General features: G+C 63.6%; 59 protein-coding genes and 1 tRNA gene (2 of these 60 cut by a window edge). 22 read left to right on the forward strand and 38 right to left on the reverse strand.

Annotated elements, in window-relative coordinates:
* Positions 1-851, reverse strand: the start of a protein-coding gene (locus C8K44_RS10610; protein ID WP_109575763.1) for a hydantoinase/oxoprolinase family protein. It extends 1,225 nt beyond the left edge of the window; only the first 851 of its 2,076 coding nucleotides appear in the window; the start codon lies at positions 849-851; the stop codon falls past the left edge of the window.
* A gap of 184 nt (positions 852-1,035) precedes the next feature.
* On the opposite strand from C8K44_RS10610, the gene C8K44_RS10615 reads away from it, so the two are divergent.
* On the forward strand, positions 1,036-1,863 hold the full coding sequence (locus tag C8K44_RS10615) for a ferredoxin--NADP reductase (protein WP_109575764.1): 828 nt from the start codon (positions 1,036-1,038) through the stop codon (positions 1,861-1,863).
* 77 nt (positions 1,864-1,940) lie between these two features.
* Here C8K44_RS10615 and C8K44_RS10620 read toward each other — a convergent pair whose 3' ends face one another.
* The 6 genes from C8K44_RS10620 to C8K44_RS10645 are packed head-to-tail and all read right to left on the reverse strand — an operon-like array spanning position 1,941 to position 8,984.
* The gene (locus tag C8K44_RS10620) at positions 1,941-2,375 is read right to left on the reverse strand and encodes a MarR family transcriptional regulator (RefSeq protein WP_109575765.1); all 435 of its coding nucleotides are present in this window, start codon (positions 2,373-2,375) and stop codon (positions 1,941-1,943) included.
* A complete protein-coding gene (locus C8K44_RS10625) occupies positions 2,372-2,956 on the reverse strand; it encodes an amino acid synthesis family protein (RefSeq protein ID WP_109575766.1) in 585 nt (194 codons plus the stop codon). The genes C8K44_RS10620 and C8K44_RS10625 overlap by 4 nt, the downstream gene beginning before the upstream one ends.
* Positions 2,949-3,830, reverse strand: a complete 882-nt coding sequence (locus C8K44_RS10630) for a UPF0280 family protein (RefSeq protein ID WP_109575767.1) — start codon at positions 3,828-3,830, stop codon at positions 2,949-2,951. The genes C8K44_RS10625 and C8K44_RS10630 overlap by 8 nt, the downstream gene beginning before the upstream one ends.
* On the reverse strand, positions 3,827-5,362 hold the full coding sequence (locus tag C8K44_RS10635; RefSeq protein ID WP_109575768.1) for a 6-hydroxynicotinate reductase: 1,536 nt from the start codon (positions 5,360-5,362) through the stop codon (positions 3,827-3,829). The genes C8K44_RS10630 and C8K44_RS10635 overlap by 4 nt, the downstream gene beginning before the upstream one ends.
* A complete protein-coding gene (locus C8K44_RS10640; RefSeq protein WP_109575769.1) occupies positions 5,359-8,130 on the reverse strand; it encodes a molybdopterin-dependent oxidoreductase in 2,772 nt (923 codons plus the stop codon). Before C8K44_RS10640 ends, C8K44_RS10635 begins: the two co-directional genes overlap by 4 nt.
* On the reverse strand, positions 8,127-8,984 hold the full coding sequence (locus C8K44_RS10645; protein ID WP_109575770.1) for a xanthine dehydrogenase family protein subunit M: 858 nt from the start codon (positions 8,982-8,984) through the stop codon (positions 8,127-8,129). The genes C8K44_RS10640 and C8K44_RS10645 overlap by 4 nt, the downstream gene beginning before the upstream one ends.
* A gap of 207 nt (positions 8,985-9,191) precedes the next feature.
* Here C8K44_RS10645 and pncA point away from each other — a divergent pair, with 207 nt between their 5' ends.
* Positions 9,192-9,791, forward strand: a complete 600-nt coding sequence (gene pncA / locus C8K44_RS10650) for a bifunctional nicotinamidase/pyrazinamidase (protein ID WP_109575771.1) — start codon at positions 9,192-9,194, stop codon at positions 9,789-9,791.
* 53 nt (positions 9,792-9,844) lie between these two features.
* Positions 9,845-11,272, forward strand: coding sequence for a sodium:proton antiporter (locus C8K44_RS10655; RefSeq protein ID WP_109575772.1), 1,428 nt, complete (start codon positions 9,845-9,847; stop codon positions 11,270-11,272).
* Here the strand turns inward: C8K44_RS10655 and C8K44_RS10660 are convergent.
* The 8 genes from C8K44_RS10660 to gcvA form a co-directional block, all read right to left on the reverse strand.
* A complete protein-coding gene (locus C8K44_RS10660; protein ID WP_109575773.1) occupies positions 11,269-11,976 on the reverse strand; it encodes an ABC transporter ATP-binding protein in 708 nt (235 codons plus the stop codon). The two genes, C8K44_RS10655 and C8K44_RS10660, sit on opposite strands and share 4 nt — an antisense overlap.
* Positions 11,973-12,710: an ABC transporter ATP-binding protein gene (locus C8K44_RS10665; protein WP_109575979.1), complete on the reverse strand. Its 738-nt coding sequence runs from the start codon at positions 12,708-12,710 to the stop codon at positions 11,973-11,975. The genes C8K44_RS10660 and C8K44_RS10665 overlap by 4 nt, the downstream gene beginning before the upstream one ends.
* On the reverse strand, positions 12,707-13,672 hold the full coding sequence (locus C8K44_RS10670; protein WP_109575774.1) for a branched-chain amino acid ABC transporter permease: 966 nt from the start codon (positions 13,670-13,672) through the stop codon (positions 12,707-12,709). Before C8K44_RS10670 ends, C8K44_RS10665 begins: the two co-directional genes overlap by 4 nt.
* The gene (locus C8K44_RS10675) at positions 13,669-14,550 is read right to left on the reverse strand and encodes a branched-chain amino acid ABC transporter permease (protein WP_109575775.1); all 882 of its coding nucleotides are present in this window, start codon (positions 14,548-14,550) and stop codon (positions 13,669-13,671) included. Before C8K44_RS10675 ends, C8K44_RS10670 begins: the two co-directional genes overlap by 4 nt.
* Before the next feature lie 164 nt (positions 14,551-14,714).
* The gene (locus C8K44_RS10680) at positions 14,715-16,019 is read right to left on the reverse strand and encodes an ABC transporter substrate-binding protein (protein WP_109575776.1); all 1,305 of its coding nucleotides are present in this window, start codon (positions 16,017-16,019) and stop codon (positions 14,715-14,717) included.
* 166 nt (positions 16,020-16,185) lie between these two features.
* Positions 16,186-17,604, reverse strand: coding sequence for a hypothetical protein (locus C8K44_RS10685; protein ID WP_109575777.1), 1,419 nt, complete (start codon positions 17,602-17,604; stop codon positions 16,186-16,188).
* A gap of 36 nt (positions 17,605-17,640) precedes the next feature.
* Positions 17,641-18,945: a nicotinate phosphoribosyltransferase gene (gene pncB / locus C8K44_RS10690; RefSeq protein WP_109575778.1), complete on the reverse strand. Its 1,305-nt coding sequence runs from the start codon at positions 18,943-18,945 to the stop codon at positions 17,641-17,643.
* Between the two features lie 319 nt (positions 18,946-19,264).
* Positions 19,265-20,227, reverse strand: a complete 963-nt coding sequence (gene gcvA / locus C8K44_RS10695) for a transcriptional regulator GcvA (RefSeq protein WP_109575779.1) — start codon at positions 20,225-20,227, stop codon at positions 19,265-19,267.
* A 210-nt stretch (positions 20,228-20,437) separates the two neighbouring features.
* Here gcvA and speB point away from each other — a divergent pair, with 210 nt between their 5' ends.
* The 8 genes from speB to C8K44_RS10735 all read left to right on the forward strand — a co-directional run bounded on the left by speB (position 20,438) and on the right by C8K44_RS10735 (position 27,735).
* Positions 20,438-21,499, forward strand: a complete 1,062-nt coding sequence (gene speB, locus C8K44_RS10700) for an agmatinase (RefSeq protein ID WP_109575780.1) — start codon at positions 20,438-20,440, stop codon at positions 21,497-21,499.
* Between the two features lie 94 nt (positions 21,500-21,593).
* Positions 21,594-22,397 (forward strand): transporter substrate-binding domain-containing protein, encoded by an 804-nt coding sequence (locus C8K44_RS10705; protein ID WP_109575781.1) that lies wholly within the window; start codon positions 21,594-21,596, stop codon positions 22,395-22,397.
* A 3-nt stretch (positions 22,398-22,400) separates the two neighbouring features.
* Positions 22,401-23,069 carry an amino acid ABC transporter permease gene (locus C8K44_RS10710; RefSeq protein ID WP_109575782.1) on the forward strand — a complete coding sequence of 223 codons (669 nt, stop codon included), beginning with the start codon at positions 22,401-22,403 and terminating at the stop codon, positions 23,067-23,069.
* Positions 23,066-23,713 carry an amino acid ABC transporter permease gene (locus C8K44_RS10715; protein ID WP_109575783.1) on the forward strand — a complete coding sequence of 216 codons (648 nt, stop codon included), beginning with the start codon at positions 23,066-23,068 and terminating at the stop codon, positions 23,711-23,713. Before C8K44_RS10710 ends, C8K44_RS10715 begins: the two co-directional genes overlap by 4 nt.
* Positions 23,714-23,782: 69 nt before the next feature.
* Positions 23,783-24,871, forward strand: coding sequence for an ABC transporter substrate-binding protein (locus C8K44_RS10720; RefSeq protein WP_109575784.1), 1,089 nt, complete (start codon positions 23,783-23,785; stop codon positions 24,869-24,871).
* A gap of 178 nt (positions 24,872-25,049) precedes the next feature.
* Positions 25,050-26,087, forward strand: a complete 1,038-nt coding sequence (locus tag C8K44_RS10725) for an ABC transporter ATP-binding protein (RefSeq protein WP_109575785.1) — start codon at positions 25,050-25,052, stop codon at positions 26,085-26,087.
* Positions 26,084-26,938: an ABC transporter permease gene (locus C8K44_RS10730; protein WP_109575786.1), complete on the forward strand. Its 855-nt coding sequence runs from the start codon at positions 26,084-26,086 to the stop codon at positions 26,936-26,938. Before C8K44_RS10725 ends, C8K44_RS10730 begins: the two co-directional genes overlap by 4 nt.
* Positions 26,935-27,735 (forward strand): ABC transporter permease, encoded by an 801-nt coding sequence (locus C8K44_RS10735; RefSeq protein WP_109575787.1) that lies wholly within the window; start codon positions 26,935-26,937, stop codon positions 27,733-27,735. The genes C8K44_RS10730 and C8K44_RS10735 overlap by 4 nt, the downstream gene beginning before the upstream one ends.
* Positions 27,736-27,950: 215 nt before the next feature.
* On the opposite strand, the gene C8K44_RS10740 is transcribed toward C8K44_RS10735, so the two are convergent.
* On the reverse strand, positions 27,951-29,354 hold the full coding sequence (locus C8K44_RS10740; protein ID WP_109575980.1) for an MATE family efflux transporter: 1,404 nt from the start codon (positions 29,352-29,354) through the stop codon (positions 27,951-27,953).
* 171 nt (positions 29,355-29,525) lie between these two features.
* Entirely contained in the window at positions 29,526-30,428 is a 903-nt protein-coding gene (locus tag C8K44_RS10745; RefSeq protein WP_109575788.1) for a LysR substrate-binding domain-containing protein, read from the reverse strand.
* Between the two features lie 130 nt (positions 30,429-30,558).
* On the opposite strand from C8K44_RS10745, the gene C8K44_RS10750 reads away from it, so the two are divergent.
* A complete protein-coding gene (locus tag C8K44_RS10750) occupies positions 30,559-30,738 on the forward strand; it encodes a hypothetical protein (RefSeq protein ID WP_146203926.1) in 180 nt (59 codons plus the stop codon).
* A 99-nt stretch (positions 30,739-30,837) separates the two neighbouring features.
* Positions 30,838-31,473 carry an HAD family phosphatase gene (locus tag C8K44_RS10755; protein ID WP_109575790.1) on the forward strand — a complete coding sequence of 212 codons (636 nt, stop codon included), beginning with the start codon at positions 30,838-30,840 and terminating at the stop codon, positions 31,471-31,473.
* Between the two features lies 1 nt (position 31,474).
* On the opposite strand, the gene C8K44_RS10760 is transcribed toward C8K44_RS10755, so the two are convergent.
* The 14 genes from C8K44_RS10760 to C8K44_RS10825 form a co-directional block, all read right to left on the reverse strand.
* On the reverse strand, positions 31,475-32,233 hold the full coding sequence (locus C8K44_RS10760; RefSeq protein ID WP_109575791.1) for a class II aldolase and adducin N-terminal domain-containing protein: 759 nt from the start codon (positions 32,231-32,233) through the stop codon (positions 31,475-31,477).
* A gap of 61 nt (positions 32,234-32,294) precedes the next feature.
* Positions 32,295-32,930: an urease accessory protein UreG gene (gene ureG / locus C8K44_RS10765; RefSeq protein WP_109575792.1), complete on the reverse strand. Its 636-nt coding sequence runs from the start codon at positions 32,928-32,930 to the stop codon at positions 32,295-32,297.
* Positions 32,927-33,367, reverse strand: coding sequence for a DUF3995 domain-containing protein (locus tag C8K44_RS10770; protein WP_109575793.1), 441 nt, complete (start codon positions 33,365-33,367; stop codon positions 32,927-32,929). The genes ureG and C8K44_RS10770 overlap by 4 nt, the downstream gene beginning before the upstream one ends.
* Complete coding sequence (locus C8K44_RS10775; protein WP_348626325.1) at positions 33,364-34,059, reverse strand: urease accessory protein UreF; 696 nt, start codon at positions 34,057-34,059, stop codon at positions 33,364-33,366. Before C8K44_RS10775 ends, C8K44_RS10770 begins: the two co-directional genes overlap by 4 nt.
* Positions 34,031-34,582, reverse strand: a complete 552-nt coding sequence (locus C8K44_RS10780) for an urease accessory protein UreE (protein WP_109575795.1) — start codon at positions 34,580-34,582, stop codon at positions 34,031-34,033. The genes C8K44_RS10775 and C8K44_RS10780 overlap by 29 nt, the downstream gene beginning before the upstream one ends.
* Entirely contained in the window at positions 34,582-35,184 is a 603-nt protein-coding gene (locus C8K44_RS10785) for a glutathione S-transferase family protein (RefSeq protein WP_109575796.1), read from the reverse strand. Before C8K44_RS10785 ends, C8K44_RS10780 begins: the two co-directional genes overlap by 1 nt.
* 32 nt (positions 35,185-35,216) lie before the next feature.
* Complete coding sequence (locus C8K44_RS10790; RefSeq protein WP_109575797.1) at positions 35,217-35,810, reverse strand: hypothetical protein; 594 nt, start codon at positions 35,808-35,810, stop codon at positions 35,217-35,219.
* 119 nt (positions 35,811-35,929) lie between these two features.
* Positions 35,930-36,475, reverse strand: a complete 546-nt coding sequence (locus C8K44_RS10795; protein ID WP_109575981.1) for a peroxiredoxin — start codon at positions 36,473-36,475, stop codon at positions 35,930-35,932.
* A 236-nt stretch (positions 36,476-36,711) separates the two neighbouring features.
* Positions 36,712-38,424 (reverse strand): urease subunit alpha, encoded by a 1,713-nt coding sequence (gene ureC, locus C8K44_RS10800; protein ID WP_109575798.1) that lies wholly within the window; start codon positions 38,422-38,424, stop codon positions 36,712-36,714.
* Complete coding sequence (locus C8K44_RS10805) at positions 38,424-38,729, reverse strand: urease subunit beta (protein WP_109575799.1); 306 nt, start codon at positions 38,727-38,729, stop codon at positions 38,424-38,426. Before C8K44_RS10805 ends, ureC begins: the two co-directional genes overlap by 1 nt.
* Before the next feature lie 4 nt (positions 38,730-38,733).
* A complete protein-coding gene (locus tag C8K44_RS10810; RefSeq protein ID WP_109575800.1) occupies positions 38,734-39,324 on the reverse strand; it encodes a HupE/UreJ family protein in 591 nt (196 codons plus the stop codon).
* A 25-nt stretch (positions 39,325-39,349) separates the two neighbouring features.
* Positions 39,350-39,604 (reverse strand): DUF1272 domain-containing protein, encoded by a 255-nt coding sequence (locus C8K44_RS10815; protein WP_109575801.1) that lies wholly within the window; start codon positions 39,602-39,604, stop codon positions 39,350-39,352.
* A 10-nt stretch (positions 39,605-39,614) separates the two neighbouring features.
* Complete coding sequence (locus C8K44_RS10820) at positions 39,615-39,917, reverse strand: urease subunit gamma (protein ID WP_109575802.1); 303 nt, start codon at positions 39,915-39,917, stop codon at positions 39,615-39,617.
* A 15-nt stretch (positions 39,918-39,932) separates the two neighbouring features.
* Positions 39,933-40,787, reverse strand: a complete 855-nt coding sequence (locus C8K44_RS10825) for an urease accessory protein UreD (protein WP_109575803.1) — start codon at positions 40,785-40,787, stop codon at positions 39,933-39,935.
* A gap of 194 nt (positions 40,788-40,981) precedes the next feature.
* Here C8K44_RS10825 and C8K44_RS10830 point away from each other — a divergent pair, with 194 nt between their 5' ends.
* The 3 genes from C8K44_RS10830 to C8K44_RS10840 all read left to right on the forward strand — a co-directional run bounded on the left by C8K44_RS10830 (position 40,982) and on the right by C8K44_RS10840 (position 43,285).
* Positions 40,982-41,236 carry an acyl carrier protein gene (locus C8K44_RS10830; RefSeq protein ID WP_109575804.1) on the forward strand — a complete coding sequence of 85 codons (255 nt, stop codon included), beginning with the start codon at positions 40,982-40,984 and terminating at the stop codon, positions 41,234-41,236.
* Position 41,237: 1 nt separating this feature from the next.
* Positions 41,238-42,449: a beta-ketoacyl-[acyl-carrier-protein] synthase family protein gene (locus C8K44_RS10835; RefSeq protein ID WP_109575805.1), complete on the forward strand. Its 1,212-nt coding sequence runs from the start codon at positions 41,238-41,240 to the stop codon at positions 42,447-42,449.
* Positions 42,450-42,580: 131 nt separating this feature from the next.
* A complete protein-coding gene (locus C8K44_RS10840) occupies positions 42,581-43,285 on the forward strand; it encodes a glutathione S-transferase N-terminal domain-containing protein (RefSeq protein ID WP_109575806.1) in 705 nt (234 codons plus the stop codon).
* Positions 43,286-43,358: 73 nt separating this feature from the next.
* On the opposite strand, the gene C8K44_RS10845 is transcribed toward C8K44_RS10840, so the two are convergent.
* Positions 43,359-43,967, reverse strand: a complete 609-nt coding sequence (locus C8K44_RS10845; RefSeq protein WP_109575807.1) for a nucleoside triphosphate hydrolase — start codon at positions 43,965-43,967, stop codon at positions 43,359-43,361.
* A gap of 66 nt (positions 43,968-44,033) precedes the next feature.
* A complete protein-coding gene (locus C8K44_RS10850; protein WP_109575808.1) occupies positions 44,034-45,125 on the reverse strand; it encodes a hypothetical protein in 1,092 nt (363 codons plus the stop codon).
* 288 nt (positions 45,126-45,413) lie between these two features.
* Between C8K44_RS10850 and C8K44_RS10855 the strand changes: the two genes are divergently transcribed.
* A complete protein-coding gene (locus C8K44_RS10855) occupies positions 45,414-46,382 on the forward strand; it encodes a D-alanyl-D-alanine carboxypeptidase family protein (RefSeq protein ID WP_245417446.1) in 969 nt (322 codons plus the stop codon).
* Between the two features lie 25 nt (positions 46,383-46,407).
* Here C8K44_RS10855 and C8K44_RS10860 read toward each other — a convergent pair whose 3' ends face one another.
* The 5 genes from C8K44_RS10860 to C8K44_RS10880 all read right to left on the reverse strand — a co-directional run bounded on the left by C8K44_RS10860 (position 46,408) and on the right by C8K44_RS10880 (position 50,245).
* Positions 46,408-46,809, reverse strand: a complete 402-nt coding sequence (locus C8K44_RS10860) for a cupin domain-containing protein (RefSeq protein ID WP_109575982.1) — start codon at positions 46,807-46,809, stop codon at positions 46,408-46,410.
* A gap of 59 nt (positions 46,810-46,868) precedes the next feature.
* Positions 46,869-47,456 carry a YigZ family protein gene (locus C8K44_RS10865; RefSeq protein WP_109575810.1) on the reverse strand — a complete coding sequence of 196 codons (588 nt, stop codon included), beginning with the start codon at positions 47,454-47,456 and terminating at the stop codon, positions 46,869-46,871.
* A 137-nt stretch (positions 47,457-47,593) separates the two neighbouring features.
* Complete coding sequence (locus C8K44_RS10870; protein WP_109575811.1) at positions 47,594-49,165, reverse strand: GMC family oxidoreductase; 1,572 nt, start codon at positions 49,163-49,165, stop codon at positions 47,594-47,596.
* 73 nt (positions 49,166-49,238) lie between these two features.
* Positions 49,239-49,769 carry a Twin-arginine translocation pathway signal gene (locus C8K44_RS10875; RefSeq protein WP_109575812.1) on the reverse strand — a complete coding sequence of 177 codons (531 nt, stop codon included), beginning with the start codon at positions 49,767-49,769 and terminating at the stop codon, positions 49,239-49,241.
* An 80-nt stretch (positions 49,770-49,849) separates the two neighbouring features.
* Entirely contained in the window at positions 49,850-50,245 is a 396-nt protein-coding gene (locus C8K44_RS10880) for a VOC family protein (protein ID WP_109575813.1), read from the reverse strand.
* A gap of 200 nt (positions 50,246-50,445) precedes the next feature.
* On the opposite strand from C8K44_RS10880, the gene C8K44_RS10885 reads away from it, so the two are divergent.
* The 5 genes from C8K44_RS10885 to C8K44_RS10905 all read left to right on the forward strand — a co-directional run.
* Positions 50,446-50,748 carry a ribbon-helix-helix domain-containing protein gene (locus C8K44_RS10885; RefSeq protein ID WP_109575814.1) on the forward strand — a complete coding sequence of 101 codons (303 nt, stop codon included), beginning with the start codon at positions 50,446-50,448 and terminating at the stop codon, positions 50,746-50,748.
* Positions 50,749-51,008: 260 nt separating this feature from the next.
* Positions 51,009-51,085: transfer RNA gene (locus C8K44_RS10890), tRNA-Arg, on the forward strand.
* 231 nt (positions 51,086-51,316) lie between these two features.
* Positions 51,317-51,526 carry a hypothetical protein gene (locus C8K44_RS10895; RefSeq protein ID WP_146203927.1) on the forward strand — a complete coding sequence of 70 codons (210 nt, stop codon included), beginning with the start codon at positions 51,317-51,319 and terminating at the stop codon, positions 51,524-51,526.
* A gap of 650 nt (positions 51,527-52,176) precedes the next feature.
* Positions 52,177-53,349, forward strand: coding sequence for an efflux RND transporter periplasmic adaptor subunit (locus C8K44_RS10900; protein ID WP_109575816.1), 1,173 nt, complete (start codon positions 52,177-52,179; stop codon positions 53,347-53,349).
* Positions 53,346-54,943 carry the 5' portion of an efflux RND transporter permease subunit gene (locus tag C8K44_RS10905; RefSeq protein ID WP_109575817.1) on the forward strand. It continues 1,492 nt past the right edge of the window, so the window shows 1,598 of its 3,090 coding nt (coding positions 1-1,598); its start codon is at positions 53,346-53,348; its stop codon lies beyond the right edge, outside the window. Before C8K44_RS10900 ends, C8K44_RS10905 begins: the two co-directional genes overlap by 4 nt.

Consider the following 54,943-nt stretch of genomic DNA (forward strand, 5'->3'; position numbering starts at 1 on the left):
CCGGCGCGCCGGCCGGTATAGGCGGCGGCGATGACACCCGAGGCCGGGCCCGACATCACCGTCTTGGCTGCCTCGCGGGTGACGAAACGCGCCGAGATCATGCCGCCATTGCCGTTCATGATCAGGAAGTCGCGTGCGTAACCGCGCGTCGCGAGCTCCTGGCGCAACCGCGCAATATAGCGTTCCAGGATGGGCTGGACCGCGGCGTTGACCGAAGCGGTTACCCCGCGTTCGAATTCGCGCGCTTCCGAAAGCAGGGAATGCCCTGTCGTGATGTGGCCGTTCGGCCAGAGTTCACGGGCGATTTCGGCCGCGCGCCGCTCATGGGTGGGATTTGCATAGGAATGCAGGAAATGGATGACCAAGGCTTCGCAGCCCGCATCGATCAACTCACGCACCGAAGCACGCATGCCGTCCTCGTCGAGCGCTTCGCGCACCCGTCCCGAGGCTTCGACGCGTTCGGAGACTTCCAGCCTGAGATTGCGCGGAATGACCGGCACGAACACGCCGGTCATGCCATAGGGCTGGGGCCGCGTGCGCCTGCCGAGTTCGATCACGTCGCGAAAGCCGCGCGTGGTGATCATGCCGGTTATCGCCAGCCTGCGCTCCAGCACGGCATTGGTGGTGGTTGTCGTGCCATGGACGATGAGGTCGATGCCGGCGATGGGAAAGCCGGTTTCGGCGAGCGCGGCGATCACGCCATGTGCCTGGTTCTCGATCGTCGTCGGCGTCTTGGCGATGTGGATCGCCCCGCCATCCGCACCGTCGACCAGCAGCAGGTCGGTGAAGGTCCCGCCCACGTCGATGCCCGCCACGACATTTCCCGCCATTGCGGGAATTTTCTCGTCCATGGACTAATCCCGAAAAGCCCGGACTACGATCATGTACCAGTTTAGAAAGGCGTTTTAGGCCACAATCTTGACGTTGAGATCATTTGTATACTAATTAATAGGCTGAACAAGGCTCCACATTTTGCCTGTATTTCCGCAGCGCGCCGGTGAAAAAGCCGCCCGCGCATGGCGAGAGGTTTGATCGATGAACACCGCAGCAGCGCTGAAGACGGTCGACGCAAAGCCGCTTCAGTTCCCCATCCCTGCCAATGTCTACGCCGAAACGGTGGTTTCGGTGAAGCATTACACCGATCGCCTGTTTGCCTTCCGCATCACCCGGCCGCAGTCGCTGCGCTTCCGCTCGGGCGAATTCGTCATGATCGGCCTGCCCAATGCAGAAAAGCCGGTCTTCCGCGCCTATTCGGTGGCGAGCCCATCCTGGGATGACGAGCTTGAGTTTTTCTCGATCAAGGTGCCCGATGGTCCGCTGACCTCGGAGCTGCAGAAGATCCAGCCCGGCGATACCGTGCTGATGCGCCAGAAGTCGACCGGCACGCTGGTTCTCGACGCGCTGACCCCGGGCAAGCGCCTGTTCATGATCTCGACCGGCACCGGCATAGCGCCCTTCGCCAGCCTGCTGCGCGACCCCGACACCTATGAGCGTTTCGAGCAGGTCGTGCTGACCCACACCTGCCGCGACGTCGCCGAGCTCGCTTACGGCCAGGAACTGGTCGCCAATCTCGAAAGCGACCCGCTGATCGGGGAGCTGACGCATGGCCGCGTCACGCTCTACAATTCGACGACACGCGAAACCTCCGAGTGCATGGGCCGTATCACCGCGCTCATCTCGTCGGGCAAGTTCTATTCCGATCTCGGTATCGAAAAGCTCGATCCTGAAACCGACCGCATCATGATCTGCGGCTCGATGCACATGCTCAAGGACGTCAAGGAACTGGCTGAAAGCCTCGGCTTCGTCGAGGGCTCGCTCAGCGAGCCGGGCACTTTCGTCGTCGAGCGCGCTTTCGTCGGCTGACATGGTGCCTGATGATGCCGGATCGCTTGCCGATCCGGCCCTTTGGGCAAATTTCCCCACCGCCTTGCCGCCCACTATCAGCTGATCTTCGCCAGGAGTTCCAGCAGCGCCGCTGCATCCCTGGCCGATAGAGGCGACAGCGTTTCTTCGGTGATCGTTTGTGCTAGCGGCACAAGCTCCTGAACCACGCGCTGGCCCTCGTCGGTCAGGCGCACCATCAAGCGCCGCTTGTCGGCTTCATGCTTGGCGAGCTGCACCAGGCCGCGTGCATGGAGGCGGTCTATCACGCCCTTGACGGTCGCGGCATCCATGGCGATCAGTGCGCCCAGCTGGTTCTGCGATGTTTCGCCGACGTCATGCAGCTTGGCTAGGGCCGCGAATTGCGGCGGCGTCAGGTCGCCGATGTGGGCGGCGAAAATCGCGACATGGCGCTGATGCGCCTTGCGCAGGATGAAGCCGATCTGCTCCTGCAAATGGTAGCCTGCGGGGGGCAACACGCTGCCCGGGCTCATCGCAGGCCATCCCAGGCCTTGATGTCAGCGGTCCTCAACCCACCCATGCGATCGTGGACACGCGGCCCACAGGTCATGACGAGTGCGAACACGATCTCGTCCGGTCGTGGCCCATCGGGCACGCCGACTTCCATGGCGTCGAAATGGCTGCGCACGTAAGCGGCGTTGACATGTCCGATCGGCACGTCGAGCCGCGCCCCGAATGCGCCCACCTTCTTGGCCGAAGGCACGATCGCCTTGGCTTCGCCGAGCCTCTCGCGCATCGCGTAGCCGCCGGGCACATGCCACAGGGCGCCGTGTTCGAGCTCGCCCGCTGAGCCGACAATCGCGCCCTTGCCATAGCCGTCAATGGCTTTCGTGTCGCCGCCGAGCGCCGCGATGAGCCGGTCGGAAAGCATCAGTCCGAGCGGCTTCAAATCTTCCATCGCGCTTTGCAGGTCTTCGACATAGCGGCCGGCGAAGGGGTTCTTGACCACGGCCAATGCCGCCGCGCGTCGTCGAGGCACGTCATTTGCCGGGCCGCCGTCATGGAAAATCTCTTCGACCGTCACTGCGATCTTGCGGATCGGAAATTCAGGCATGGATCGGAATCCCCCTCGTCGAAACCTCAGATATGGGTACAAACGGCTTGCCGCTGACGCGGTGTGCGCCAGCAAGAAACAGGGCGGCGGAGTGAATCGACCCCTGCCAGCGAAACGTATCGGCGACTTTCAGCCCGGCATCGAGCGCCGCATTGATTTCAATCGGGGAGAGCGCGCCGACATCCGTCGTCACCTCCCTGCCTTCGAGGTCGCTGTCGGGGGCCAGTTCGCACGCCGGCCTGCGCCGGATTGCCGGGTGCCCGGGCAGGTCGACGGCGTTGGCGATCAGCGTTGCTGCTGCATCCGCCGCCGCCCCGCTCGTCGCCAGAACGGTGACCGCGTCTGCGATGCCCAGCGAAAAACTGCGTCCGCGCCAACCGCTGGTGGCGATGCCGCGCACAGGGTCTTCAGCGCGTATCGTCAGGCGGTCGGCGAAGCCATGATCTGTCCCGGTGATCGCAACTGAAATCCGCTCGCCACCGGCGATGTGAAGCGCGATGTCGCCGCCATTGTTGATGTAGGCACGCTTGAGCCTGCGCCCAGAGACCGTCGCCGCCATCATTTCGTCGGCGACAGAGCCGGCGACTGCCGCCATCGGCGTGATGAAGTCCAGCGCCAGCGGTGCGACGGCAGCCTCCATGCGTCGTGCGGTCGGACCCGCAAACAGCCTCGCCGTGCCGGAAGCAGGCCGGCGCAGCTCCGTCAATTCGACGACCAGTTCGCCAAGAATGGTCTGGAAGCGCTCGGCGGCCTGCTGGTAGGCAAGATCTACCTCGCGCTGCTCGCCGAATGCCTCGACGATCAGGTCGATCGGGCCGTGATTGAAGTGCAGGCGCCGCTTGTCCGGCAGCCAGCGGATCTCCGGGCCATTCATGGCGAACCGCCTGTCGCGGCCCGGCGCAACTGCGCGAGCGGCGGCCAGGGGTTGGCTGTCCCCGCTGGTCCTGTCGCCCGTTCGTTGAAATACTCGCCGCCGCGCTTGAGCACGTCGTCGATGCTCCGGATTTCGGCTTCGTAGCCGCCAAGTGCCAGATAGTCGTCGCGGCGCAGGGTGAATTCGATTGGCGCCACCAGCGCCGGCGTCGGCACATAGCCGAAAGCGTTGTCGGGTACGCGGGTCACGTCGACCATAAGCGTGATGCCGCCACCCGGCCAGACATAGACCGGCGCGCCGCCAACGGTCACATAGGTTCTCAGGCCTTGCACCGAGCGCGTCAGGTTGACCGGATTTTCCGTTACGCCGGCTCGCAAGCTGCCACCGGCGCCGCCGACAAACAGAACCGTACACAAAGCCGGCTCACAATTGTCCTCGATCAGTCCTACCGACTTTCGCAGCCGCTCCGGAAATAGCTTTGCCACGGGCTGCAGCGCCTCGTCGAGCTCGTAGTAGCCGAACTGCTCGCCGGTGGTTGAAACCATCAGCAGGCTGAGACCGGGCCGTGCGCCTTTCCTGGCGTTCCATTCCCCGAGGATGTCGAGCGGGTCGGAGATGCTCGTGCCGCCCCATCCCAACCCCGGCTCCGACACCTTGAAATAGCGGCCCGGCGTCGAGCGCCGGCCAAGGATTTTTATCCCGGTGTCTTCCCAGCCCAGGACCTTGCCAGCCTGGTGTTCGGAAACGACGCCGGTGATATGATCGTCGACCACGACCACCTCGTCGACAAGCCCGCGCCATTGCCGCGCGAACATGCCGATGGTCGCCGAACCGCAGCCGACGCGCATCCGCTGCTCGAGCGTGCCGTCGATGACGGGCGGTTTGCCGGCCTCGACGATGACAGCCGCGCCGCCGTCGATGGTCAATTCCACCGGCTTGCGGTTGCACAGGTTCAGCATCGTGTCGCAGGTCACCCGGCCTTCCGATTTTGACCCGCCCGTCAGGTGATGCACGCCGCCCAGCGACAGCATCTGCGAGCCATATTCGCCCGTCGTCACATGGCCGACCGCCTCGCCCCCGGCACGCACCGTTGCTGTTTCGGGGCCGAGATGGCGGTCGGTGTCGATCTTCACCTTGACGCCGCAGTAGGAGAAGATGCCCTCCGTCACCACCGTGACGAGATCGACGCCCTCGACCTCCTGGCTGACGATGAAGGGGGCCGGCTTGTAGTCGGGATAGGTGGTGCCGGCGCCGATGGCGGTGACGAAGCGCTGCCCGGTGCTGAGGAGTTCGCCATCCCAGGCCGCGCCTTCGAACGGCACGACGTCATGGCCGCTTTCGACCGCATAGTCGAGCACCCGCACCGGGTCGCAGCGCACGATCCTGCCGCCGAAATTGCCGTATCGGTCGCAGGCGCCGGTGCGCCCGTCGGCGATGTAGCACATCACCGGGCAGGCATCGCAGCGCAGCTTTTCTCCCGCCTCCTTGTCGCCGGCTTCGTGGGTTTCGAAACGTTCGGACAGTTCGTTCATGGCAACGACCCCGCCGCGCGGATCGCCGCGAGTATGCGCGACGGTGTAGCCGGAACCTTGGTCACCAGAACACCCGTGGCGTGGCGGATGGCGTTGAGGATGGCGGGTGCCGTCGGGATCAGCACATGCTCGCCCAAACCCTTGGCGCCAAAGGGTCCTTCCGGGTCCGGAACTTCCACCAGGATGGTCTCTATGGGCGGTACGTCACCTATCGTCGGGATCAGATAGTCGTGCAGGTTTTCCGTCCGGCCGGTGATGTATTCCTCCATCAGCGCCATACCGATGCCCTGGGCTATGCCGCCCTCGATCTGGCCCTCGGCAAGCAGCGGGTTGATCGCGCGGCCAACGTCATGTGCCGCGGTGATCTTGACCAACTTTACAGTGCCCAGTGCCAGATCGACATCAAGCTCAGCGATCTGCGCGCCATAGCCATATACGGCGTAGGGCTTGCCCTGGCCCTTGGCGTCGAGCGGCGCGGTCGGCGGGTCGTAGCTCTCCTGCGCCGAAAAAACGAGACCGTCGCCATCGGCCGCAAGCCGGGCGAGGTTGATGCGGCGGCGCTCGCCGCCCTCATTCACCAGCAGCAAGGCGTTTTCCAACTGCAGCGATGCTTGAGGCGAGACGTTGGCAAAGCGGAGGATTTGTTGGCGCAGTTCTCGCGCTGCCTTTTCGGCTGCCTTGCCCGAGACATAGGTCTGGCGCGAGGCCGATGTCTTGCCGGCATCGGGCGTGATCGCGGTGTCGGCGCCCTTCAGTTCGAAATCACCGAGCGCAAGGCCAAGCGCGTCGGCGGCAATCTGGGCGATCACCGTGTTCGCGCCCTGACCGATGTCGACGGCACCCTGATGCAGAACGACCTTGCCAACAGGCGAAATGCCCAGCTTGATCGTCGAAGGATTGGGCAGTGAGGTATTGCCGCAACCATACCAGCACGAGGCGATGCCGATGCCGCGCTTTGTGCCATGGCTGGTTGCGTTCAACCTTTCCGCATCCGCCAGCGCGCGTGCCCAATGCGGGGTCAATGCCTGAAGGCATTCCGCAATGCCAACGCCCGCCTCAAGACGGTGCCCCGTCACTGTTTCGGAGCCGTTCCGAAGCGCATTCTTCAAGCGAAGCTGCAGGCGGTCGATGCCGAGCTGGTTGGCGAGATCGTCAAAAAGCGTTTCCTGCATCAGTGTCGCTTGCGGCACGCCGAAGCCGCGAAAGGCACCCGACACCGGTCCATTGGTGTGGATGGCGCGCGCGGTGGCCCGATAATGCGGCGTGACGTATGGACCCGAGGCATGCACCGGCACGCGGTTGGCCACGGTCGGCCCGAAGCTGGCATAGGCGCCGGTATTGAACTCGCCGGAAAACACCATGCCGAGGACCGTGCCGTCGGTATCGGCCCCGATGGTAGCTCGCATCGACGCCGGATGGCGCTTGGTGGTTGACGCCATCGATTCGTTGCGGCTGTAGGCGAGGGCCGCCTGGCGACCGGTCTTGAGCGCGACGAGTCCGATCAGCGGCTGCAGCGACAGATCGATCTTGGAGCCGAAACCGCCGCCGGTTGCAGTCGGCAGGATACGCACCTTTTCCGGTGGGAGCCCTAGCACACGTGCCGTGTCGTCGCGGTCCAGATGCGGCGCTTGAGTGCAGGCAACAACCGTCAGCGTGTCGCCGGCGACGAATGCGTAGCCGGCTTCCGGTTCGATGTAGGCGTGCTCGACATAGGAGGTCTCGATGCTGCCTGATACGACGCAGGCGGCATTTTCCAGCGCTGCCTCCGGCTCACCGCGTTCGACCAATCCGCGCACCAACACGTTGCCTGGCCGGCTGGCGTGGATCGCTTCCGCTGCGAGCGCCTCCTCTGGATCCATCGTGGCCGGAAGTTCGCGCCATCGCACCGGAAACCTGGACAGATCAATTTGGCGCGCGGCCCAGTTCTCGCACGCCACCAGCGCTATCGCCTCGCCGCGAAACCGCGTCGTACCCTCTGCCAGCGCCGGTTGGTCGGCGAAGGGCGGGATCACGCCAAAGCTGTTGATGCCGGGAATGTCGCTGGCGGTAAAGACGCCGGCGACGCCGGCGTTGTCGGCAACATAGGTGTCGAGATCTCCGAACGAGAACTCCGCGTGGTGATGAGGCGAGCGGATGACCAGCACCACAAGGGCATCTTCGGGAAATGAATCGGCGCCGAATTTCTCCTCACCCGTGACCTTTGGCACGCCGTCGAGCCTGACGGGGGAGGCGCCGACGGCGTGGCCAGGAGGTGGGAGGCGGAAGTCGAGGGAAGCCGCACTTCCGTCCAAATGAGGCGCCAGGTACCGATGCGCCTCCATAACGGCCTGAGCGATCTTGCGGTAGCCGGTGCAGCGGCACAAGATCCCGCCCAGCGCGTCCTGCACGTCGTCTTCGCCTGGCCGTGCATTGCGTTCCAGAAGGGCCGTCGCCGTCACCAGCAGGCCTGGCGTGCAGATGCCGCATTGGGCCGCGCCATGCGCCAGGAACGATGCCTGCAGAGCGGACAGGCCGCCGTGGCTGAGCCCCTCCACGGTGCGCACCGAAGCACCTTCCACCGAGGCGGCCGGCAGCAGGCAGGCGCAGACAGGCTCGCCGTCGAGCAATACGGTACAGGCACCGCAGTCGCCGGCATCGCAACCCACCTTGGTGCCGGTAAGCCGCAAATCCTCGCGCAGGATGGACGACAGCCGCCGCATGGGTGCCGCCGACACCGACACCGGCGCGCCGTTGACAGTGAAACTGATCGGCGCGCGGTCGGTTTTCATGCGGCCTCCCGTTTCTGCGATCCGCCGGCCGCCTGACGCAGAGCGCGCATAACGATCTCGCGCGCCGCCACGCGCCGATATTCGGCACTGCCGCGCACATCGTCGATGGGCGACAACTCGTCGAGCGAGGCGTCGGCAACGATCTCCGAGATGGCGTCGAACGATTGCCCGACAAGTGCTGTTTCCAGTTCCCGAAGCCGTTGCGCGACCGCCGAGCACGAACCCACGGCGATCGCGGCTCCGGTAATCCGTTGGTCGGGAGCGAGCACGATCCGCGCAGCCGCCATGGCGATCGAGATGACAAGATAGCGCCGCGCGCCGAGTTTGACGAAGGCTGAATGTCCTGCAACCGAAGCTTTGGGGACGTGAAGTGCCGTGAGCAACTCGTCCTGGCGCAGCCGCGTCTTGCGGTTGCCGGTGATGAATTGGCCAAGCGGCAGGATCCGCAGTCCGTGCCGCGACCTCAGTTCCACCTCCGCATCGAGGATCAGCAGGGGCGGAACGCCGTCCGCCGCGGGCGAAGCATTGCAGATATTGCCGGCCACGGACGCCATGTTCTGGATCTGGACAGAGCCGATTTCGCGCGCTGCCTGCTTCAGAGCGTCGAAGGCCCGTGGCAGCGGTGCTTTTAGCACCTCCGTCCAGCTTGTGCGCGCGCCGATGATGAAATGGCGGTCGCTTTCGGTAACACCACGCAGCTCGGCCACGCCATTGATGTCGAGCACGTCCTCCAGAAGCGGGCGGTTGCCGAGGGCGGGGTAAAAATCGGTGGCACCAGCCAGAATTCGCCACGCCCCCTCGCTGAGCAGCGCGAGCGCTTCGTCGAGTGTTTTGGGTTTCGCGTAACGGGTCACGCAATGCCTCCCGGCTCGTCGCCGGACAAAATCATTCGCATGCAAATGATAGACCGCTGCGGCCTTTTGTCAAAGCCCGGTTTGCATGGGCGCGCGCCCCGGAGACGGCCGACTTTCCAAGTTGAAGGTTGACGCAAGCCGGCATCTGGCCGAATTTCGGCGTCCGCCGCTATCGCGGCTCGACTGGCACCAATTGATGGAGGCTCCATGGCCGCGGACGCGCTCATCGTCATCGACCTGCAGAACGACTTTTGCCCGGGCGGTGCGCTTGCCGTGACGGGCGGCGACGAGATCATTCCGCTGGTCAACGACCTTATCCGCAACACCGAGCATGTCCTGCTGACCCAGGATTGGCACCCCGCTGGCCATGCCAGCTTCGCCTCGAGCCATCAGGGCAGGCAGCCATTCGAAAGCATCGACATGCCCTATGGCGCCCAGACGCTGTGGCCCGATCACTGCATCCAGGGCAGCCGCGGCGCTGACTTCAATTCCGGCCTCGCCTGGGCCAAGGCCGAGCTCGTGGTGCGCAAGGGCTTTCGCAGCGGCATCGACAGCTATTCGGCCTTCTTCGAGAACGACCGCCTCACGCCGACCGGCCTTGCCGGCTATCTGCGCGAGCGCGGAATCGGTCAGATTACCCTTGTCGGCCTCGCCACCGATTATTGCGTTGCCTATTCGGCGCTCGATGCGGTCGAACATGGCTTTGCCACCACCGTTAGGCTCGACGGATGCCGTGCCATCGACCTGGGCGGTTCGCTCGAAACAATGATCGGCAAGATGCGCGACGCAGGCGTGACGCTCGTCTGAACCGCGAGCAAGTTTGGAATGACCGGCCCAATGGCCGGTGCAGAGGGGACGGAATGAATTTCTCGCGTTTTGCGGCAGTGCCTGTGGCGCTGGCGGGTGTGGTGTTGAGTGCTGGTTCGGCCCTTGCCGCCGAGGAAGGTTTGCCAGGGGCAGCCATGTCGTTGTGGTGGGCGCTGCCCTTCGCCGGCTTGCTGCTCTCCATCGCCACCGGTCCGCTGCTTTATCCGCATGTGTGGGAACATCATTACGGCAAGATCTCGGCCGTCTGGGCCGTGATGGTCATCGTGCCGATGGCGCTGTTCTATGGCCCCGGCATCACGACAGAGGCGGTGCTGCACACGCTCCTGCTCGAATACATGTCGTTCATCATATTGTTGTTCGGGCTGTTCACCATTGCCGGCGGCGTGCTGGTGGCGGGCAACATCCAGGGCACGCCTTTGGTGAATGCCGGACTGTTGCTCATCGGTGCGCTGCTCGCATCTGTCGTGGGCACCACCGGCGCCTCGATGATCATGATCCGCCCGGTCATCCGGGCCAACGACAATCGCCGCTTCAACGCCCATGTCGTCGTTTTCTTCATTTTCCTTGTATCCAACATTGGCGGTGCGTTGACGCCACTCGGCGACCCCCCGCTGTTTGTCGGCTTCCTGCGCGGTGTCGATTTCTTCTGGACCACCGCCCATCTCTGGCGCGAGACGCTGGTCGTCGGAGGCATCGTGCTTGCCGCTTTCCTGGCGGTCGACTGGTATTTCCACAGCCGCGAGCAGGGCCAGCCCAAGATCAAGGACCCGACGCCGCATTCGAAGGTGCGCATTCGCGGCCTCGCCAACATCGCCCTTCTGGCTGGTGTCATCGCTGCCATCTTGTTGTCGGCATCGTGGAAACCGGGCATCGCTTTCACCATCCAGGGCGTAGCGGTCGAGCTGCAGAACCTCGTCCGCGACGCCGTCATCCTGGTGCTTGCCTTTGTCTCGCTGGCCGTTACCCGCAAGGAGTATCGCGCCGCCAACGGTTTTTCCTGGGGGCCGATTCTCGAAGTGGCCAAGCTGTTCGCTGCGATTTTCATCTGCATCGTGCCGGTGATCGCCATCCTGCGCGCCGGGCTTGATGGTGCATTTGCACCATTGGTGTCATTGGTCACGACACCTTCAGGCAGTCCCAACGACCTCGCCTATTTCTGGCTCACCGGCGCACTTTCGTCGTTTCTCGACAACGCGCCGACCTATCTGGTGTTCTTCGAGCTGGCAGGCGGCGATCCCAAGGTGCTGATGACGACACTGGGCAGCACGCTGGCGGCGATCTCGGCGGGTGCTGTGTTCATGGGTGCCAACACCTATATCGGCAACGCACCCAACTTCATGGTCTACGCGATCGCGCGCGAGCGTGGCGTCAACATGCCCGGCTTCTTCGGCTACATGCTGTGGTCCGGATCTGTGCTGATCCCGACCTTCCTGATCGCCGGATTCGTCTTCTTCGGCTAACCGACGCCAACATAACGGCGCACGAGTGCCGGATCGTCCCGCAGCCGCGCGACGTCGACCGTCTCGCGGTTGCGGCCGTTTTCGATGAAGGCGACGCGGTCGGCCACGGGCAAGACCGCGTCGACGCGCTGCTCGACCAGGATGGTCGAAACCCCGCGCTCGCGCAGCGCGGCCACTGTCTCGCGTATCCTGGCGATCATCGATGGCATCAGGCCTTCGGTCGGCTCGTCGAGCAAAAGCACGTCAGGTTCCAGGCACAGCGCACGCGCCATCGCCAGCATCTGCTGCTCCCCGCCCGACAGCGTGCCGGAACGCTGCTTCAGCCGGTCGCGCAGCAGCGGGAAGAGGTCGAGCACGGCCTCGCGCACCGCGTTGCCCTTGTTGCGCGCCATCAGGCCGATCTCGATGTTTTCGGCGACCGTCAGTTCGGCAAACAGCCGCCGCCCTTGCGGCACATAGGCGACGCCCGCCTTGGGTACTTCATGCGCAGGCAGGCTTGTCAGTTCGCGCTCGCCGAGCCTTATGGAGCCCGCGCGTGCCGGCACCAATCCCATGATCGCCTTCAGAGTCGTCGTCTTGCCGGCACCGTTGCGGCCGAGCAGGCACAGAACTTCGCCCTTGTTCAGCTCAAGGTCGAGGCCGTGCAGCACTTGCACCTCGCCATAGAAGCAGTCGAGCCCGCTGATCGTCAGCGCTGCGCTCATGCTTGTGCCTCCGGCGTGGTGCCGAGGTAAGCGTCCTGGACAGCCGCGTTGCCCCTGATTTCAGCGGGCGCGCCTTCGGCCAAGATCTTGCCTGCATTGAACACGGTGATGCGCTGGGCGAGCTCCATCACCACCTGCATGTTGTGCTCGATCAAAAGCACGGTTGCGTCCTTGGCGATCTCGCGCACCAGCGCGACGAAATTCTCGATCTCGCCGTCCGACAGCCCCTGTGTCGGCTCGTCGAGGATCAAGAGCCGCGGCTTGAGCGCCAGCCCCATCGCCACTTCGAGCAGGCGCTGGTGACCATAGGCCAGAGTGCCGGCCTGTTCGTTGGCACGATTGGAAAGTCCGACGCGCTCCAGCGCTTCCATGGCACCATGCCGCACCGCGCCGCGTGAGCGCCCGTCAGTCAGCGTGCGCTGGACGGGCAGCGCCACATTGTCATAGGCGGAGAGATTGGCGAAGACGCTGGTAATCTGGAAGGTGTAGGCAATGCCGCGCCGTACCCTCATGTGGGCCGGCATTGCGGTGATGTCCTCGCCGCTGAAGGTGATCGTTCCGGCGTCCGGCGCGTAGCGGCCGCAAACGAGGCTGACGAAGGTCGTCTTGCCGGCGCCGTTGGGGCCGATGACGGCGCGGATTTCACCCGTTTCAAGCGCAAATTCGACATCGTCGACTGCACGCAGGCCGCCGAAGCGGCGCGACAGTCCCCTGGTGGTCAAAAGCGCCGTCATGGCAGCCACCCGACCCAGCGTTCGCGCACCGTTCCAAGCACGCCCTTGCGGAAAAAGAGCACGAGCAGGATAAGAACCGCGCCGACAACCAGCATGTAGGCCGAGGTGTAGCCGCTGGCGATGTCGATGACATAATACATGAACAGCGTGCCGATCAGCGGCCCGAGCGTGGTCGCGGCACCGCCGAGCAGCACCCACAACAGCGGCAGTATGGAATACTGCACGGAGGCGAAGGTCGAGCCGACATAGCCGAACAAAAGCGCATAGGCAGCACCCGCCGCAGCACAGATGACGCCCGATGTGACCACCGCCGCCAGTTTGTTGGCGAAGGTGTCGTAGCCGAGCATTCTTGTCCGCTCCTCGTTCTCGCGGATGGCAACGAGCACGCGGCCGTGGCGTGAGCGGACGAGGGCGACGGAGGCCAGCAACACGATTGCAAACAGTGCGACGGCCAACAGGTAACGCGTGGCAGGGCTTGTCAGGTCGAGTGTTTGCGCGCCAAGCGTAACCTGCCGCGCCTGCTGTTGCAGCACCAGCCCCTCGTCGCCGCGCGTCCACTCGCCGAAATAAAGCGTGGTGAGATAAAACACCTGGGCAAACATCATGGTCACGATCATGAAGGCAACGCCTGAGGTGCGCAGCGCCAGAAGCCCGATGATCAGCGACGCGACGAACCCCGCCGCGATGCCCGCGCCAAAGGCCGCCGGCACGCCCCAGCCGAGATGATAGAGCGGCAGTCCGGCACCGTAGAGCCCTGCCGCGAAGAACATGGCGTGGCCGAGGCTCAAGAGGCCCGCATAGCCAAAAAGCACGTTGTAGCCCATGGCGAAGACTGCGAGCACGAGCACGCGGGCGAGGACGCCGTGGTGATATTCGGGAAGTGCGAAATTGAGCCCGACCAGCAGTGCAACGACCGCCACGTGCAACGCATAGACCTTCGCCGTTGGACCTTCCCAGTTCATTTCGTTGCCGTTCCAAACAAGCCCTGCGGTCGAAACACCAGCACCAGGGCAACGACAAGCGTGGCGATGATCTTGGCCAGGGTCGGGGAGAAAAACACCGAGATGATGCCGTCCGACACGCCGATCAGCAGGGCGGCGACCACCGTGCCGCGAAGCGAGCCCAGCCCGCCGATGATGACGACGATGAAGGACAACAGCAGCGGGTCGAGGCCCATGAGGTAGTGGGCCTGCTGGATCGGCACGATCAGCACGGCGGCGACCGCCGCGAGCATCGCACCGAGGGCGAATACAGCACCGTAGACGCGCCCGACCGGTATGCCGAAGGCTAGGGCTGTCTCGCGGTCATACTGCGTTGCCCGCATGACGAGCCCGATCCTGGTGCGGGTCAGCACGAACCATGTGGCCAGCAGGAGGAGTGCCGAGGCCGCGATGATCGACAGCTTGTAGCCGGAATAGCCGAACCAGGGCAGCTGGATACGGTAGCTGAAGGGCGGCGCCACCGGCCGCGCCTCGGGTCCGTAGAAGGTCAGCGCCAGCTGCTGGATGATGTAGAGCAGGCCGATGGTGGCAACGATGGTGGCTTCGGGATTGTATTCGAGCCGGCGCAGCACCAGCCGTTCGGCGATCCAGGCGATGCCACCGACGATCAGCGGCGACAGCACCAGCGCAACCGCGAAGCCGAGCGCCGGGTGGCCGGTGAGCGTGATCGTGATCGCCCATGCCAGCACCGCGCCCAGCATGAAGAACTCGCCATGGGCGACATTGACGATGCGCATGACGCCGAACACCAGCGACAGGCCGAGCGCCGTCAGCGCCAGCACCGCCGAGGTGACCAGGCCCTCGAGCGTGGCAAGCAGGAGGTGGGGGAAAAAGGCCATTCAGGTGTCGATTGTCCGGCAACAGTAGCGCTGCCCCTTGCCCTCTCCCCGCAAAGACGGGGCGAGGGGTACGTGAACGTTGCAGCAGCGCCCCTTCTCCCCGTTTTTACGGGGAGAAGGTCCCGGCAGGGGGATGAGGGGCAGAACCGGCATTGGGCTTCAGCTCACAGCGGCTGCGTTGTGTAGTCCGCTTCCGGTTCGTACATGCCGTCCTCGATAGAGGTGCGGTGCACGACCTTGAGCTTGCCGCCCTCGACCTTGGAAATGTTCTGGTGGCCGAAGACCTGATGGATCTTGCCGTTGAAGATCTTGTCGCCTTGGGGATGCTCGGGGCCTTCCTTGAACTCGGTCAGCGCCTCGGTCGCCTCGACCAGCTTGGCGCGATCCTCCGGTCCCTTGTAACCGGAATCCTCCATCGCCTTCTTGATGACGTAGAGCGTTTCCCAGCAGCCGAACATGTGGGCGGCCGTGGACACGTCCTTGGCATCGCCGACCGATGCGCCATTGTCGTCGATGCCGACGGCCGCGCGATAGGCCTTCTGAGCCTCGCTGTCATTGGCCTGGGCGTAACGCGGCGAGCCCTCCCAGAAATGGCTGCCGTCGAGGAATTCGAGGCCCGGGCTGTTGATGTCGACGGCTTCCAGCGAGTCGATGAAGCCGAACAGCTGCGGCTTGTTCGAACCGTAGAATTCACCGAGTTCCTTGACGAAGGTGAGCACGCCGGGGCCGACCATGACGTGGTACAAGACCTCGGTGTCGGCTGGGATCTGCGGCAGGTACTTGGTGAAGGAGCTTTCGGTCGGCGGGATCGGAATCTGGGCGATCACATCGCCGCCCTGCGCCTTGATGGCAGGCGCGAAATAGTCCCGGTGGTCGTATCCGAACGCATAGTCCGGATAGATCATCGTCACCTTCTTGCCGATGTTGGCGGCAATCCACGGTGCCACTGAAGTGACCTGCGCACGGACATCGGTGATGCCGGGCTGGAAGACCCAGCGGTTCAGCTTGCCGGAGGCGACGTGGTAGCCCTCGCTGACAACGTAGTAGGGAATCTTGAGCTCGCCGGCGGTCGGCGCGGAGCCCACGACGACATGGCTGAAAAGCGTGCCGAAGACGATGTCGGTCTTGTGCTGCGAGGCGAACTTGCCGACAACTTCGGCGCCGCGCTTGGGATCGGTGCCGTCGTCCTCGACGATGATCTCGATCGGCCGACCGTTGATGCCGCCGGCATCGTTGATCAGCTTGACCGCGGCGTTGGTGGTCTTTTCATACCAGCGGCCATAGGCAGCACCGATGCCGGTGCGGTGGGCCTGGAAGCCGATCTTGATCGGTGCGGAAGATTGCGCCTGCGAATAGCGTACGAAGCCCGGCGCGGCCATCAGACCGGCGCCCGCGGCGAGGCCTTTCAGTGCCGTGCGGCGGGTGAGGCCGGTTTTGCCGAGATCGAAAAAGCGATTGTCTTCAGTCATGCCCTATCCCCTTGTCGCGCGTTTGACCAACGATGGTGCGGATTGGCAGCTCTTCCGCCCCGGAACATAAGAAACCGGCAAAAAATCGCATGTATACAAACTAGATCACCAATCCCCAGAGGTGGCAACAGTGCCTTCCCCAAGGGCAAACCCACCTGCATTTGCACTATCCCGCAGTGGCTGTCGAGAGCAGCCACAGGCCGAAAACGGTGTAGCCGATCATCAGCATGGTCAGTGGCAGCTGGCTGAGCGAAGCACCGGCGGCGGAGGGATGCAGCCGCCAGGCGAGCACGTGCGCAACCAGCACCGCCAGCACGTGGCCAGCGACGATGGCCGCCGCCTGCAGGTTCCAGATGAGCCAGGCGGAATGCGCGCCCATGGCGATGCCTGCCTCGACAGGCATGTGCGCCGTGCCAAACAAGTTCCAGCCCCGGGCAAACGGGTCCGACAAGGCGACGAGCGCATATTGGCCGTTGACCAGAAGCGATGTCAGGTAGTGCGAGAAATGATAGGCGAGCGCGATCGGAACGATTGACCAGACCATCAACCCCGCCGCCCGCCGCAAGGGCAGGGTGCTGCCCACCAGCCTTTCGCCGATCAGGACCGCCGACAACGCGACGGCTGCAAGCAGCACGAACATCGCCACCAGGCCGACGCCGTTGGTGGCGACAAGGGCCGTGCGTCCGGGCAGCTCGAGCGGGTTGATGCCGTTGCGGCCAAGCCAGAAGAAGGTCTTGGAAAAACCGTCGAAGGAGACCGAGGCAAGCGTCAGAAGCAAAAATAGCGCGCCTGACGGCGGCAGTGTCTCGGCCTCGTAAAGCTTGGCGCCCGGCCAACATAGGGTAAGGCGCAACCGCTTGCCGTCCTGCTTGCCTTCGACAATGCCGAAGCGCCCGATCATGGCGAAGAAGGTGGAGAGGAATTCGCCCTGCCGGCTCCAGCGTTCGAAGCCGAAGGCCAGCATGGCGATGAGCGAAAACAGCCAGTAAGCGCCGGCGGCAATAGCGAGCCGTGCGGGGTCGTCGGGCGCGGGGTCGATCAGTTCGAACCAGGCGAAGCCGAAGAACAGGATGAAGGCCGGCCAGTAGCCGAGCCATGCCGGGAGCTGGAGCGGACTGTCACTGGCTGCCGCGTAGGCTCGCCTGATGAGGCGGTACGGCCCATACCACGGGTTGAGCCAGTACCAGAGATTGCCGAACAGGCCCTGGGCAAGAGTGAACCCGACCCAAAGCAGCGTCCAGATGGTGAGCGGCAACGGGTTGGATAGCGGATCGCGCGAGCCGGTGAAGCCGGCAGCGATGAACACGGCGAAGAGAGCGAAGGAGATGAGGCTGAAAGCCTGCCGCAAATCGGGGATCGCACCGAATGGCAAACGCCTGCGCCAAAGGGAGACCAGATGCTGCGGAGGCAGCAGCGCAAGCACGAGGAAACTGGCGGCCACAGCGAATGCTGCGCCGGCTATGTAATGCCCGGTCGGCAAAAGCAGAACGTGCCCACGGTCGGAGGCATGAGCGAAAGCGGGCAGGCAAGACCATAGAGAAGCGGCGAGGAAGCCTCCTGCAGCGGCCAGAGCGCGGCCGGCCATCGCGACAGCGCAGGTCCGCGCCTGCGCCATTGGCTGCTAAACCTTTACCAGCTGCTCGACGCGGTCGGTCTCGCCGAAGATACGCAGATAGCGGGCGATTTCCTTCTTGTCGCCGGTTGCCTTGGCCGGGTTGTCGGAGAGTTTGACTGCCGGGCGGCCGTTGGCTTCGGTGACCTTGCAAACCAGCGAAATGGCGTTCAGCCGATCGGTTTCGACAGGCGCGCAGCCCTCGAAGTCGTTTGTCAGATTGGTGCCCCAGCCGAAGGACATGCGTACCTTGCCCTCGAAATGCCGATAGGTCTCGATGATGGTGTCGACGTCGAGCCCGTCGGAGAAGATCAGCAGTTTGGACTTCGGGTCCTGGCCCTTCTTGCGCCACCAGTCGATGATGCGCTCGCCGCCTTCGATTGGCGGAGCGCTGTCGGGGCGGAAGCCGGTCCAGTCGGCGACCCAGTCGGGCGCATCGCGCAGGAAGGCGGCGGTGCCGAAGGCATCGGGCAGCACGATCAAAAGGTTGCCGCCATAATAGCGCTGCCAGTCGCGCAGCACCTTGTAGGGCGACTGCTTGAGTTCGTCTTCGCCATTGGCAAGCGCCGCATAGACCATCGGCAGCTCATGGGCGTTCGTGCCGAGCGCTTCAAGGTCGGTGTCCATGGCCAGGAGAACGTTGGAAGTACCGGTGAAGGCCTCGCCAATGCCCTCCTTCAGGGCTTCGACGCACCAGCGCTGCCACAGGAACGAATGCCTGCGACGCGTGCCGAAATCGGAGATCTTGATGTCGGGCAGCATCTTCAGCCGCTCGGTCTTGTCCCACATCTTGGCCTTGGCGCGGGCATAAAGTACGTCAAGGGCGAAGGGGCCAAAGGCCTTCATCACCGAGCGCGAGCGCAACTCGTTGATGATGGCGAGTGCCGGAATCTCCCACATGGAGGTTTGCATCCATGGGCCGGCGAAGGTGAGCTCATACTGGCCGTCGCGCTTTTCAAGCTCATAGGGCGGCAGCTGGAAATCCTCGAGCCAGGCCAGGAATTCCGGTTCGAAAATCTGCTTGCGGCCGTAGAAATTGTTACCGCCGAGCCAGATCATCTCCTTTTTGGAAAAGCGTAGCGTACGCGCGTGGTCGAGTTGCTCGCGCAATTCGCCTTCGTCGATCTCCTCGGCCAGCTTGACCGAAGTGGCACGGTTGATCAGCGAGAAGGTGGCGTCGACCTTGGGGTGCATGCCCCAGATCATCTGCAGCATCAAAAGCTTGTAGAAGTCCGTGTCGAGCAGCGAGCGCACGATCGGATCGAGCTTCCAGGTGTGGTTGTAAACCCGCCGTGCAATGTCGGTCCTGGCCATGCCGCTTCATTCCTCCCGGCGCATGGCCCCGAAAACCGGAATCGATTTTCACTGGCGATCATGCACAGACTTAAAGTGCTACAGCGCCACGCAGGCGCGACCTCGTTGACAGCTTTGAGATATAGCGCGCGGCCGATCAAGCTGCAGACGAGAAAAAAGCAACCCTGGCCCTATAGTCGCATCGGCTAAACAAGGTAGGCGCGAAGGCTTGCAAAGACTAGAGCCTGCTCCAAGGCCATTGGCTCGCAACTGGATCCAGTTTTCTGGCTTGGTCATCATCTTGCACGAGAACAGGTTTCCATTTTTCGTGGGTCATGCCCTAGCTGGCGACCGTGGCTTTTTGCGCGCGCCTCTTTCTTATGCTGATCTGGCCGGTAACGGCCTGCTCTGTGCGTGCCGGAAGTTCCTCGCGCTGGGCGAACAGCCAGTCGATGAACACCTGGGCGATCGGCGCCGATCTTACCTCGTTTCGGCACACGACGTAGAAGGCATCGACAGCCGGGACGGATAGATTGAACGGCGTGACCAGCTGCCCCTTGGCAAGCAGCGAACTCGCGGTCACGCTGTCGCCGAGGGCCAGGCCATGGCCGTGCACGGCGGCTTCGGTGGTGAGGCTCGCACCGGCCATGCGGTGTTGCTGCAGCGGCTTGATGTCAAGCGCGTCGGCCGCGGCGAGCCATGTGTGCCACTCCCGGCCTTCGTCGGCGTGCAGCAAAACGTGGTCGGCAAGATCGCGCACGCTGCGGATGGGCCGGTTGTTGATCAGCGTCGGGCTGACCACCGGGAAGAGTTCCAGTGTCGACCACTTCTTCATCCAGCAATCGCTCCACCTGCCGTCACCGTAGAACAGGCAGACATCGACATCGGGCGAATGAACGTCGCGGGCGTCATTGGTGGCATTCAGGGTCAGGCTGATGCCCGGATACTGCGCGGTGAAGCCTCCCAGCCTGGGCACCAGCCACAATGACAGCAGTGCCGGCACGCAGCTTACGGTCAGCTTTCCCGAACTGGTCGGCCGCGTCATGCGCGCGGTGGCCGCGGCTATGCTTTCGAAAGCGCCCGATACGGCCGGCAACAACTCCGCGCCTTGCGCAGTAAGCTTGAGGCGCGAGCCGCTGCGTTCGAGAAGCTTGACCTTCAAGGTGGCTTCGAGCGCGCGGATCTGGTGGCTGATCGCGCCATGGGTGACGTTGAGCTCACCAGCCGCCTTGGTCAGGGAGCCGTGGCGCGCAGTGGCCTCGAAGGCGCGCAGCGGGTTCAGCGGAGGCAGGCGCCTGGACATCGAAATCTCCTCGGCCTGAGCCGTCCATTGTGAGAAATTCTCACAGCGGAGACATTAACATTATCAATTGCTATTTCAACGGCACTGCCGGAGACTTGGCCCATAACAACCAAAAAGCATGCGGGGAATACGAGGTATCAGGCTGGCCGCCAGGAGCGGACGGCGACAGGCGATCGCCCGCATTGCCGTCTCGGATCACAGGAGGAAATCATGGGTTTCGACGTCAAGAAACTTGACGAGCTGCGCAAGAAATATGGCGAGGGCCATGGCGGCGATCTGTTCGACCCGAAGTTCCGCCGCGTCGCCGACAAGATCTTCAACAAGGCAGGCACCCGGCTCGCGCCCTATTCGGGCATACCCACTTTCCTGACCGCACCCTATCTCGAGGTCGACAACGACAATCCGAATTTCGGCGATCTGCAGGTGGCGATGGTCGGCGTGCCGATGGATCTCGGCGTCACCAACCGTCCCGGCTCGCGTTTCGGCCCGCGTGCGCTGCGCACCATCGAGCGCATCGGTCCCTACAACCACGTGCTCGACTGCGCGCCGGTGCAGGAACTCAGGGTCGCCGACATCGGCGACGTGCCGTTCCGCAGCCGCTACCGGCTCGAGCTCAGCCATGAGGACATCGAGCGCCGCATCGGCCAGATCGTCGACGCTGGCGTTGTGCCGCTGTCTGTCGGCGGCGACCATTCGATCACCCACCCGATCCTCAAGGCGGTGGGCAAGAAGCGCCCGGTGGGCATGATCCACATCGATGCCCATTGCGACACCGGCGGCGCCTACGACCTGACCAAGTTCCATCACGGCGGCCCGTTCCGCAACGCCGTGCTCGACGGCGTGCTCGACCCGAGCCGCGTCATCCAGATCGGCATCCGCGGCTCGGCCGAGTATCTGTGGGAGTTCTCCTACGAATCCGGCATGACAATCGTCCACGCCGAAGAGGTGACGGGCATGGGCATCCCCGCCGTCATCGAGAAGGCCAAGAAGATCGTCGGCGACGGCCCAACTTACCTGTCCTTCGACATCGACAGCCTTGATCCGGCCTTCGCGCCCGGAACCGGCACGCCGGAGGTGGGCGGGCTGACGACACGCGAAGTGCTGGAAATCATTCGCGGGCTCAAGGGTCTCAACCTGGTCGGCGGCGACGTCGTCGAGGTGGCTCCGCAGTATGATTCGACCACCAACACCGCGCACGCCGGTGCCCAGGTGCTGTTTGAAATCCTGAGCCTGATGATGTTCAGCCCCTTCGTCACCAACAAGGGTGCATAAGCAACAACAATTTCGACTGGCCGCTGTTCTGGATGCAGCGGCCAGGTGCTAACGAGACTGTTCAACAAGCAAACATTCCAGAGGGAACCACGACATGAACATCAAGACGATTATGCAATCGACGGTCGCCGCTCTGATTGTCGCTGGCACCGCCGCCTTCGCGGTGCAGCCGGCCAATGCCGATGCTCTCGAAGACATCGCCAAGGCAGGCCAGATCAATGTCGGCGTCTTCGCCGACTTCCCGCCCTTTTCCTCGGCCAGTGCCGACATGAGCCTCAAGGGCTATGACATGGATGTGGCGCAGGCGATCGCCGATACGCTCAAGGTCAAGCTCAATCCCGTGCCGGTGACCGGCCAGAACCGCATTCCCTACCTGACCGACCATCGCGTGGATCTGCTGATGAGCGTCGGCTACTCCAAGGAGCGCGAGCAGGTCATCGACTTCGCCGCCGCTTATGCGCCTTACTACATCGCCGTGATCGGCCCCGCCGAACTCAAGGTGGCTGGCAAGGATGACCTCGCCGGCAAGTCGATCGCCGTCAATCGCGGCACGCTCGAAGACACCTCGCTGACCGAGGCCGCACCCGCGACCGCCGACATCAAGCGCTTCGACAACTACAACGCCGTCATCCAGGCCTTCATCTCCGGCCAGACCCAGCTGATGGTGGTCGGCAACGACGTTGGCGCCCAGGTGCTGGCGCGCCAGGAGGCACTCAAGCCGGAGCAGAAGTTCCAGCTCTTGACCTCGCCGTCGCATATCGGCCTCAACAAGAACGAGGAAGGCCTCAAGAAGGTGATCAACGACACGGTTGCGGCGATGCTCGCCGACGGCCGTCTCAGCAAGTCGTCCGAGGCGTGGCTGAAGGTTCCGCTCAACCCCGAGAACCTCAAGGATTGATCGGTGAGCTACAGCCTCGACTTCGGCTGGCTTGAGGGGGCACTGGGCGCAATCGCGCGCGGTGCCGCCATGACGGTCTTCCTGATCGTGGTGACGACGCTGGCCGGCACGGTGATCTCCGTGCTGGCCGCCGCCGGCCGCCGCAGCGGGCCGCTCTGGCTCAAGCGGGCCATCACGGTCTATGTCGAGGTGATCAGGAACACCCCGTTCCTGGTGCAACTGTTCTTCATCTTCTTCGGCCTGCCGGCGATCGGCATCAGGCTCGATCCGATCTTCGCCGCCATCCTGGCGATGACGCTCAACATGGCCGCCTATACCACCGAGATTGTCGGTGCCGGCCTCGACGCGGTGCCGAAAGGCCAGCGTGAGGCCGCCTTTGCCTTGGGCTTGCGGCCGCGTCAGGTCTTCTTCAAGATCGTGCTGCCGCAGGCGTTGAAGGTCATCTTCCCAGCACTGACGAGCCAGATCGTGATCATGATGCTCGAATCTTCGGTCGTGTCGCAGATCGCCGTCAGCGAACTCACCTACGAAGCCGACATGCTGCAGGCGCGGACGTTCCGCCCCTTCGAGACCTATTTCGTCGTTGCCATGATCTATCTCGGCCTTTCCATCGCGCTGCGCCGACTTTTGGTCGGCATCGGCCGCCGTACGCTCTCGGCGGGTGTGTCATGATCGAGTTCACCTTCTGGGATATCCTGCGCAACCTGATCTTCGCCACGCGCTGGACCGTGCTCTTGTCGATCGCCGCCTTCGTCGGCGGCGGTATCGTCGGCATCGCCATCCTGTTTTTGCGCATTTCCAAGGGCAAATGGAAACGCCGCTTCGCCAGCGGCTACATCGCGCTGTTTCAGGGCACGCCCTTGCTCATGCAGCTGTTCCTGATGTTCTTCGGCCTGCCTATGCTCGGCTTTCGCATCGAGCCGTGGACGGCCGCCGTGCTCGGTCTAACCTTCTTTGCCAGCGCCTATCTTGCCGAGATCTGGCGCGGCGGTGTCGATGCCTTGCCGCGCGGACAGTGGGATGCCGGCGCGAGCCTTGGCCTGCACTATGTCCAGGAACTGCGCCTGATCATCCTGCCGCAGGCCTTTGCCATCACCCGCGCCCCCGTCGTCGGCTTTCTCGTACAGCTGATCAAGGCAACCGCGCTGACCTCCATCATCGGCTTCGAAGAACTGCTCAGGACCTCGAATGCCATCAACAACGCAACATTTGAGCCGTTCACCGTCTACGGGCTGGTGGCAGTGATCTTCTTCGTGCTTTGCTACCCGCTGACCCAATATGCCCGTTCGCTGGAGGCCCGCGCCGCAGCACGCTGACACGAGCCTCCGTCATAAAAAAATCATGGGAACGTCCGGCAAAAGCCGGCAATAAAGAGGAGAAGACCGATGAAAAAGATACTGAACACCCCGATCAGCCGGCGCGCCGTGCTTGGCGCCGGCGTGGCCTCGGCCAGCCTGCTCGCCATGCCGTCGATCCTTCGGGCGCAGGACAAGTCGATCAAGATCGGCGTCTATGGCGGCTACTTCAAGAAGTCGTTCGACGAGCACATCTTCCCTGAATTCACCAAGGCAACGGGCATCGCGGTCGAATCGATCGCCGAGCCGACCGGCGAAGCCTGGCTGGTGCAGCTTGAGCAGGCCGCCAAGGCGGGCCAGGCGCCGGCCGATCTTTCGATGATGTCGCAGACCTCGATGCTGAAGGGGCAGTCGACCGAACTGTGGGCGCCGCTCGATCTCGCAAAGATCAAAAACAGCGCGAACCTGATCGAGCACTTCGTCAACAAGTATCCTGACGGCCGCGTTGCAGGCATCGGTGCCGTGGCCTGGTACATCACGCTTGTGACCAACACGAATGCGTTCCCGACCGCGCCCGACAGCTGGGCGGCGTTCTGGGATCCGGCGAATGCCGACAAGCTTGGTCTTCTGGCGCTGGCCTCGAACTCCTTCCTGCTCGAAGTGACGGCGGCCACCTTCATGGGCGGCACCCAGGTGCTCGACACCGAAGAGGGTATCCTCAAGGCGCTGGACAAGCTCGCCGAGGTCAAGCCGAACGTGCGGCTTTGGTATCGCGACGAGGCGCAGTTCGAACAGGCGCTGAAGTCGGGCGAAATCCCGATGGGCCAGTACTACCACGACGTCACCGGCCTCGCCGCCGCCGAAGGCCAGCCCGTGCGCTCGACCTTCCCCAAGGAAGGCGGCATCCAGGATTCGGGTTCGTGGGTCCTGTCGCGGGCCTCGAAGAAGACCGAAGAGGCGCATGCCTTCATTGACCATATGTGCCAGCCCGCGGTGCAGGCGCTGATGTCGCGCAAGGTCGGCACCTCGCCGACAGTCAAGCGTGAATTGCTGGACCTGACGCCCGAGGAGTTCGCGGCCGTGTCGTCGGATATTCCGCCGATCATCCCACGCTACGACCTCTACACGCACAAGGCCGACTGGATTAACCAGAAGTGGACCGAACTGATCGTCGGCTGATCTGCTTTTTTCCTTCTCCCCGTTTACGGGGAGAAGGTGGCCCGTAGGGCCGGATGAGGGGCAGCGCCAGCGCGGCAAGGTTTGCACCGCCCCTCATCTGCCTGCCGGCATCTTCTCCCCGTAAACGGGGAGAAGAGACGCTTTCCGCAACGCCGCTCCAACATTTCGAGGGCCTCTCATGTCCGGACTTGAGCTTAAGGACATCACCAAGACCTTCGGCAACTTCAGGGCTGTCGATACGGCCAATCTGTCGGTGCCGCACGGCAAGTTCGTTTGCTTGCTCGGGCCGTCCGGCTGCGGCAAGACCACGCTTTTGCGCATGATTGCTGGTCTTGAGGAGCCGACCAGCGGGGAGATCCTGCTCGACGGCACCGACATCACCCCTATGCCGACGCACAAGCGCAATCTCGGCATGGTGTTCCAGTCGCTGGCGCTGTTTCCGCATCTGTCGGTCGGCGACAACATCGCCTATCCCTTGCGCATTCGCGGCGCCTCGCGCGACGAACAAAAAAAGCGCTCGGACGAACTTTTGAAGCTCATCCATCTGCCCGGCTTCGCCGACCGCCCCGTAGCCAAGCTTTCTGGCGGCCAGCGCCAGCGCGTGGCCATCGCGCGTGCGCTTGCACTGTCGCCAAAGCTGTTCCTGCTCGACGAACCGCTGTCGGCACTCGACGCAAAGTTGCGCGAGGCGATGCAGGTCGAGCTGCGCCAGCTGCAGCAGCGGCTCGGCATCACCACATTCGTCGTCACCCACGACCAGCGCGAGGCGATGACCATGGCCGACCTCGTCGTCGTCATGGGCAACGGCAAGATCCTGCAGGCAGCACCCCCGATCGAGATCTACCGCAAGCCGGCCGACGCCTTCGTCGCCGACTTCATCGGCATGACCAATCTGCTCGACGCGACCGCCGACCGGGTGGGCCGTGTTTCGGTGCTCGGCCAGGCCATCCCCAATCTGACGATTCCCGAGGGCCTGACCAAGGCCTCCGTGTCGATCCGCCCGGAGGACGTGCATCTCGGCCCGGTCGGCGGCGACGCGATCGCCGGCACCGTGACCTTCGTGCGCGACCTCGGCGGCACGATCGAGACCTTTATCGAAGCCGGCGGCAAGACAATCGTTGCGGTGGCGACGCCGCGCGAACGGCCCGAAGTCGTGGCCGGCCAGCAGGTCGGCGTGATCCTGCCGGCGGAAGCCTGCGTGGTGCTCAAGTCATGAAACGCGAGGCGCCGAAATCGATCGCCGACTACAGCCCGCTGTTCTTTCCCGGGCTGATGCTGATCGTCTTTTTCGTCATCCCGTTTTCGACGATGATCGCGGTGAGCTTTTTCCAGCGTGATCCCTCGGGCTTCTACACGCCCGACTTCGTCTTCTCGAACTATGCCCGCTTCCTCACCCCGTTCTTCGGCAAGGTGCTGGGCTTCTCGCTGATGCTCGCGGTGATGGTTGCCATCTGCTGCGTGGTCATCGCCTTTCCATTCACCTTCCTGCTCACCAAGCGGCCGCGCAAGGTGCAGACGATCTGGCTGGTGTGCTTGCTTTCGGTGCTGTCGCTGTCGGAAGTCATCATCGGTTTTGCCTGGTCGACGCTGTTTTCGCGCACCGCCGGCATCACCAATCTGTTCGTCGCCATCGGCGTGATGAAGGAGCCGGTGGCGCTGTTGCCGAGCTTCTGGGCAGTGCTGACAGGCATGGTCTACCAGGCGCTGCCCTACACCATCCTGGTGCTCTATCCCGCCTTGGTGCGTCTTGATCCAACATTGCTCGAGGCCGCGCGCACGTTGGGCGCCTCGCCGGTAAGGGCGTTCGTGAACGTGGTGGTGCCGGCATTGCGCAATACCATCGTTGCCACGCTGATCATGGTCTTCGTGTTCGCGCTGGGCTCTTATCTCTTGCCGCAGATACTTGGCCGGCCGTCGCACTGGACGCTGTCGGTGCTGATCACCGACCAGGCCATCTACCAGTCCAACATGCCCTTCGCCGCGGCGATGGCGGTGTTTCTGGTGCTGATGTCGCTGGCGCTTGTCGGCTTGACGCTGCTCGTCGGACGCAGGGAGAACGCGCTGTGAAACAGACCTTCCTTCGCCGGCTCTATTTCACCGCCGTTGCCCTGTTTCTCGCAGCACCCTTGATCGTCGTTGCCGGCGTGTCGGTCAACGAAAAGCAGGACCTCGCCTTTCCTCCGAAAGGCTTCTCGCTGGCCTGGTATGCGCAGATCTTCGCCGATCCGGAATGGCGCAAGGCGCTGATCGCCTCGCTGTCGCTGGCGGTGACCGCCGCGGCGCTGGCTGTTGCCATCGCCTTGCCGCTGGCCTGGTTCCTGTGGCGGCGCATCGCGCCCTGGGCCAACGTGTTCCAGATCCTCGGCCTGGCGCCCTTCATCCTGCCGCCTGTCATCACGGCACTTGGCATGCTGACCTTCTGGGCGACGACGGGCTTCTACGGCCAGCCATGGACGGCAGTCATCAGCCACGCGATCTTCTTTATCACCTTGCCGCTGGTGACGCTCTCGCTCGGCTTTGCCTCCATCGACCGCTCGCTGGTCGAGGCGGCGGCGACGATGGGCGCGGACGACCGCACGGTGCTCAAGACGGTCGTGCTGCCGCTGATCCGGCCCTATCTCGTCTCGGGCTATGCCTTCGCCTTCGTGCTGTCGCTCAACGAATACATCGTCGCCTACATGACGATCGGCTTCACGCTCGAAACCTTGCCGATCAAGATCTTCAACGCCCTGCGCTATGGCTACACGCCGACGATGGCCTCGGTGTCGGTGTTCTTCGTGGCGGTGGCCGCACTGGTGTTCGGACTGATCGCCAGGTTCGGCGATATCAGGAAGCTGTTGGGGGCGATGTCGTCGGAGAGTTGAGGAGCGGGCATACCCAAGCCCGTCATCCCGGAAAGCGCAGCGTAGCGAAGCTTATCCGGGACCCATTGACCAGCGCGGCCGGGTGGCGTGAAGGGCGCTGGCATGCGCCAAGGTGAGGACTCGACCGTGCTCCACGTTGGCCGGACCAATGGGTCCCCGGGTCTTACTTCGCTTCGCTCAGTCGCCCGGGATGACGCTCGTTGCGGCCTTCTCCGTCAGATCACCGGCCGGTCCATTAGGCCGAGTTTTTCGCGCCTGAGCCAACGCCATAAAAGCAGCGCCGAGACCACGGCTAGGCCCGAGAAAAGGCCTATCCAGATGCCGCTGCCTTCGAAGCCGAAGTGGAAGGCGAGGACCACGCCGAGCGGCAGGCCGACACCCCAGTAGCCGATCGCCGCATAGATCATCGGAATGGTGGTGTCCTGCAGGCCACGCAGCATGCCGGCCGACACGGCCTGCGCGCCGTCGACGACCTGGAACAGGGCGGCGAAAACAAGGAAGGTGACGGCAAGGCCGACGACAGTGGCGTTGGCCGGGTCGCTGACGTCGATAAACGCGCCGATCAGGGCATGCGGCCACAACACCATGACAAGCGCCATCAGCGCCATGAAAGAAACGCCGAGCACATAGGCGGTCCAGCCGGCGCGGGTGATGCCGTCATGGTCCTTTGCGCCATAAGCGAGCCCGACGCGCACGGTGACCGCCTGGCCGAGGCCGAGCGGGATCATGAAGGTGACCGCGCAGATTTGGATCGCGATGGCGTGAGCTGCCAGCGAGGCGGAATTGATCAGGCCCATCAGGAAGGCTGCCGCGTTGAAGATGGTGACCTCGAAGGCAAGGATGCCGGAGATCGGCGCGCCGAGCTTGAGCAGTGCCTTGAAGCGCGGCCAGTCGGCCCGCCAGAAGCGGCCGAACAGGCGGTAGCGGCGGAACTTCCTTTCCGTCACCACAACTGCGGCCATGCCGACGAACATCAGCCCGCTGGCAATGCTTGTGGCAAGGCCGGAGCCGGCGATGCCCATCTCGGGGAAGCCCCATTTGCCGAACACCAAAAGCCAGTTGCCAAGCGCGTTGGCCACGACCGCGATCGCCATGATGACCAGGGCCCAGCCGGGGCGTTCGAGCGCCGAGATGAAGGAACGCAAGACGATGTAGCCGAAGAAAGGCAGCGCCGCCCACTGCAGGTGGTGCACATAGATACCAGCTTGCTCGGCAAGCTTGGGCTCCTGGCCCATCACAAGCAGGATCGGCTCTGTGAACCACAACAGGCCCCAGATCGGGATGGAGATGAGGACCGCGAGCCACAGGCCCTGGCGCACGGTGCGACGGACATCGCGCACGGAATGGCGCTTGCGGCCAAGCTCTGCTGCCATCATCGGCGAGGTCGCATACATCAGGCCGAGCCCGAAGATCAGCGGCGCGAAGTAGAGGTTCGAGCCAAGCGCGCCGGCGGCAAGCGCATCGGGACCGAGCCGGCCGAGCATCATCACGTCGGTGGCGGTCATCGCTGTCTGCGCCAGGTTGGTGAGGATCATCGGCCAGGCAAGCACCAACATTGCCCGAATCTCGTGACGCCAAGGACTTGCCGGTGATTGCGCGCCGGTTGCGATCGCAGACATTTTTTCGTCTTTCGTGCGATATCGCGAGAAAAGGCCGCCGATATCGATCAATTTGGCCGCAAAACCTCCAAGGTTTGCCTCGCCATGATCAGGTTTTGAAGCAATCGGGCTGAAGTGGCAAGCTGTCTCAGCGGCCAAGCATTGAGCCAGGGAGTTGGGTTGGCTGTGCCGTCAGCCGCCTGTCGTATCGGTGGGGCAGTTCAGTTCGGCCATGATCCATTCGCGGAAAGCCCGGATCTTGGGCACGTTGCGGCGCCCCTCGGGATAGACCAGCCAGTAGTCGCCGCCATGGGCGGTGAGTTCGAACGGCTGGATCAGCCGGCCCTCGGCCAGCTCGGCGGTGAACAGTGCGGTGGTCAGGACGGTGACACCCTGGCCGGCCATGGCGGCATTGGCCTCGGCGGCCTGCGAACCCAGGCTGGTGTCGGGCATCCTGTCGAGTGCGTCGGCCGGCACATTGGCCTTTGCGAACCAGTCCTTCCACCAGATGTCGGCGGGGTTGAGGATCCTGAGCTTGAGCAGGTCCGCCGGCTCCTTGATGCCGCCGATGCTTTCGGCGAGGCGTGGGCTGAGCATGGGAGAATACTGCGAGCGCAGCAGGAAATGGGCGGCGAGCCCGGGCCATTTGCCTGAGCCGGAGCGGATGCCGATATCCATTTCCTCGCGCGAAAAGTCGACGAGGGCGCTCGACGTGTCGAGGCGGACCGCGATGTTGGGGTGGCGCAGCTGGAACGAGCCGATGCGGGGGGCCAGCCAGTTCGACGCGAAGGTGTGGACCGTCGAAATGCCGAGCGTGCCGCCCGAACCGGCGCGCGCCACCTGGTAGGCCTCGCTCAGCAGGCCGAATGCCTCGGTCACCGTCGGCACCATGCGGCTGCCAACCTCGGTCAGCACCACCTGGCGCGGCTTGCGCAGGAACAAAGGCGCGCCGACGCGCTCCTCGAGCAGCTTGATCTGGTAGCTGACGGCGGCCTGGGTCATGCCGAGTTCGGCTGCGGCCTTGGTGAAACTGCCCTGGCGGGCGGCGGCCTCGAACACCCTGATCGCGGTCAAAGGCGGCAGCTGAAGCGGCATCTCAGCACTCCCACACATAAGGCCATTTAATGGGTCGTGATCGACGTTCAATTGGAAAAGTCAATCATTCCAGACCAATATCTAGGTCAAGACATCAGCACATTTCAAGCATCTCACAAGGATGACGATCATGGCCACCCTACAGGCAAGCCTTATCCATTGCGAACAGATCAGCTGGACTGCGCGGCTTGTGGCCGCCTTCGGCATGCGGCCGCGCAAGCGCGTGCTCCACTTAAGGGACCTGCCGGCTCACCTCCAGCGTGACGTGGGTTACCTTGACGGCAACGATCCTTGCGGCCGGCATCTTTGAAAGGAAGCCGCACGCGCAAGTGTTTTCAGCTATCATATGGCCGGTTCAATTCCGCCGCCAAAGCTCCTAAGAGCAATGGTGTCAACAAGGACCGGTCGCATGATTCCGAAGGCAGTGTACTGGGATATGGACGGCACGCTGATCGACAGCGAGCCGCTGCACGAAAGGGCGCTGGTGGCGGCCTTGCGCGGCGCCGGCATCGAGCCGCCGGCGGACCTGCATGCGCGTGTCGTCGGCCAGGCGGCAAAGCCTGTCCATGCCGTGCTGCGCGACCAGTTCGGGCTCGGGCTCGACTTCGACGAATGGATCGCGCTCAAATACGATTACTACATGGACCATGCGCCGAGCCTTCTGCCGCGTGAAGGCGCGCTGGAGATTTTCCGCGATCTCAAGGCCAGAGGCGTGGTGCAGGCGATCGTGTCGAATTCCGACCGCATGGTGATCGACGTGAACTTGCGCGCCGTCGGCATCCACGAACCGACGATGAAGACGATCAGCCGCAACGACGTACGCAACGGCAAGCCTGATCCCGAACCTTATCTGCGCGCGGCATGGCTGACCGAGATCGATCCCGCCGACACGGTGGTGATGGAAGACAGCGTCACCGGTGCGACCGCTGGCGTTGCCGCTGGCATGCGCACCATATTCTGGCCGCAGGACAACATCGAAGGGCCGGCGGGCGCCCTGGTGGCGCACAGCGCCCAAGAGGTGAGGGCGCTGCTCGGGCTGGACTGAGCTAGCTCCGGTACACCGGCTCCTGTTCGTCGAGGATCGCCTTGAGTTCGGCGAGATGGCGTTCGGCCTGGCCCGGATAATCTTCCTGCTCGAGCGCTGCCTTTTCGGCGATCTCGTCCGACAGGGTGCGCAACGGCCGTCCGGTCCACAAAGCCTTGATGTAGGTCTCGCAGGCGCGCTCGAAATAATAGAGCCGGTTGAAGGTGTCGGCGACGCTGTCGCCGATGACCATCACGCCGTGGTTGCCCATGATCATCACCTTGACCGTGGGATCGGCGAGCAGCTGCGAGCAGCGTTCGCCCTCTTCCTCGAAGGCGAGCCCGCCATAATGGGCGTCGACGACGTGGCGGCGGAAGAAGATGGCCGTGTTCTGGTCGATCGGCGGCAACGTCGAGTCGGCGAGCGATGCGAGCACCGTGGCGTGGATCGAATGCACATGCATGACGCAGCGCGCATGGGCGCAGTTGCGGTGGACGGCACCATGCAGCCCCCAGGCAGTCGGGTCGGGCGCGTTGGGTCCGGACATGGTCTCGGGATCGTTGGCGTCGATGAGCAGGAGGTCGCTTGCCTTGATGCGCGAGAAATGGACCTGGTTGGGGTTCATCAGGAATTTCGAGCCGTCGTCGTTGACGGCAAGCGAGAAGTGGTTGGCCACCGCCTCGTGCATGTTGAGCCGTGCTGTCCAGCGGAAGGCGCAGGCGAGGTCGACGCGCTCCTCGTAGAACGGCAGGTTGGTCTGCTTGAGCTGGGTGACTGCCATTTTTTCCCTCCTTGTGGTCCAGGCAAGATTGCCGCGCGAAGCCTCGCTCGGCAACCGCCGATCAGGCTGAAATCGGCTGGTCCAGCCTCAGCCCGCCATTCTCGACGATGAAGTCGATCACCGCCTCGAGCCCCTTGCCGCGCGAAAGGTCGGTGAAGCCGAAGGGGCGCTTGCCGCGCTGGCGCGCGGCGTCGCCCTCCATGACCTCGAGATTGACGTTCACATAAGGTGCCAAGTCGCTTTTGTTGATGACCAGGAAGTCGGAGCGGGTGATGCCGGGGCCGCCCTTGCGCGGGATCTCTTCGCCCTGGCAGACCGAGATGACATAGAGCGTGAGATCGGCGAGGTCGGGCGAGAAGGTCGCGGCAAGGTTGTCGCCGCCCGACTCGATGAAGACGATGTCGAGATCGGGGAACTTGCGGTTCATCTCGGCGATGGCCTGCAGGTTGATGGACGCGTCTTCGCGGATGGCGGTATGCGGGCAACCGCCGGTTTCCACGCCCATGATGCGTTCTTCCGGCAGCGCCTGCAGGCGCGCAAGCATCAGCGCGTCTTCCTTGGTGTAGATGTCGTTGGTGACGACAGCGATGGAAAACTCGTCGCGCAGCGCCTTGCAGAGCTTTTCGGTCAGGGTCGTCTTGCCCGAGCCGACCGGGCCGCCGATGCCGATGCGAAGCGGGCCGTTTTTCGAAGTCATGGCTGAAATCCTTTGATGGCGAGGAAGGCGAAGCCGGCGCCGATGGCGAGGCAGAGCGGCGAGTAATACAGTCGGTCGAGCCGAGCGAAAGGCATCTCTGGCGTCAGCCTGCGCCATGCCGGAGTGAAGCCGGCAGTGCCGCGGCCTAGAAAGACAAGCGCGATCATCAGGGCCGAGGCGGCAAGGCCCTGGCGCGGAAACGGCGTGGCAAAGACGCCGACCAGCGCCAAAGGCCAGAGCGTGGTGACCAAGAGGCAGGCAGCGACGGCGAAGCTGGCAAAGGGCGTGGGCATTGTGTCGATGCCGCGAAAGCCGGCGACTGTGCGCGCGCAGGACGCCTGGTCGGTTCCCGGCCATACGCCGCCTAGCCCCCAATAGACATGCAGCGAGGTCAGCAGATAAAGCACGGCGGCAAGCGCGGAGGCGACTGGCATCATGAGCGGAACAGCCTCGAATGCTGGGTTTCGTGGCGCATGGCCATGATATCGGAGGTAATGGAAGCCGAGCCGAGATCGTCGAGGCTCGACAGCGCGGCACGGGCGGCGACCGAAAGCGCGGTCGGCTCGAATGACGCGACGATGCCGGTAGCCGCGGTCTGGCCGAGGACACCAAGCCGGATCGCCGCCTGGATGAGGTTGGTCGCGAAGGCCTGAAGGTAAGCTGCCAGCGCATCTTCCAACGCGATGCCATGCGCGCCGGCGACCGCGCCGACGGCGACGCAGTAAGGGCACTCGGCAGGCAGCCTTTGCCGTACCGGATGCGGCCAGGTGGAGGCGGCGGCGAGGAAGGCGGAACCCTGCAACATCGCTTCCATATGCCGCTCGCGCGAACCCGCGAGCGCTTCGCCAAGAGCGGCAAGCTCCGTCAGGTCGCCACCATCGCGGGCGCGGCGCCAGCTGTCGGCAAAAAGTACGGCGTCGTTCCAGCCTGAGCCGACCTCGGCCAGTGTCGCCAGCCAGCCGGCGAGGTCGTCGCGCGTGGCGATGAGCCCGTCATGCACGGCGCGTTCGAGGCCATGGCTGTAGGAGAAGCCGCCGACAGGAAATGCTGGCGACAGCCACGCCATCAGCCGCAGCCGCGCCGCACCGCCTGATTTGGGTTCAGTCATGGTGATGGCGGTGTTCGCCATGATGGTGGTGATGGTCGTCGTGATCGTGGGGGTGATGCCCATCATCGTGGGAATGCCCGTGGCCATGATCGTGGCCCTGGCCGGAATAGGCGCCGCGCACCGGCTCGAAAGGCTCCGAGATATCGGTAACTTGGGCGCCGAGACCTTCGAGCATCGCCTTTATGACGTGGTCGCGCAGGATCAGGATGCGGTCGGCTTCGATGGCCGCCGCCAAATGACGGTTGCCGATATGCCAGGCGAGCTTAGTCAGGTGGACCGCATCGTGGGCGCGGATTTCGTAAAGTTCTTCCTCGCCGGCAAAGATCTCGGCGTGGCGGCCGTCGTCGAGCACCAGCACGTCGCCGGTTTCGAGCACGACAGATTCCGGCAGGTCGACCAGCACGCGATCGCCATGGACAAGCTCGATGGCGCGGCGGCGGATGTGGCGCTCGTCATGGGCAAGCACGGCGAGGTCGAAGGGCAGGGGGCGCTGCGCGTCGGCCTTGACGGCCTCGGCACGGATGAAATTGGTGGCGCGCAGCATCAGAAAGAACCTCCATTGGCTTGTGCCCTGCCTCGCGCTGGCCGGGCAAGCATACGGTCGAGATAGTCGTTGACACGTTCGGAGGCGATGGGGATCTTGCCGCCACGCGCCCAACCGCCGATATCGCCCAAGATCACGTCGACGGCGCTGAAACGGTCGCCGAGCGCGAATTCTTTGCCGGCGAGTCGCTTGTCGAGCGTCGCGATCTCATTGGCGAAATCATACGCCACAGCGGGGCCGACATCGACCCTCAACTGCCGCGGCAGGATGAAGCGGTGGCGCAGCTTGTTCCACAACGGCGCTTCGAGCTCCGACTGGGCAAAATGCATCCAGCTGTCCATTTCGGCGCGGCCGCGCAGGCCGGGATTGGCACCAAGACCTTTTTCCGCGTGCTTGTCGCCGAGATAGATGCAGATCGCCGCCGAGTCGGTCAGGGTGAAATCGCCGTCGGCAAGCACCGGCAGCTTGCCGGAAGGGTTGAGCGCGTGGGCCTCGGCCGAGCGCAATCCGACCTCGACGAATTCATAGGGTTCGGCGAGTTCCTCCAGCATCCACAGGACACGCGACACGCGCGATCCGCGCGAACCGTAGGCTTTGTACATCTTGGATTTGTCCTTCTCAGGGCGGCCGGAAATCAGACAATGGTGTCGAACAGCCGCCAGATCCACGACACCTGATAAATCAGAGTGGCACTGACGAAGGCGAGATGAAATCGCTTATTGGAGGTGGCGATGGCGATCAGGCACAGCGCGACCAGGATCGGGGTGCGCAGCAGATACTCGCCGCCGAAATGGGCGAAATGGGCCTCGCCCTTGATCATCGTGTCGATGATGTCGAGCAGGTAGGTCGTGGCCAGCAGCCCGAAGAACCATGCGCGGCGCGAGTAGAAGAAGTCCTCGTAGCTCTTGTAGTCCTGCATCGAGTCGGGAAACAAAAGCGCGCACAGCAAAAAAAGGGCGATCGCGTAGCCGACGATGAACAGGTAGACGCCGAAGGTCCAGCTCTCGACGACATAGAGCCCGAACTCCCACCACCAGAAATGCACCAGCGTCAAAAGCAGCGACACCACCCAGGCGAGGTGCACCGCATAGAGCTTGTATTGCTTGGGATGCTGGACGATGCGCGCAACGCCCGACAATAGCCGCGCCATGCCAAGGGCGATGACCATGCCCATGATTATGCGGATATGTGGGAAGACTTCGGCTGCGGCCTGGGGAGCATTTTCCATGTGCGATCTCAGCAGACTGTATTGGCGCAAGCTAGATGAGATTTCTCGTCGTGGCCACGCCAACAAAAACCCCGGCGCGCTGGTGCGGCCGGGGTTTCGATCAGCGCGAAGCTCACGCCTTACGCGGCTGCGGCGACGTCGTCATTCTTGAGCGCTTCGAGAATGTTCTGCGGCGAGGAGACGCCGTAGGGATCGCTGTCGCAGTTGTCGGAGAAGCCTTCTTCCTCGAACCACTTTTCGATGCGGCCGTTGTTGACGACGGCGGCATAGCGCCACGAGCGCATGCCGAAGCCGACATTGTCCTTGGCAACCAGCATGCCCATCTTGCGGGTGAATTCGCCCGAACCGTCCGGAATGAGCTTAACCTTGTCGAGGTTCTGTGACTTGCCCCAGGCGTTCATGACGAAGGCGTCGTTGACCGACACGCAGTAGATCTCGTCGATGCCCTGTGCCTGGAACTCGCCGTGCAGCTTCTCGAAGTCGGGCAGCTGGAAGGTCGAGCAGGTCGGCGTGAATGCGCCCGGCAGCGAAAACAGCACGACGCGCTTGCCGTCGAAGTAATCGGCCGAGGTCTTGTCTTCCCAGCGGAAGGGATTGGGGCCGCCGACGGACTCGTCACGCACGCGCGTACGGAAAGTGACGGAAGGAACTTGCTTCCTGATCATGTAGGACTCCATTTCCAAGATAGCGGGAACCCCGATCTTGGGCTCGGGAATCCTGCCTGATATTTTCTTGCTAGCAGAGGCTAGATAACAATTGGCCGGTGGCGGTTCCAGCATTGCCGGCGTGGCATCAGGTCGCGGCCCGCCCCTGGAGCGCGGGGCATCCGCGCTCTAAGTCCTTGAATCCTCGTATTGTGCTTTCCAAAAATCGATTTCGATTTGCGGCCCGATATGCGGGTTCAAAACAGGAAATAACGCTGTGCCATGGGCAGCACGGTTGCGGGTTCGCAGGTCAAGAGCTCGCCGTCGGCGCGCACCTCGTAGGTTTCGGGATCGACGTCGATCTGGGGCATGGCGTCGTTGAGGATCATCGAGCGCTTGCCGATGCCGCCGCGGGTGTTTTCCACCGCTACCATCTGCTTTTCCACGCCGATCCGCTCGCGCAGGCCGCCTTCGAGCCCAGCCTTGGAGACGAAGGTGATCGAGCTGTGGGTAAGCGCCTTGCCGTAGGAGCCGAACATCGGCCTAAAATGGCTTGGCTGCGGCGTCGGGATCGAGCCATTGGGGTCGCCCATGGGGGCGGTGGCAATCCAGCCGCCGAGCAGCACCATGTCGGGCTTCACGCCGAAGAAGGCGGGGTTCCACAGCACGAGGTCGGCGCGCTTGCCGACCTCGATCGAGCCGATTTCTTTCGACATGCCGTGCGCGATGGCGGGGTTGATCGTGTATTTGGCGATGTAGCGGCGGGCGCGCAGATTGTCGTTGTCGCCTTTTTCGCCGGGCAACGCGCCCCGCTGGCGCTTCATCTTGTCGGCCGTCTGCCATGTGCGGATGATCATCTCGCCGACGCGGCCCATGGCCTGGCTGTCCGACGAGATGACGGAGAAGGCACCGAAGTCGTGCAAGATGTCTTCGGCGGCGATCGTTTCCTTGCGGATACGGCTTTCGGCGAAGGCGATGTCCTCGGGGATCGACGGCGACAAATGATGGCAGACCATCAGCATGTCGAGATGCTCGGCAACAGTGTTGACGGTGTAGGGCCTCGTCGGGTTGGTCGAGGCCGGAATGACATTGGGATACTGGCAGACCTTGATGATGTCCGGCGCGTGGCCGCCGCCGGCACCTTCGGTGTGGAACGAGTGGATTGTGCGGCCCCTGAAGGCAGCGACCGTGTCCTCGACGAATCCGCCTTCGTTGAGCGTGTCCGAGTGGATCGCGACCTGGACGTCGTAGGCGTCGGCGACCGAAAGACAGGTGTCGATGGCCGCGGGCGTCGAGCCCCAGTCCTCATGCAGCTTGAGGCCGCAGGCACCGGCAAGCACCATCTCTTCCAGCGCGCCGGGCAGCGAGGCGTTGCCCTTGCCGAACACGCCGATGTTCATGGGCAGGCCGTCGAAGGCCTGGATGATGCGGGCGATGTGCCAGGGACCGGGCGTGCAGGTGGTGGCGAGCGTGCCGTGGGCGGGGCCAGTGCCACCGCCGACCATGCAGGTGACGCCCGAGTTCAGCGCTTCGTCGACCTGCTGCGGCGATATGAAGTGGATGTGCGTGTCGATGCCGCCGGCGGTCAGGATCTTGCCCTCGCCGGCGATGATTTCGGTGCCCGGGCCAATGATGATGTTGACGCCAGGCTGGGTATCGGGATTGCCGGCCTTGCCGATGGCGGCGATGCGGCCGCCCCTGAGCCCGACATCGGCCTTGTAGATGCCGGTGTGATCGAGGATCAGCGCATTGGTGATGACGGTGTCGACCGCCCCCTGGGCGCGCGACAGCTGGCTTTGGCCCATGCCGTCGCGAATAACCTTGCCGCCGCCGAACTTGACCTCCTCGCCGTAGACGGTGAAGTCGCTTTCGACCTCGATGAACAGTTCGGTGTCGGCGAGCCGGACCTTGTCGCCGGTGGTCGGTCCGAACATCCTGGCGTAGGCGGCGCGGGAGATTTGTGCAGGCATCAGAGCTTTCCCATCACCTTTTTCTGGAAACCGTAGACCTCGCGCTTGCCGCCGAGCGGCACCAGCGTGACGTCGCGCTCCTGGCCGGGCTCGAACCGCACGGCGGTCCCGGCAGCGATGTCGAGCCGCATGCCGCGCGCCTTTTCACGGTCGAAAACGAGGCCGTTGTTGGTCTCGTAGAAATGGTAGTGGCTGCCGACCTGGATGGGCCGGTCGCCTGTGTTGGCGACCTTGAGCGTGACCGTCAGCTGGCCCTTGTTGAGCTCGATCGAGCCTTCGGCGGGAATGATCTCTCCGGGGATCATGACCTCACGCTCCGAGCGCCAGCCACAGGCCGCCGACAGCCGTTGCGCCGCCGGCGATGCGTGTGACGAGGCGGCCGGTGTCGCCGCCGAAGATGCGGCCGATGCCGAGGCCAAGGCCGACGCCGGTGGCGTGGAGCAGTGCGGTCGACAGGGCAAAGCCGATGCCGAAGGAAAGCGCGCCGGCCGAACCAAGCTCGCCGCCATGGGCGTGGCCGTGGAAGAAGGCGAAGAAGCCGACCATGGCCATGCCGGCCCATGCAGGCACCTTGAGCGCAACGGCAGCTGCCAGGCCGATCACCACGACCGAAGCGAGAATGACAGGCTCGACGAAGGGCAAGGGGGCGCCGCCAAGTGCCGCCGCGAAGCCTATCGCCATGGTGCCGACGAAAGCCGAAGGCACTTGCCACAGCGCGCGACCACCCAGCAGCGCCGCCCACAGGCCGACCGCGACCATGGCAAGGATGTGATCGGCGCCGAACAGCGGATGTGACACGCCGGCGAGCAGCGAGCCATGTTCCTCCGGATTGAGGTGCGCGAAGGCGGGTGCCGCCGAAAGTGACAGCAGGGGCAGGACGAGCGCGAGACGCTTCAGCATCGGGGTGACCTTTCGTTCGGGGCAATCAGGCGGTGGACTTACGCGCGCAGCCTTCGGCCTTCAGCACGCGTTTGGTCGAGGCAGGGTATTTCAAAAGCATGGCGGCCGGCCGGATCGGGCGAGCGGAAAAGTTGCCGCCGCAATTGGGGCAGGTGCCGGCAAGCACGCCCTCGGCGCATTCGGTGCAGAAGGTGCACTCGAAGGTGCAGATCATCGCATTGGCGGCTTCAGGGGGAAGGTCGCGGTCGCAGCATTCGCAATTGGGGCGCAGCTCGAGCATGGCCAAGACCTCAGCGGATCGGTTCGTGCACGGTCACGAGCTTGGTGCCGTCGGGAAAGGTGGCCTCCACCTGAACGTCGTGGATCATCTCGGCAATGCCGTCCATCACCTGCTCGCGGGTGATGACATGGGCGCCGGCTTCCATCAGTTCGGCGACCGGGCGGCCGTCGCGGGCTCCCTCGACGATGAAGTCGGAGATCAGCGCCACAGCCTCGGGGTGGTTGAGCTTGACGCCGCGTTCGAGCCGCTTGCGCGCCACCATCGCCGCCATGGCGATCAACAGCTTGTCTTTTTCCCGTGGCGTCAGGTTCATGCCGGTACCAAAATTCTAGAGTGACCACAGTCTGGGCAGGCCTGCCTGCCCGTTGAGCAGTTCGACGAGTGGAGCAAGTCGTTTACGTAGCTCGTAGCCGTCTTCAGCGTAAAGCCTCGCAAGAAGCTTGCCAGTTCCAGCCACGTTCCAGGTGCTGACGCCGCCATCGTCGCCGATGATTCGCCGCGCCGGCTCAACCAAGACCTCTGACCTGTCGGAGATCAAGAGCAGCGTCGCCATGGCGATCCGCCCGCCCGTCGAAGCCGGCCTGGCAAAGGTTGTTTCGATGTCCGGCCCAACGAAAAAATCCTCGCCATGAACCAGCCGGCCCTCGTAGCTGATGCGCCAGCGGTCGCGAAAGCTGCCGTGGACGGCACGTTCGCCCATGGCGCTGCGGCCAAAAATCGTCGCCTCGACGATCAGCGCTTCGGCGCGCGCGGCGAGGTCGGCGTCGAGGCGGCGTGAAAAGGCGGCGCGATCGTAGACGATTGTCTCCTGCGGCAGCCAGCCAAGGAAGCCGCCTTTACCGACCGAAAGGTTGACATCGACCTGGGCATGGCCGGCAAGCGCACGATAGACCTTTTCGCAGGCCTGGGTTGTGATGACACAGCGTGCGCCGTCGCCGATGCCAACCTCCCAGCCGAGCCGGTCGCCGCCGGTCAGGCCGCCCGCCATGTTGATCAGCACGGCCTCCAGCGGGTCGCTCCGCGTGCCGGGCAGTCTGATCTTGGCCGCGCCGTCCTGGTAGAGGCGGGCGAGGCGGCTGCGGCCATGGCGAAACGCGACATCGATGCGGGCATGAGCTGCCACGCGCTGCGAGGAAATTGCTGCCGCGTCCGACGCTGCGGACGATGATGCGTTGATGGTCATGATCGATGACGTTTAGCCAAGACCGCAGGTTTGTCGATATATAGGTTGTTGCCTCCCGGCGTTTCGGTTTCTATAGAGAGACGCCTTTTTGGCGCAATCCAGGGCGGGTATCGTCCAAAAAGCCCGGCTTGGGCCCGACGCGGCAACCGCGCGGCCTGGCCCGGCAAGTGCAAGAGTTCTGGGGAAGGGTACTTATGGCCGACCAGTTGGCGACGGACATCATCGACAAGATCAAGGCGCATGCCGAACCGGGTGGCGAAGAAATCACGCTCGACACCGAACTGACCTCGCTCGGCATTCACTCGCTCGAACTTACCGAGATCATTTTCGACCTCGAAGAAGAGTACGGCATCGAGATCGAGATGAACACCGCCGAAGCCTGGAGCAGCCTCAAGAATGTTCGCGACATGGTTGAAGCCGTTCGCGCCCTCATCGCAAAATCCGCCTGACATGAAGCGTCCCCGCATCGTCATCACGGGTATCGGCGGCATCTGCGGGCTCGGTACCGACGTTCCTTCCATATGGGACGCCATGCGGGCCGGCCGCTCGGCCATCGGGCCGCTGGCAAACACCGCCCTGCATGATCTCAAGATACGGGTCGGAGCTGAAATCAAGGAACTGCCCGACCACGGAATCGAGCGCAAGCAACTCGTGGCGATGGATCGTTTCAGTGTGCTTGCAGTCATCGCAGCCAAGGAAGCGATGCGGCAGTCCGGCCTGACCATCGACGAAACCAATACCCACCGCGTGGGCGCGATCGTTGGTGTCGGCATTTGCGGCTGGGAAGCGATCGAGGAAAGCTATCGGGCGATCTTGCTCGAAGGCAAGAGCCGCGCGGGCATCTTCACGGTGCCGAAGGTCATGCCGGGTGCCGCTGCCGGCCAGGTCAGCATGAGCCTTGGCCTGCGTGGGCCGGTGTTCGGCGTCACCTCGGCCTGCTCTTCGTCCAACCATGCGCTGGCAACCGCGATGGATCAGCTGCTGCTCGGCCGCGCCGACGCTGTCGTCGCCGGAGGCACAGATGCTCCGCTGGTTTGGGGCGTCATCAAGGGCTGGGAAGCCTTGCGCGTCGTTTCGCCTGACACCTGCCGGCCATTCTCCGCCGACAGGCAGGGCCTTGTGCTCGGTGAGGGTGCCGGCATGGTCGTGCTCGAGACCTACGAGCACGCGACTGGGCGTGGCGCGACCATCCTGGCCGAGCTTGCCGGAACCGGCATGTCCGGCGACGCCTCCGACATCGTGGCTCCGACCGTGGAAGGCCCGACGGCCGCCATGCGCGCCTGCCTGCTCGACGCGGGCCTTTCGCCCGAGGACGTCGACTACATCAACGCCCATGGCACCGGAACCAAGGCCAACGACCAGATCGAGACCACGGCGATACGGCGTGTCTTCGGCGCGCATGCCGACAAGTTGTCGGTGTCATCGACCAAATCGATGCACGCCCATTGCCTCGGCGCATCCGGTGCGCTCGAATTGATCGCCTGCGTCATGGCGGTGCGCGAAGGGATCGTGCCGCCGACCGCGAATTATCGCGAAGTGGATGCCGACTGCGATCTCGACGTCACGCCCAATGTTGCCCGCCAGCGTCAGGTACGGGTTGCGATCAGCAACAGCTTTGCCTTTGGCGGCACCAATGCCGTCGTGGCGGTGAAGGCGGTCTGACGAGGCGTCAGGCCGCTCGTGGAGCTTCTCGGCGAACTGGCGCATTGCATATTGATGCGGCGCTTGCGCATGCCTAACTCTTGCTTGTCCCACCAGCCGTGCCTCACGCCGGCCCATCCGAGGAACCGACGATGAGCGATCTCACTCCATTTCCGATTGCTGCCCGCTGGCCGGCAAAGTACCCCGACCGCATCCAGCTCTACTCATTCCCCACGCCGAACGGCGTGAAGGTGTCGATCGCCCTTGAGGAGCTCGACTTGCCTTATGAGGCGCATGCCATCAACATCGGCAAGAACGAAAGCTGGACGCCCGAATTCCTGGCGCTGAACCCCAACGGCAAGATCCCGGCGATCATCGATCCCAACGGTCCCGGCGGCAAGCCGATCGGCCTGTTTGAGTCGGGTGCGATCCTGCTCTATCTCGCCGAAAAGACCGGCCGCTTGATCCCCAGCGACAGGGCGCGGCACTACGAGACCGTTCAGTGGCTGTTCTTCCAGATGGCTTCGGTTGGCCCGATGTTCGGCCAGCTCGGCTTCTTCCACAAATTCGCCGGCCGCGAGATCGCCGACAAGCGTCCGCTCGAACGCTACCGCGACGAGTCGCGCCGGCTGCTTGGCGTGCTCGACCAGCGTCTTGCCGGCCGCAAATGGATCATGGACGACGACTACACCATCGCCGACATCTCGCTGCTTGGCTGGGTGCGCAACCTGATCGGCTTTTATGAAGCACGCGATCTCGTCGGTTTCGACAGCTTCGTCAATGTCGCGGCCTGGCTGGAGCGCGGCTTGGCACGGCCTGCCGTCCAGGCGGGCCTTAACATTCCGGCGCGCGGCTAAGACGCTATCCGCAAACTCGACCCTGCCGGTCATCTGATGCGGCAGGGCGAGTAATCGAACAGCCCCTACAAGCTCAGATGACCAGATCGGCGTTGCGCCGCGCGGCCAGCACGCGGTCGATATTGGGCATGTCGTTGGTGTCGATCCAATTGCGAGCCTCGGCATCCGAGCGGCCGTGCTCGCGCCAGCGCTCGACCAGGCGCCGCTCCAGTTCCTCGCGCGGCACATCGACAAAGATGGTGAAGTCGAACAGCGGCTCGAGCCGCTGCCACGGTTCTTCGTTGAGCAGCAGGTAGTTGCCCTCGACGAGAATGAATTTCACGTTGGCAGGCACGATGGCCGCCGCCGCCCGCGATAGCTCGACGCTACGGTCGAAAACGGGGATCGCGATATCGGGTTCGGCGGCGCGCAGCCGTTTGAGCAGCACCTCGAAACCGGCGAAGTCGAAGGTTTCAGGCGCACCCTTGCGGGCCCTGAGCCCGCGCTTGTCGAGCACCGCGTCGTCGAAATGGAAGCCGTCCATCGGCACAACGGCAGCGGAGCCCTCGGGCAGGACGTCGTGGAGCGCTGCCGACAGCGTCGACTTGCCAGAGCCGGGCGGTCCGGCGATGCCGATGACGAAGCGATCGGCATGATGGGCGCGTTTGAACAAGGTGGCGGCGATATGGGCGATCTCTGACATAGGCCTTCCCAACGATGTTGTGTGCATCCTGCTGGCGCATCAGTCAAAATTGAGGCGGCGGCACCGTCAGTTCAAGAGCGATTGGCCGATCCGCAAGAACGTTTCGTCGAACGGCGCGTCACGGTGGCTGCCGTCGCCGAATTTGAGGCGCAGCGTTCCCGCCATGGTTTCGACCGCAGACGGTGCTTCGCCGTTATGGGATTCCACATCGCCCACGACCTGGCGGAAGGCGACACGGCCGCCGAGCGCAAAGGCAGTTTCGACGCCCTCGCGTTTCAACCAGTTGTCGCCGAGCGAGGCGGCATGGCCGATCGCCGCGCGCCCGTCCTCGATCCCGAGCACGCCGCTGCGGCCGTTCCACGGGGCGTAATAACGGCCGCCATTGCTGATCCACAGCATGGTCACCGGCAGCTCGGCCGGGTTCTTCAGCACCAGCACCACATCGGCTTCGGCCTTGCGCGCAAGGGCCGTCCAGCCCATGCCGCGATGATCGGCCTCGACGAGGGTGACGAAATCCTCGTGCCTGATGTCGGCACGGTAGTCGGTAAGGTCAACCGTACCCCCTGCTGCGGCGGGGAATCGGGTGAGATCTTCGCTGCGGGCGGGATAAGCCAGCATGTAGGCTCCGCGCGCCGGATCGGGCTCGGTGACATCAGGCGGCGTGACAGCGTGCCGCTTCGGTGAAAACGCCAGCCTCCCGCCCTCGCGCATTTCGGTTATCGGATGGTGTGCGACAGAAATGGCGCCCGAGCCGCCGGTGAATGCATGCTCCTGATAAAGGAAGGGATGGCCGTCGCGCAGGGTGAGGGTCTTTTCGACCACGGCACCCATGATCTTGCGGACCAGGCGAAAAGTCGCGCGCCGGCCTTGCGGGATCGGTTCTTCCGAGGCGAGCTGCCATTCGCTGTTGGCGCTCCAGCCATGCAGCGGCGCTGGCTGGACATCGCTGCGTGAAAACGGTGCGCACAAGAAATCGCCGGACAATCTGACAACGCCCTCAGGCAGCCCCTCAGGCAGATCGGTCCGGTCGATCCAGGGCGCGCGATGCAGCGGCTTCAGCATGCGCCCATCGTGTTCGATGGTGAGATCGGCAATGTGGCCGACCGAAAGGTCGAGCGTGACTGAAATTCCCTCGGCCCGGAGGCTAAACTCATTCATCGCCAATTTACCTGATTGCCAAATCATCCGACCCCATGTCCCCAACAGAGCCGATTTGCCGGTCAACGCGCAAGCGTTGTTAGTGTAACCAATATTCAACACCACCAGCGCAACATGCGCCGGCAGCGACGTGCCAAATGGACGGCGCCGCTCGCATTTTGTAGCGTTGCTGCCGACCGGTATGTGACAAAGCCGGATCTTTGGCGACCACCGACAGGTTTTCCCTTGCAAGCCCAGGCCACTTCATTTTCGCTGCCGTTCAGATTTCCCTCGCTTCGGCAACTTGGGTTGGCCCGCAAGCTTGCGGTGTTGTTTGCAGCGATCGCATTGCTCGCCGGCTGCAGCACCACCGAGACCTTGACCGTTGCGCAGCCAGCAGCGGCACCGGAAAAATACTCGGCGATCGTCGTCGACGCCTCCAATGGGCGCACGCTCTATCAGGCCTATGCGACCGCGCCGCGCTATCCGGCATCGCTGACCAAGATGATGACGCTGTACCTGACCTTCGAGGCGTTGCAGCAAGGCAAGGTGTCGAAGACAACGCTGATCCCGGTGTCGAGCAACGCCGCCTCGCAGCCGCCGTCGAAGCTTGGCTTCAGGCGTGGCGAGCAGATCGAACTCGAAGCGGCGATCCGCGCTCTGGCGACCAAGTCGGCAAACGACGTCGCCGTTGCCGTCGGCGAATATCTCGGCGGCACCGAAGAAGCCTTTGCCGCCAGGATGACGGCCAAGGCGCGTCAGCTCGGCATGATCAACACCGTGTTCCGCAACGCCTCTGGCCTGCCCGACCCCCAGCAGCACACAACCGCCCGCGACATGGCCGTGCTCGGCATGGCGCTGCGCAAGCACTTTCCGCAGAACTACTATTATTTTGCCGCCACCGACTTCAATTTCCGTGGCAAGCGCGTGCGCGGCCACAACGACCTTCTCGGCCGCGTCAACGGCGTCGACGGCATCAAGACCGGCTACATCAGGGCTTCGGGCTTCAACATCGTGACGTCGGTCAACGCCGATGGCCGCAAGCTGATCATCGTGGTGATGGGCGGCGACACCGCGCGCAAGCGCAACGCCCATGTCGAGGAGCTGATCGTGCGCTACATGCCCCGGGCGGCTGGCGGCAGCATGGCCTACCAGACCGCCCCTGCGGCACCCGCGGCGCCGATGCCTGTCGTGGCCGCAACGCCGATGCCGACAATGGGCGCGATGCCGATGCAGGATACCGCGGCCGCGCCAGTGCCGATGGCGGAAGTCCAGTAGCCGGAACTGGACGCTGCTGCGCTGCTCAGGCCGGCGCCAGATATTGCGCGTCCGAGACGTGCTCCAGCCAGTCGACTGCGCTGCCGTTCAAGGCTTCCTGTAGCGCTATATGCGTCATCGCGGTTGTGGCCGCAGCACCGTGCCAGTGCTTTTCGCCGGGCGCGAACCACACCACGTCGCCGCTGCGGATTTCCTCGACCGCACCACCCCAAACCTGGGCCCAGCCGCAGCCCGACGTCACGACAAGCGTCTGGCCGAGCGGATGGGTGTGCCAGGCGGTGCGCGCGCCGGGCTCGAAGGTGACGGTGACCGCGCGCAGCCGTGCTGGCGCCGGTGCCTCGAAGATAGGGTCCTGGCGAACCGAACCGGTGAAATAGTCCGGCGAAGGCGTTGCCGAGGGTCGGGAGCCGCAGCGTTTGATTTCCATCTTTTTCTCCTTTCGAGAGGCGCGCGCCATCATAGGCCGCAACGTGACCTTTTGTGCCCTCAATCGGGCAGGGCTATCAACGCGCGCCCGCTGGTCAGATCGGCGATCATACGCACGATCGTCGACGTGTCGGCCTCGGGCAGTGCGACGGTAAGCTCGGCTCCGGTCGCGGTGAATGTCTCGGCGGTGATCCTGACGTCAGGCTGTGCCGCCAGCCGCGCCTGAACGATGGCCAGATCGGCAAAGCCGCAGGTGACCCTTGCCTCGATGGTAATGACGATGGCGGCCTTGGCGGCGGAACGCAGGCACATGGCCGCGGTTCCGCCATAGGCGCGCACAAGTCCGCCGCTGCCGAGCAATATGCCGCCGAACCAGCGCGTGACGACGACGGCGACATTATCGAGCGACTGGCCGTCAATGGCTTGGAGGATCGGTTTGCCGGCGGTGCCGCTCGGCTCGCCGTCGTCGCTGAAGCGGTAGTTCTGGCCGATGCGCCACGCCCAGCAATTGTGGTTGGCGCTGGCGTCCGAATGGGCCGCGACGAACGCTTTCGCCCCGGCCTCGTCGGCCACCGGTCCGGCAAACGCGAGGAAGCGGCTCTTCTTGACGTCCTGGCTGGAGCTTTCGAGTTGCGTAAGCGTGAACATGGCTGGCGGTCGTTAGACAATGCCGTTTGGCGATCGTCAATCGGTCGGCGATGCCGGCATGACTGCCGCAAGCAATGTTCGAGAAAAAGTCGCCGGGCGATCTTCTGCCCGACGACCTTTGCGCCCTGGGAGGCGGGTCAGATCGCGCCGGCCGACATCTGCGAGGCGATATGATCGGCTTGCCGGATCGCCAGCGTCACGATTGTCAGCGTGGGATTTTCGGCGCCACCGGTGGTGAACTGGCTGCCGTCCGAGACAAACAGGTTCTTGATGTCGTGCGTCTGGCCCCATTTGTCGACGACACCGTCTTCGGCCTTCTCGCTCATCCGGTTGGTGCCGAGATTGTGCGTCGAGGGATAGGGCGGTGTCGGAAAGGCGCGCGTGGCGCCGACCGCGCTGTAGATCGCCTGTCCCTGGGCGTAGGCGTGGTTGCGCATGGCAACGTCATTGGGATGGTCGGTGAACCACACGTCCGGAATGGGCATGCCGTAATCGTCCTTGAGTTCGGCATGAAGCTTAACCGCATTCTGCTCCTGCGGCATGTCTTCGCCGACGATCCACAGCCCCGCCATGTGGTCGTAATGGTCCAGCGCCGAGGTGAAGGAACGGCCCCAGCCGCCCGGATCGAGAAACGCCGCCATGAACGGAATGCCCAGCGCCAGCGTCTCCATTTCATAGCCGCCGACGAAGCCGCGCGATGGGTCGTGGCGAGCCTCGTCGCGCACAATGCCGGCCATGGTCGTGCCGCGGTAGAAATGCACCGGCTTTTCGAAGATGGCGTAGACCGATCCGGTCGTGTGACGCATGTAGTGCTTGCCGACGTGGCCGGACGAATTGGCCAGCCCGTTGGGGAATTTCGACGAATGCGAGTTCAAGAGCAGGCGCGGACTTTCGATCGAATTTCCGGCAACAGCCACGACGCGCGCCTTCTGTTCGTGCAGCTTGCCGTCCTTGTCGGCGTAGACGACGCCGGTAGCCTTGCCTGAGCTGTCATGCTCGATCTTCACCACATGCGATTGCGGCCTGACCTCCAGCTTGCCGGTGGCCTCGCCCTTGGGAATCTCGGTGTAGAGCGTCGACCATTTCGCGCCCCATTTGCAGCCCTGGAAGCAAAAACCGGTTTGCTGGCAGCCCATGCGGCCATCGCGGTCGGCGGAATTGATCGCCATGTGCCCGGTATGGCATTCCTTGTAGCCGAGCTTGTCGGCACCGGCCTTGAGGATCTTGAAGTTGTTGTTGCCGGGCAGGCCTTCGATGCCATGCGTGCGGGTCACGCCCATCTTGTCTTCGGCCTTGTCGTAGTAAGGTTCGAGATCGGCGAGCGTGATCGGCCAGTCGAGCAGATTGGCGCCTTCGACCTTGCCGTAATTGGTCAACGCCTTGAATTCGTGATCCTGAAAGCGCAGCGACGCGCCGGCCCAATGGGTGGTGGTGCCGCCGACCGCCTTGACGATCCAGGCTGGCAGGTTGGGGAAATCTTTGGCCACGCGCCAGCCACCACCGGTGGTGCGCTTGTCGAGCCAGGCGAGCTGGGCGAAGCTGTCCCATTCGTCGTTGATGAAGTCTTCGTATTCGTGTCTCGCGCCGGCTTCGAGAATGACGACGTCGATGCCTTTCTGCGCCAGTTCATTGCCGAGCGTTCCGCCGCCTGCGCCTGAGCCGATGATGACGACGACGCTGTCATCCTTGAGATCGTATGGGGCTGCCATTGTTTCCTCCCAGAAATTGAATCGAGGCCGCGCAATGCGCGCCAGCCGCACCTCCCGGTGCGGAACTTCGCAATCAAAGCCATTCGATGTCGTTGAAGCCGCGGGCGATGTAGCCGCCCTTGGAGTAGGACTCGCCTTCGTAGCCGAAGATCGGCCATAGCTCCTTCTGGTTATAGAGGCTGACCACGAGGTCGCCGCGCACTGCCTGGAAAAACGGCGTCGTCTCGATGTCGCGCAAGATCGCGACGCGGTCGTCTTCCCATCCGAGGCTGCGATAGCCGGCGCCTCCAGCCCGCTTGTCGAGATCGGCAACGCCGTTCTCGATCAACTCCTTGTGGGCAGCGTCCTTTCCGGCTTTCGCATCCTGCCCTTTGACAGCGATGGCATAAAAGCGATCGGCGAGTTGGTCATGTGGGTAGATGTCGCGGGCGAGCACGATCAAGGTTGCCATGGTTTCTGGCTTCAGCGCGGTCACTTCCAGTCCCCAGGCATTGCGGGGGCTGATGAGGGCGCTGCCGCTGATAACCAGCATCGCGCCGATGCTGCCGCGTTTGAGAAGTTCGCGCCGGGAAAGACCGGCCTGCATCTCGTAGATCGTAACCATGAATTCCTCCCTTGCTTGCTACTGCACCTGTTCGATGTGCTGGCTGGCGCTGCTGTCCTCCAACAGCAGTTTCGGCGGCGCTACAGGAAGCGCCCCCGTCTTTGCAAAACCTCGATCTTGTATCCGTCGGGGTCCGATATGAAGAAAAAGCGGGCTATTTCGGTGCCGTTGTTCTTGAACTCGACGATGTCGCGGGGCTCCAGCCCCAGTGCCTTCATCCGGTCGTGCTCATGGTCCAGGTCGGCGACGGAAACCGCGAGATGGCCGTAGCCGTCTCCAAGGACGTAAGGATCGGTCCGGTCCTTGTTGATCGTCAGCTCGAGCTCGAAGCTGCTTTCCTCGTTGGAAAGATAAACCAGCGTGAAGGTGTCGAAATCGAACCGCTCGGCGATCCCAAGGCCGAGCGCCTTGGCGTAGAAATCCAGCGAACGCTGCTCGTCCAGAACCCGGATCATGGAGTGGATGGTCTTTGCCAATCAGGCATCTCCTGCACTGTCATAATTATGTGTGCAGGATGCGCCATCGCGGGAAGGGGCAGGTAGCAGCCCACTACCGCAAAGTGATTTTATTTCAGGAGATAAACAGGAAGGTTTTGCTCGAAAAGCCCGCTGGAAAGGCAAATTGACCGCTGTGAGGCTGCGGGGCATACTCGCGAAAAACAGGAGGTGGAAACGCCATGTGCGAGGTTTTTGCCGGGCAGGACCCCGATCGTTACCGCCCTATCAACCGTTCGGTTCGCATTGCCGGCCATTCCACCAGCATTCAGCTGGAGGCCGCTTTCTGGGTGCTGATCGACGAGATCGCCGAGGGCCAGGGCATGGCGACATCGCGGTTCTTGTCGACGCTCTACGACGAGGCGCTGGCAATCAACGGCAGCGTGCCCAATTTCGCCTCCCTGCTGCGCACCAGCTGCCTGATCCATCTCATGAGCGGAGCGGCAGGCAATTCGCGCAGTCTGCAGATCTCGACCGCCGCCTGAAAGGAGCGTCTCCAGCGCGATCATGCGCATGGGCTGGCCCTTGCAGTGATTGAGGAGAGGCCGGCTGGATCTTATCGTCCGGTGGCGCCCGCCGGGTATCGGCCGAGCTCCATTTCTTCGGGCCTGCGACATTCCACGGCGTCCCTGTCCTCAGGAGGACAGCGCAACTCCATTTCCCCCGTTGCCGCCTGCCGCCGCATCGGTTATGAACGCGCGTCGTCCGGTGCGCCGGGCGTGGTTCGCGGCGTGGCCGTGGACGAGCACCCGTAGCTCAGCTGGATAGAGCGCTGCCCTCCGAAGGCAGAGGTCACAGGTTCGAATCCTGTCGGGTGCGCCAAAAACGCCACCTTGAGTTTGGGGCAGCCTCCTGCCGGTACGTTAGCGTGCCTTGACCGCGCGTCCCATCTTGATGACCGAATGTCCCAATGTGCACGGCAAACTCGGTCGGGCTAGTGACAGCGTCAGCGACATTGCGGACAATTATCTCCGGTTTTGAACTCAAGCCCACTCGCTGCCGTCGAGGCCGCAAGAAGTGGGCGATTGGGCAAGCACCGGGGAGGGCGCGAACATGCCAGACGACGCAGTTGAGATGCAGGCGATCGTTGAAACCGCTCACTGGCAGTCTTCGTACCTGGGCAGGGTGCTCGGCAAGGCATGGGCGCGTGTCACCTCAGCCGGCCCACGCGCGCATCCCGACCAAGTGCCGGACGGTCTGGAAGCATTCGATATGCTTGGCGGCTGGAAAGGCTCCGGCGCCAGTCGGTGCAAGATCGGCTAGCACTTTACCAGTCGACTTCACCGGCAACGGCATGCGGCAAATGACAATCCCCTTTGATCAGGAATGCCCGTCCGGCGGCGGGTTTTGTTGGTGGCGCTAGATCGCCTCGTTGATTGTCACCTGACAGCCTGCGCGCCCAACGTCGACTGACACGCGGCCGTCATTGGCAACGCTCTCCAACCCACCCGTGATACCTAGCCTGCTCTCTAGCGGTCAGACTGCGGCTGACGCCCAATGGTTCGGTTGCTGCGATTCCGCACGCGCACAGGCTGGTCATTGCCGGGGCGCCATCAGGCACGTAGCGAGGGTGGCTTCTTTGATCGCTGCAGAGCAGCCCTGCCTTCGGCAGGCCAGTGCTGGCCACGTCTTCTCGGCCGCGCCAAAGCTGCGGCCACAACTTGATGATCTGACCAGGCAGCTGTGCTGCTCACGGCCTGTCTGGCCGGCTAAAATGAAGCTGCGGCCCTAAAACGCTTGAGCCGCCGAGATTGTGACAGACTGCTGCAATGGTCGCCTGTCATGTCGCCTTCGATGAGACCACATGGCGGCCCAGACATCGCATCGACGACCAACAACAGAAGCGAACCGGCCAGGGGGAAGGCCGGGCGGCGGCCGACGCTTAGCAGAGTCCAGATTGTGGAAATGCACATATGACACGTCCCTTTAGCCACCAGACGACCATCGCGGCAGCCCTGGCCGTTTCCTTGCTGGTCAGTGCCGGCGCCGCCCAAGGCGCTGACGGCGCCGCCGCCGCCATCGTCCAGTCCCAACCCGCCAAGCGCGTGGTGTCGACCTTCGTCGTTGCCTCGGTCCTGAACGAATGGACGCTGTCGTTCAGCGGCATTCTTGCCGCCCGCGAGGAAGTCGCCGTCGGTGCTCCGCTCCAGGACCAGCGCATATCAAGCGTCGGCGTCGAGGTCGGCGACCGCGTCGAGGCTGGCCAGGTTCTGGTCAGGCTCGAAACGGCGATGCGCGACAACCAGTTGCGCGAATCCGAAGGTCGCGTCGCGCGGGCAAATGCTGCTCTTGCCCAGCAGCAGGCAAAGGCGGCGCAGGCCCAGGCAGCATTGCAGCGCGCCGGTCCGCTCAGGCAGTCGGGCATCATTTCCAGCCAGGCTCTTGCCGATCGTGCTTCCACGGCGGCGATCGAGCGCCAAGGTGTTGCCTTGGCGCAAGCCGAGGTCAACCAGGCCGAGGCCCAGCTCGCCGAATCGCGCCGGCTGCTCGAGCGTGCCGTCATCGTGGCACCCGTAGCCGGCATCGTCTCGGAGCGTCACGCCAATGCGGGTGCGCTCACCGGATCGGAACCGCTGATCCGCCTGATCCGTGGTGGCGAGGTCGAACTGGCCGCCGACATTCCCGAACGCGAGCTGTCGCAATTGGCCGCTGGCCAGCCTGCCGAGGTGCGGCTCCCCGGCAGCGACGACGTCATCCGCGGCAAGGTGCGCATGATCACGCCGAAGATCGACCGCGACACGCGCCTTGGCGGTGCCAGGGTAACGCTTGAAACCGATGCGGCACTGTTTCCAGGCGCCTTTGGACGGGCCGAAGTGGTGGTGGCGAAGCGCGAAGCCATCGTCATCGCCGATTCGGCCTTGCTTTATGGCGGTGGTGCGAACAAGGCCGCCGTCTTCGTGGTCGAGCAGGGCCGGGTCGTGCGGCGTGCTGTCGAGACCGGCCTGCGCGACAATGGCAGGCTCGAAATCCGCGCCGGGCTGAAGGCAGGCGACATCGTCGTGGCCAAGGCCGGCGCCACGCTGCGCGAAGGCGACGAGGTCGCTACCGCCGACGTCGGTGCTATCACCGGAAGCACCCGCCCATGATCAGCAATGTTTCCGCCTGGGCGATCCGCAAGCCGATCCCGACCATCGTTCTTTTCCTGGTGCTGTCGCTCGTCGGCTGGGCGTCGTTCCTGCGCCTGCCTGTCAACGCCAATCCGAGCCTGTCGTTTCCGATCGTCACGGTCACTGTTTCCCAGGCAAGTGCCGCCCCTGCCGAGATGGAAAACCAGGTCACCCGCCGCATAGAAGGGGCAGTGTCCGGTCTCGCCGGCGTCAAGCACATCCGCTCGACCATCAAGGATGGCATGTCGACGACCACCGTCGAGTTCAAGATCGGCGTCGATCCCGACCGTGCGACCAACGACGTGCGCGAGGCCGTCGGACAAGTCAGGTCCGACCTGCCGCAATCCATCCAGGAGCCGATCGTCTCGCGGGACGACACGGAAGGCGGCGCGATCCTCTACTTCACGATGCAGGCGCCCAATATGTCGGCGCTCGATGCGTCGTGGTTCGTCGAAGACACCATCAGCCGCGAGCTTCTCGCGCTTCCCGGTGTGCAGAAGGTGTCGCGCCTCGGCGGCGTCAACCGCGAAATCACCGTCTCGCTCGACCCCGACAGGTTGCTGGCCTTGGGGGTGACCGCTGACCAGGTCAATTCGGCGCTGCGCCAGATCAACGTCAATGTCCCCAGCGGGCGGGGAGAAATCGGTGAAAGGGAGCAATCGATCCGCACGCTGGGCTCCGTGAGGTCGCTCGAAGAACTGTCGGGCCTGTCGGTCTCGTTGCCGGGAAACCGCTGGGTGCAGCTCCGCGACATCGCCACGATCAAGGACGGCCCGGCCGAGCCGCGCGGTTTTGCGCGCTTCAATGGCGAGGCCGTCGTTGCGTTCTCCATCACCCGCGCCAAGGGCCACAGCGATACGACCGTCGCCGATGCCGTGACCAAGCGACTGGCCGAAATTGCGGCGCGGACGCCGGACGTCACCTTTAACGAGGTCATCTCCAACGTCGAATACACCATCGCAAGCTACAACGCCGCCGTGACCGCGCTGCTCGAAGGCGCAGCCCTGACCGTGGTGGTGGTGTTCCTGTTCCTGCGCAACTGGCGCGCGACGCTCATCGCCGCCGTCGCGATGCCCTTGTCGATCCTGCCGACCTTCTGGGTGATGGAGCTGCTTGGCTTTACGCTGAACACCATCAGCCTTCTGGCGCTGACGCTGGTGATCGGCATCCTGGTCGACGATGCCATCGTCGAGATCGAAAACATCGAACGCCATGTCGACCTGGGCAAACGGCCCTATCTCGCGGCGATCGAAGGCGCCGATGCGATCGGCCTGGCGGTCGTTGCGACGACCCTGACGATCGTGGCGGTGTTTGCCCCGGTGAGTTTCATCGGCGGTGTCGTTGGCCAGTATTTCAGGCAATTCGGCGTGACGGTGGCTGTCGCTGTCTTGATCTCGCTGGTCGTGGCGCGATTGCTCACCCCATTGATGGCGGCCTATCTGCTGCAGCCCAAGGCCGCCGGCAGCCACTCGGCCGAGCCGTCGCGGTTGTCGCGGCGCTATCTCGCCGTGTTGGGCTGGACGCTTGATCATCGCAAGACGACCTTTGCCCTGGTCGCCGCGTTTTTCGCCGG

The sequence above is a fragment of the Aminobacter sp. AP02 genome, from assembly GCF_003148805.1.
GTDB lineage: Bacteria > Pseudomonadota > Alphaproteobacteria > Rhizobiales > Rhizobiaceae > Aminobacter.

Excerpts from the sequence above, each read along its gene's own strand:
- C8K44_RS10615 (WP_109575764.1), top strand. The coding sequence starts at position 1,036 with ATGAACACCGCAGCAGCGCTGAAGACGGTCGACGCAAAGCCGCTTCAG.
- C8K44_RS10620 (WP_109575765.1), bottom strand. The coding sequence starts at position 2,375 with ATGAGCCCGGGCAGCGTGTTGCCCCCCGCAGGCTACCATTTGCAGGAG.
- C8K44_RS10625 (WP_109575766.1), bottom strand. The coding sequence starts at position 2,956 with ATGCCTGAATTTCCGATCCGCAAGATCGCAGTGACGGTCGAAGAGATT.
- C8K44_RS10630 (WP_109575767.1), bottom strand. The coding sequence starts at position 3,830 with ATGAATGGCCCGGAGATCCGCTGGCTGCCGGACAAGCGGCGCCTGCAC.
- C8K44_RS10635 (WP_109575768.1), bottom strand. The coding sequence starts at position 5,362 with ATGAACGAACTGTCCGAACGTTTCGAAACCCACGAAGCCGGCGACAAG.
- C8K44_RS10640 (WP_109575769.1), bottom strand. The coding sequence starts at position 8,130 with ATGAAAACCGACCGCGCGCCGATCAGTTTCACTGTCAACGGCGCGCCG.
- pncA (WP_109575771.1), top strand. The coding sequence starts at position 9,192 with ATGGCCGCGGACGCGCTCATCGTCATCGACCTGCAGAACGACTTTTGC.
- C8K44_RS10655 (WP_109575772.1), top strand. The coding sequence starts at position 9,845 with ATGAATTTCTCGCGTTTTGCGGCAGTGCCTGTGGCGCTGGCGGGTGTG.
- C8K44_RS10660 (WP_109575773.1), bottom strand. The coding sequence starts at position 11,976 with ATGAGCGCAGCGCTGACGATCAGCGGGCTCGACTGCTTCTATGGCGAG.
- C8K44_RS10665 (WP_109575979.1), bottom strand. The coding sequence starts at position 12,710 with ATGACGGCGCTTTTGACCACCAGGGGACTGTCGCGCCGCTTCGGCGGC.
- C8K44_RS10670 (WP_109575774.1), bottom strand. The coding sequence starts at position 13,672 with ATGAACTGGGAAGGTCCAACGGCGAAGGTCTATGCGTTGCACGTGGCG.
- C8K44_RS10675 (WP_109575775.1), bottom strand. The coding sequence starts at position 14,550 with ATGGCCTTTTTCCCCCACCTCCTGCTTGCCACGCTCGAGGGCCTGGTC.
- C8K44_RS10680 (WP_109575776.1), bottom strand. The coding sequence starts at position 16,019 with ATGACTGAAGACAATCGCTTTTTCGATCTCGGCAAAACCGGCCTCACC.
- C8K44_RS10685 (WP_109575777.1), bottom strand. The coding sequence starts at position 17,604 with ATGGCCGGCCGCGCTCTGGCCGCTGCAGGAGGCTTCCTCGCCGCTTCT.
- pncB (WP_109575778.1), bottom strand. The coding sequence starts at position 18,945 with ATGGCCAGGACCGACATTGCACGGCGGGTTTACAACCACACCTGGAAG.
- gcvA (WP_109575779.1), bottom strand. The coding sequence starts at position 20,227 with ATGTCCAGGCGCCTGCCTCCGCTGAACCCGCTGCGCGCCTTCGAGGCC.
- speB (WP_109575780.1), top strand. The coding sequence starts at position 20,438 with ATGGGTTTCGACGTCAAGAAACTTGACGAGCTGCGCAAGAAATATGGC.
- C8K44_RS10705 (WP_109575781.1), top strand. The coding sequence starts at position 21,594 with ATGAACATCAAGACGATTATGCAATCGACGGTCGCCGCTCTGATTGTC.
- C8K44_RS10715 (WP_109575783.1), top strand. The coding sequence starts at position 23,066 with ATGATCGAGTTCACCTTCTGGGATATCCTGCGCAACCTGATCTTCGCC.
- C8K44_RS10720 (WP_109575784.1), top strand. The coding sequence starts at position 23,783 with ATGAAAAAGATACTGAACACCCCGATCAGCCGGCGCGCCGTGCTTGGC.
- C8K44_RS10725 (WP_109575785.1), top strand. The coding sequence starts at position 25,050 with ATGTCCGGACTTGAGCTTAAGGACATCACCAAGACCTTCGGCAACTTC.
- C8K44_RS10730 (WP_109575786.1), top strand. The coding sequence starts at position 26,084 with ATGAAACGCGAGGCGCCGAAATCGATCGCCGACTACAGCCCGCTGTTC.
- C8K44_RS10740 (WP_109575980.1), bottom strand. The coding sequence starts at position 29,354 with ATGTCTGCGATCGCAACCGGCGCGCAATCACCGGCAAGTCCTTGGCGT.
- C8K44_RS10745 (WP_109575788.1), bottom strand. The coding sequence starts at position 30,428 with ATGCCGCTTCAGCTGCCGCCTTTGACCGCGATCAGGGTGTTCGAGGCC.
- C8K44_RS10750 (WP_146203926.1), top strand. The coding sequence starts at position 30,559 with ATGGCCACCCTACAGGCAAGCCTTATCCATTGCGAACAGATCAGCTGG.
- C8K44_RS10755 (WP_109575790.1), top strand. The coding sequence starts at position 30,838 with ATGATTCCGAAGGCAGTGTACTGGGATATGGACGGCACGCTGATCGAC.
- C8K44_RS10760 (WP_109575791.1), bottom strand. The coding sequence starts at position 32,233 with ATGGCAGTCACCCAGCTCAAGCAGACCAACCTGCCGTTCTACGAGGAG.
- ureG (WP_109575792.1), bottom strand. The coding sequence starts at position 32,930 with ATGACTTCGAAAAACGGCCCGCTTCGCATCGGCATCGGCGGCCCGGTC.
- C8K44_RS10770 (WP_109575793.1), bottom strand. The coding sequence starts at position 33,367 with ATGATGCCAGTCGCCTCCGCGCTTGCCGCCGTGCTTTATCTGCTGACC.
- C8K44_RS10775 (WP_348626325.1), bottom strand. The coding sequence starts at position 34,059 with ATGGCGAACACCGCCATCACCATGACTGAACCCAAATCAGGCGGTGCG.
- C8K44_RS10780 (WP_109575795.1), bottom strand. The coding sequence starts at position 34,582 with ATGCTGCGCGCCACCAATTTCATCCGTGCCGAGGCCGTCAAGGCCGAC.
- C8K44_RS10785 (WP_109575796.1), bottom strand. The coding sequence starts at position 35,184 with ATGTACAAAGCCTACGGTTCGCGCGGATCGCGCGTGTCGCGTGTCCTG.
- C8K44_RS10790 (WP_109575797.1), bottom strand. The coding sequence starts at position 35,810 with ATGGAAAATGCTCCCCAGGCCGCAGCCGAAGTCTTCCCACATATCCGC.
- C8K44_RS10795 (WP_109575981.1), bottom strand. The coding sequence starts at position 36,475 with ATGATCAGGAAGCAAGTTCCTTCCGTCACTTTCCGTACGCGCGTGCGT.
- ureC (WP_109575798.1), bottom strand. The coding sequence starts at position 38,424 with ATGCCTGCACAAATCTCCCGCGCCGCCTACGCCAGGATGTTCGGACCG.
- C8K44_RS10805 (WP_109575799.1), bottom strand. The coding sequence starts at position 38,729 with ATGATCCCCGGAGAGATCATTCCCGCCGAAGGCTCGATCGAGCTCAAC.
- C8K44_RS10810 (WP_109575800.1), bottom strand. The coding sequence starts at position 39,324 with ATGCTGAAGCGTCTCGCGCTCGTCCTGCCCCTGCTGTCACTTTCGGCG.
- C8K44_RS10815 (WP_109575801.1), bottom strand. The coding sequence starts at position 39,604 with ATGCTCGAGCTGCGCCCCAATTGCGAATGCTGCGACCGCGACCTTCCC.
- C8K44_RS10820 (WP_109575802.1), bottom strand. The coding sequence starts at position 39,917 with ATGAACCTGACGCCACGGGAAAAAGACAAGCTGTTGATCGCCATGGCG.
- C8K44_RS10825 (WP_109575803.1), bottom strand. The coding sequence starts at position 40,787 with ATGACCATCAACGCATCATCGTCCGCAGCGTCGGACGCGGCAGCAATT.
- C8K44_RS10830 (WP_109575804.1), top strand. The coding sequence starts at position 40,982 with ATGGCCGACCAGTTGGCGACGGACATCATCGACAAGATCAAGGCGCAT.
- C8K44_RS10835 (WP_109575805.1), top strand. The coding sequence starts at position 41,238 with ATGAAGCGTCCCCGCATCGTCATCACGGGTATCGGCGGCATCTGCGGG.
- C8K44_RS10840 (WP_109575806.1), top strand. The coding sequence starts at position 42,581 with ATGAGCGATCTCACTCCATTTCCGATTGCTGCCCGCTGGCCGGCAAAG.
- C8K44_RS10845 (WP_109575807.1), bottom strand. The coding sequence starts at position 43,967 with ATGTCAGAGATCGCCCATATCGCCGCCACCTTGTTCAAACGCGCCCAT.
- C8K44_RS10850 (WP_109575808.1), bottom strand. The coding sequence starts at position 45,125 with ATGAATGAGTTTAGCCTCCGGGCCGAGGGAATTTCAGTCACGCTCGAC.
- C8K44_RS10860 (WP_109575982.1), bottom strand. The coding sequence starts at position 46,809 with ATGGAAATCAAACGCTGCGGCTCCCGACCCTCGGCAACGCCTTCGCCG.
- C8K44_RS10865 (WP_109575810.1), bottom strand. The coding sequence starts at position 47,456 with ATGTTCACGCTTACGCAACTCGAAAGCTCCAGCCAGGACGTCAAGAAG.
- C8K44_RS10870 (WP_109575811.1), bottom strand. The coding sequence starts at position 49,165 with ATGGCAGCCCCATACGATCTCAAGGATGACAGCGTCGTCGTCATCATC.
- C8K44_RS10875 (WP_109575812.1), bottom strand. The coding sequence starts at position 49,769 with ATGGTTACGATCTACGAGATGCAGGCCGGTCTTTCCCGGCGCGAACTT.
- C8K44_RS10885 (WP_109575814.1), top strand. The coding sequence starts at position 50,446 with ATGTGCGAGGTTTTTGCCGGGCAGGACCCCGATCGTTACCGCCCTATC.
- C8K44_RS10895 (WP_146203927.1), top strand. The coding sequence starts at position 51,317 with ATGCCAGACGACGCAGTTGAGATGCAGGCGATCGTTGAAACCGCTCAC.
- C8K44_RS10900 (WP_109575816.1), top strand. The coding sequence starts at position 52,177 with ATGACACGTCCCTTTAGCCACCAGACGACCATCGCGGCAGCCCTGGCC.